General features: G+C 59.9%; 53 protein-coding genes (2 of these 53 only partly in view). 26 read left to right on the plus strand and 27 right to left on the minus strand.

Features of this window, described 5'->3' with window-relative positions; all coding sequences use genetic code 11:
* A protein-coding gene (hexR, locus tag GDV60_RS00535) for a transcriptional regulator HexR (RefSeq protein ID WP_029290040.1) crosses the window boundary here: on the minus strand, positions 1-114 show its beginning. 753 nt of this gene lie to the left of the window's left edge; the window shows 114 of its 867 coding nt (coding positions 1-114); it begins with the start codon at positions 112-114; the stop codon falls past the left edge of the window.
* Between the two features lie 153 nt (positions 115-267).
* A complete protein-coding gene (locus GDV60_RS00540) occupies positions 268-3,150 on the minus strand; it encodes an EAL domain-containing protein (protein WP_070996656.1) in 2,883 nt (960 codons plus the stop codon).
* Positions 3,151-3,429: 279 nt separating this feature from the next.
* Here GDV60_RS00540 and uvrD point away from each other — a divergent pair, with 279 nt between their 5' ends.
* The 8 genes from uvrD (at position 3,430) to GDV60_RS00580 (ending at position 14,609) form a co-directional block, all read left to right on the plus strand.
* Positions 3,430-5,613, plus strand: a complete 2,184-nt coding sequence (uvrD, locus tag GDV60_RS00545) for a DNA helicase II (RefSeq protein ID WP_029290045.1) — start codon at positions 3,430-3,432, stop codon at positions 5,611-5,613.
* Between the two features lie 226 nt (positions 5,614-5,839).
* Positions 5,840-6,715: a Tim44 domain-containing protein gene (locus tag GDV60_RS00550; RefSeq protein WP_154907139.1), complete on the plus strand. Its 876-nt coding sequence runs from the start codon at positions 5,840-5,842 to the stop codon at positions 6,713-6,715.
* A gap of 185 nt (positions 6,716-6,900) precedes the next feature.
* Positions 6,901-7,398: an RNA polymerase sigma factor gene (locus GDV60_RS00555; RefSeq protein WP_029290050.1), complete on the plus strand. Its 498-nt coding sequence runs from the start codon at positions 6,901-6,903 to the stop codon at positions 7,396-7,398.
* A 43-nt stretch (positions 7,399-7,441) separates the two neighbouring features.
* Positions 7,442-8,422, plus strand: coding sequence for a FecR domain-containing protein (locus GDV60_RS00560; protein ID WP_256679349.1), 981 nt, complete (start codon positions 7,442-7,444; stop codon positions 8,420-8,422).
* A 190-nt stretch (positions 8,423-8,612) separates the two neighbouring features.
* A complete protein-coding gene (locus GDV60_RS00565; protein ID WP_256679350.1) occupies positions 8,613-11,660 on the plus strand; it encodes a TonB-dependent receptor domain-containing protein in 3,048 nt (1,015 codons plus the stop codon).
* Positions 11,661-11,747: 87 nt separating this feature from the next.
* Positions 11,748-12,509, plus strand: coding sequence for a Slam-dependent surface lipoprotein (locus GDV60_RS00570; RefSeq protein WP_166647881.1), 762 nt, complete (start codon positions 11,748-11,750; stop codon positions 12,507-12,509).
* Between the two features lie 93 nt (positions 12,510-12,602).
* Positions 12,603-14,102 carry a surface lipoprotein assembly modifier gene (locus GDV60_RS00575; RefSeq protein ID WP_159905969.1) on the plus strand — a complete coding sequence of 500 codons (1,500 nt, stop codon included), beginning with the start codon at positions 12,603-12,605 and terminating at the stop codon, positions 14,100-14,102.
* Between the two features lie 99 nt (positions 14,103-14,201).
* Positions 14,202-14,609 (plus strand): SMI1/KNR4 family protein, encoded by a 408-nt coding sequence (locus tag GDV60_RS00580; protein ID WP_029290059.1) that lies wholly within the window; start codon positions 14,202-14,204, stop codon positions 14,607-14,609.
* Between the two features lie 54 nt (positions 14,610-14,663).
* Here GDV60_RS00580 and GDV60_RS00585 read toward each other — a convergent pair whose 3' ends face one another.
* The gene (locus GDV60_RS00585) at positions 14,664-16,427 is read right to left on the minus strand and encodes a cation:proton antiporter (protein ID WP_029290060.1); all 1,764 of its coding nucleotides are present in this window, start codon (positions 16,425-16,427) and stop codon (positions 14,664-14,666) included.
* Between the two features lie 292 nt (positions 16,428-16,719).
* Between GDV60_RS00585 and GDV60_RS00590 the strand changes: the two genes are divergently transcribed.
* Positions 16,720-17,202, plus strand: coding sequence for an acyl-CoA thioesterase (locus GDV60_RS00590; protein WP_029290061.1), 483 nt, complete (start codon positions 16,720-16,722; stop codon positions 17,200-17,202).
* A gap of 116 nt (positions 17,203-17,318) precedes the next feature.
* Here the strand turns inward: GDV60_RS00590 and pdxY are convergent, their stop codons facing one another.
* A complete protein-coding gene (gene pdxY / locus GDV60_RS00595) occupies positions 17,319-18,191 on the minus strand; it encodes a pyridoxal kinase PdxY (RefSeq protein ID WP_032856675.1) in 873 nt (290 codons plus the stop codon).
* Positions 18,192-18,306: 115 nt separating this feature from the next.
* Here pdxY and GDV60_RS00600 point away from each other — a divergent pair, with 115 nt between their 5' ends.
* A complete protein-coding gene (locus tag GDV60_RS00600) occupies positions 18,307-18,699 on the plus strand; it encodes a DUF3301 domain-containing protein (RefSeq protein WP_159905971.1) in 393 nt (130 codons plus the stop codon).
* Here the strand turns inward: GDV60_RS00600 and GDV60_RS00605 are convergent.
* From GDV60_RS00605 to dksA, 4 genes are read right to left on the minus strand one after another with little or no spacing between them, the layout of a single operon-like run.
* On the minus strand, positions 18,693-19,655 hold the full coding sequence (locus GDV60_RS00605) for a GTP-binding protein (RefSeq protein ID WP_159909159.1): 963 nt from the start codon (positions 19,653-19,655) through the stop codon (positions 18,693-18,695). The two genes, GDV60_RS00600 and GDV60_RS00605, sit on opposite strands and share 7 nt — an antisense overlap.
* A gap of 45 nt (positions 19,656-19,700) precedes the next feature.
* Positions 19,701-20,345 carry a DUF1826 domain-containing protein gene (locus GDV60_RS00610; RefSeq protein ID WP_029290068.1) on the minus strand — a complete coding sequence of 215 codons (645 nt, stop codon included), beginning with the start codon at positions 20,343-20,345 and terminating at the stop codon, positions 19,701-19,703.
* Positions 20,345-21,553, minus strand: a complete 1,209-nt coding sequence (zigA, locus tag GDV60_RS00615) for a zinc metallochaperone GTPase ZigA (RefSeq protein ID WP_070996650.1) — start codon at positions 21,551-21,553, stop codon at positions 20,345-20,347. The genes GDV60_RS00610 and zigA overlap by 1 nt, the downstream gene beginning before the upstream one ends.
* A gap of 26 nt (positions 21,554-21,579) precedes the next feature.
* Positions 21,580-21,984 carry an RNA polymerase-binding protein DksA gene (gene dksA, locus GDV60_RS00620; RefSeq protein ID WP_029290072.1) on the minus strand — a complete coding sequence of 135 codons (405 nt, stop codon included), beginning with the start codon at positions 21,982-21,984 and terminating at the stop codon, positions 21,580-21,582.
* A gap of 126 nt (positions 21,985-22,110) precedes the next feature.
* On the opposite strand from dksA, the gene GDV60_RS00625 reads away from it, so the two are divergent.
* The gene (locus GDV60_RS00625; RefSeq protein ID WP_029290074.1) at positions 22,111-22,479 is read left to right on the plus strand and encodes a hypothetical protein; all 369 of its coding nucleotides are present in this window, start codon (positions 22,111-22,113) and stop codon (positions 22,477-22,479) included.
* On the opposite strand, the gene GDV60_RS00630 is transcribed toward GDV60_RS00625, so the two are convergent.
* The gene (locus GDV60_RS00630; protein WP_104911237.1) at positions 22,476-23,651 is read right to left on the minus strand and encodes an N-acetylmuramoyl-L-alanine amidase; all 1,176 of its coding nucleotides are present in this window, start codon (positions 23,649-23,651) and stop codon (positions 22,476-22,478) included. The genes GDV60_RS00625 and GDV60_RS00630 overlap by 4 nt on opposite strands.
* Before the next feature lie 81 nt (positions 23,652-23,732).
* On the opposite strand from GDV60_RS00630, the gene folE2 reads away from it, so the two are divergent.
* From folE2 to GDV60_RS00665, 7 genes are read left to right on the plus strand one after another with little or no spacing between them, the layout of a single operon-like run.
* Entirely contained in the window at positions 23,733-24,629 is an 897-nt protein-coding gene (gene folE2, locus GDV60_RS00635) for a GTP cyclohydrolase FolE2 (protein WP_070996643.1), read from the plus strand.
* Positions 24,626-25,294, plus strand: a complete 669-nt coding sequence (locus GDV60_RS00640; RefSeq protein WP_070996642.1) for a metal ABC transporter ATP-binding protein — start codon at positions 24,626-24,628, stop codon at positions 25,292-25,294. Before folE2 ends, GDV60_RS00640 begins: the two co-directional genes overlap by 4 nt.
* The gene (locus GDV60_RS00645; protein ID WP_029290082.1) at positions 25,294-26,160 is read left to right on the plus strand and encodes a metal ABC transporter permease; all 867 of its coding nucleotides are present in this window, start codon (positions 25,294-25,296) and stop codon (positions 26,158-26,160) included. Before GDV60_RS00640 ends, GDV60_RS00645 begins: the two co-directional genes overlap by 1 nt.
* 11 nt (positions 26,161-26,171) lie before the next feature.
* Positions 26,172-27,050 carry a metal ABC transporter substrate-binding protein gene (locus GDV60_RS00650; RefSeq protein ID WP_159905973.1) on the plus strand — a complete coding sequence of 293 codons (879 nt, stop codon included), beginning with the start codon at positions 26,172-26,174 and terminating at the stop codon, positions 27,048-27,050.
* Positions 27,047-27,472, plus strand: a complete 426-nt coding sequence (gene hisI, locus GDV60_RS00655) for a phosphoribosyl-AMP cyclohydrolase (RefSeq protein ID WP_104911241.1) — start codon at positions 27,047-27,049, stop codon at positions 27,470-27,472. The genes GDV60_RS00650 and hisI overlap by 4 nt, the downstream gene beginning before the upstream one ends.
* Entirely contained in the window at positions 27,469-28,029 is a 561-nt protein-coding gene (locus GDV60_RS00660; protein WP_029290088.1) for a DapH/DapD/GlmU-related protein, read from the plus strand. The genes hisI and GDV60_RS00660 overlap by 4 nt, the downstream gene beginning before the upstream one ends.
* Before the next feature lie 2 nt (positions 28,030-28,031).
* Positions 28,032-29,369 (plus strand): dihydroorotase, encoded by a 1,338-nt coding sequence (locus GDV60_RS00665; RefSeq protein WP_092232442.1) that lies wholly within the window; start codon positions 28,032-28,034, stop codon positions 29,367-29,369.
* A 42-nt stretch (positions 29,370-29,411) separates the two neighbouring features.
* Here GDV60_RS00665 and GDV60_RS00670 read toward each other — a convergent pair whose 3' ends face one another.
* Positions 29,412-29,933: a DUF3617 domain-containing protein gene (locus GDV60_RS00670; protein WP_070996636.1), complete on the minus strand. Its 522-nt coding sequence runs from the start codon at positions 29,931-29,933 to the stop codon at positions 29,412-29,414.
* Between the two features lie 130 nt (positions 29,934-30,063).
* Between GDV60_RS00670 and cls the strand changes: the two genes are divergently transcribed.
* Positions 30,064-31,503 carry a cardiolipin synthase gene (gene cls / locus GDV60_RS00675; RefSeq protein ID WP_029290094.1) on the plus strand — a complete coding sequence of 480 codons (1,440 nt, stop codon included), beginning with the start codon at positions 30,064-30,066 and terminating at the stop codon, positions 31,501-31,503.
* Positions 31,504-31,559: 56 nt separating this feature from the next.
* Here the strand turns inward: cls and cfaB are convergent, their stop codons facing one another.
* From cfaB to GDV60_RS00695, 4 genes are all read right to left on the minus strand, one after another.
* The gene (gene cfaB, locus GDV60_RS00680) at positions 31,560-32,744 is read right to left on the minus strand and encodes a C17 cyclopropane fatty acid synthase CfaB (protein WP_092232436.1); all 1,185 of its coding nucleotides are present in this window, start codon (positions 32,742-32,744) and stop codon (positions 31,560-31,562) included.
* A gap of 86 nt (positions 32,745-32,830) precedes the next feature.
* On the minus strand, positions 32,831-33,613 hold the full coding sequence (locus tag GDV60_RS00685) for a DNA-binding domain-containing protein (RefSeq protein ID WP_092232433.1): 783 nt from the start codon (positions 33,611-33,613) through the stop codon (positions 32,831-32,833).
* Positions 33,604-34,449 carry a DUF692 domain-containing protein gene (locus tag GDV60_RS00690; RefSeq protein ID WP_159905975.1) on the minus strand — a complete coding sequence of 282 codons (846 nt, stop codon included), beginning with the start codon at positions 34,447-34,449 and terminating at the stop codon, positions 33,604-33,606. Before GDV60_RS00690 ends, GDV60_RS00685 begins: the two co-directional genes overlap by 10 nt.
* Positions 34,450-34,511: 62 nt before the next feature.
* Positions 34,512-34,766: a membrane protein gene (locus GDV60_RS00695; protein ID WP_029290101.1), complete on the minus strand. Its 255-nt coding sequence runs from the start codon at positions 34,764-34,766 to the stop codon at positions 34,512-34,514.
* Positions 34,767-34,969: 203 nt separating this feature from the next.
* On the opposite strand from GDV60_RS00695, the gene GDV60_RS00700 reads away from it, so the two are divergent.
* From GDV60_RS00700 to GDV60_RS00725, 6 genes are read left to right on the plus strand one after another with little or no spacing between them, the layout of a single operon-like run.
* Entirely contained in the window at positions 34,970-35,593 is a 624-nt protein-coding gene (locus tag GDV60_RS00700; RefSeq protein ID WP_159905977.1) for a CDP-alcohol phosphatidyltransferase family protein, read from the plus strand.
* A 10-nt stretch (positions 35,594-35,603) separates the two neighbouring features.
* Positions 35,604-37,358, plus strand: a complete 1,755-nt coding sequence (locus tag GDV60_RS00705; RefSeq protein ID WP_159905979.1) for a bifunctional alpha/beta hydrolase/class I SAM-dependent methyltransferase — start codon at positions 35,604-35,606, stop codon at positions 37,356-37,358.
* A gap of 2 nt (positions 37,359-37,360) precedes the next feature.
* Entirely contained in the window at positions 37,361-38,659 is a 1,299-nt protein-coding gene (locus GDV60_RS00710; RefSeq protein WP_159905981.1) for a phosphatase PAP2/dual specificity phosphatase family protein, read from the plus strand.
* Complete coding sequence (locus tag GDV60_RS00715) at positions 38,649-39,092, plus strand: hypothetical protein (RefSeq protein WP_159905983.1); 444 nt, start codon at positions 38,649-38,651, stop codon at positions 39,090-39,092. The genes GDV60_RS00710 and GDV60_RS00715 overlap by 11 nt, the downstream gene beginning before the upstream one ends.
* A 9-nt stretch (positions 39,093-39,101) precedes the next feature.
* Positions 39,102-39,722, plus strand: coding sequence for a 1-acyl-sn-glycerol-3-phosphate acyltransferase (locus GDV60_RS00720; RefSeq protein ID WP_029290113.1), 621 nt, complete (start codon positions 39,102-39,104; stop codon positions 39,720-39,722).
* 1 nt (position 39,723) lies between these two features.
* Positions 39,724-40,656, plus strand: coding sequence for a phosphatidate cytidylyltransferase (locus tag GDV60_RS00725; protein ID WP_092232415.1), 933 nt, complete (start codon positions 39,724-39,726; stop codon positions 40,654-40,656).
* Between the two features lie 80 nt (positions 40,657-40,736).
* On the opposite strand, the gene GDV60_RS00730 is transcribed toward GDV60_RS00725, so the two are convergent.
* Genes GDV60_RS00730 through GDV60_RS00760 form a run of 7 tightly spaced genes read right to left on the minus strand, consistent with a single transcriptional unit; the run spans position 40,737 to position 48,917 of the window.
* A complete protein-coding gene (locus tag GDV60_RS00730) occupies positions 40,737-43,910 on the minus strand; it encodes a hypothetical protein (protein WP_159905985.1) in 3,174 nt (1,057 codons plus the stop codon).
* A gap of 15 nt (positions 43,911-43,925) precedes the next feature.
* Positions 43,926-44,732, minus strand: a complete 807-nt coding sequence (locus GDV60_RS00735; protein WP_092232409.1) for a glycosyltransferase family 2 protein — start codon at positions 44,730-44,732, stop codon at positions 43,926-43,928.
* Positions 44,733-44,743: 11 nt separating this feature from the next.
* Positions 44,744-45,100, minus strand: a complete 357-nt coding sequence (locus GDV60_RS00740; protein ID WP_057440644.1) for an SMR family transporter — start codon at positions 45,098-45,100, stop codon at positions 44,744-44,746.
* A gap of 2 nt (positions 45,101-45,102) precedes the next feature.
* Positions 45,103-45,936 carry a sugar phosphate isomerase/epimerase gene (locus GDV60_RS00745; RefSeq protein ID WP_159905987.1) on the minus strand — a complete coding sequence of 278 codons (834 nt, stop codon included), beginning with the start codon at positions 45,934-45,936 and terminating at the stop codon, positions 45,103-45,105.
* Positions 45,933-46,787, minus strand: coding sequence for a pyridine nucleotide transhydrogenase (locus GDV60_RS00750; RefSeq protein WP_306108685.1), 855 nt, complete (start codon positions 46,785-46,787; stop codon positions 45,933-45,935). Before GDV60_RS00750 ends, GDV60_RS00745 begins: the two co-directional genes overlap by 4 nt.
* Positions 46,744-47,892 carry an FAD-binding oxidoreductase gene (locus GDV60_RS00755; RefSeq protein ID WP_159905989.1) on the minus strand — a complete coding sequence of 383 codons (1,149 nt, stop codon included), beginning with the start codon at positions 47,890-47,892 and terminating at the stop codon, positions 46,744-46,746. The genes GDV60_RS00750 and GDV60_RS00755 overlap by 44 nt, the downstream gene beginning before the upstream one ends.
* The gene (locus GDV60_RS00760) at positions 47,892-48,917 is read right to left on the minus strand and encodes a glycosyltransferase (protein WP_159905991.1); all 1,026 of its coding nucleotides are present in this window, start codon (positions 48,915-48,917) and stop codon (positions 47,892-47,894) included. Before GDV60_RS00760 ends, GDV60_RS00755 begins: the two co-directional genes overlap by 1 nt.
* 859 nt (positions 48,918-49,776) lie before the next feature.
* On the opposite strand from GDV60_RS00760, the gene GDV60_RS00765 reads away from it, so the two are divergent.
* Positions 49,777-50,688 (plus strand): bifunctional GNAT family N-acetyltransferase/nucleoside diphosphate kinase regulator, encoded by a 912-nt coding sequence (locus tag GDV60_RS00765; protein WP_159905993.1) that lies wholly within the window; start codon positions 49,777-49,779, stop codon positions 50,686-50,688.
* A 120-nt stretch (positions 50,689-50,808) separates the two neighbouring features.
* On the opposite strand, the gene glmS is transcribed toward GDV60_RS00765, so the two are convergent.
* From glmS to atpG, 6 genes are all read right to left on the minus strand, one after another.
* On the minus strand, positions 50,809-52,641 hold the full coding sequence (glmS, locus tag GDV60_RS00770) for a glutamine--fructose-6-phosphate transaminase (isomerizing) (protein WP_029290121.1): 1,833 nt from the start codon (positions 52,639-52,641) through the stop codon (positions 50,809-50,811).
* A 10-nt stretch (positions 52,642-52,651) separates the two neighbouring features.
* The gene (locus GDV60_RS00775; RefSeq protein ID WP_029290123.1) at positions 52,652-53,419 is read right to left on the minus strand and encodes a DeoR/GlpR family DNA-binding transcription regulator; all 768 of its coding nucleotides are present in this window, start codon (positions 53,417-53,419) and stop codon (positions 52,652-52,654) included.
* Positions 53,420-53,647: 228 nt separating this feature from the next.
* Positions 53,648-55,015, minus strand: a complete 1,368-nt coding sequence (gene glmU, locus GDV60_RS00780; protein WP_092232395.1) for a bifunctional UDP-N-acetylglucosamine diphosphorylase/glucosamine-1-phosphate N-acetyltransferase GlmU — start codon at positions 55,013-55,015, stop codon at positions 53,648-53,650.
* Positions 55,016-55,138: 123 nt separating this feature from the next.
* On the minus strand, positions 55,139-55,555 hold the full coding sequence (locus GDV60_RS00785) for a F0F1 ATP synthase subunit epsilon (RefSeq protein WP_032885166.1): 417 nt from the start codon (positions 55,553-55,555) through the stop codon (positions 55,139-55,141).
* 44 nt (positions 55,556-55,599) lie between these two features.
* Entirely contained in the window at positions 55,600-56,976 is a 1,377-nt protein-coding gene (atpD, locus tag GDV60_RS00790; protein ID WP_029290131.1) for a F0F1 ATP synthase subunit beta, read from the minus strand.
* A 27-nt stretch (positions 56,977-57,003) separates the two neighbouring features.
* A protein-coding gene (gene atpG / locus GDV60_RS00795) for a F0F1 ATP synthase subunit gamma (protein WP_029290134.1) crosses the window boundary here: on the minus strand, positions 57,004-57,444 show its 3' portion. It continues 420 nt past the right edge of the window; 441 of the gene's 861 nt are visible here — the last part of the coding sequence; its start codon lies beyond the right edge, outside the window; the stop codon is at positions 57,004-57,006.

Below are 57,444 nucleotides of genomic sequence, written 5' to 3' on the forward strand. Positions count from 1 at the left end.
AGCCATGGAACTGTGCATCACGGCCGCAGGGTCAAGCAGCACGTGATCGGCAACCTTGAGTTCCGATTTGCGTAACAGGTGGCGCGACTGGGCGATATGTTGCAACAGGTTCAAAGGGCAGGACTCTTGTTATTGGCAGACGCCAGGGATGTAGCAAGCTTGTAGTTATACTACAAGAATTGTTGATTTGCCCGTTCGATGCATCACTAAATCGCCCTACTGCCCCCTGAATCAGCGGGCATATGCCATGTAGCAGCCGATGGCGCCTCACTGGCAGTCAGGAAAATCTGCATTTTTTCGTAACAAATCCGCCAACCCTTCGGCCTCGATCGGCCGACTGATCAAATAGCCCTGCACTTCATCGCAATTTTCGGCGCGCAGGAAATCCAACTGCTGCTGGTCCTCCACGCCCTCGGCGACCACCTTGAGTGCCAGGCCGTGGGCCATGGCGATGATCGCCCGGGTAATCGCCAAGTCTTCGCGCCCCTGGCCCAGACCCCGAATAAAGGTCTGGTCGATCTTCACGTAGTCCACCGGGATGCGCTTGAGGTAACTGAGGGACGAATAGCCGGTACCAAAGTCGTCAATGGCCAGTTTCACCCCCAGGTCGCGCAATTGCTGGAAGGTGGCGATGATGTGCTCGACGCTGTCGAGCAATTGGCTTTCGGTGAGTTCCAGCTCCAGGTACTGGGGGGCCAGCCCGGTTTCGTCCAGCACCTGGCGCACCAGGCTGACCAATTTGCCCTGGCGCAACTGGTGCACCGACAGGTTGACCGATACGCGAATCGGCGCCAGGCCTTGGCGCTGCCATTCACACGCCTGCCAGCAGGCCTGACGCAGCACGAACTCGCCCAATGGCACAATCAACCCGGTTTCTTCTGCCAACCCGATGAAATCACCGGGCGGCACGCTGCCCCATTGCGGGTGGTCCCAACGCACCAGCGCCTCGGCGGCGTTCATCTTACCGGTGGCCAGGCACAGCTTGGGTTGGTAGAACACCTTCAATTGGCGCTCATCGATAGCCTTGCGCAGTTGGTTTTCCAACTGCAGACGCTCCAGGGTGCTGGCCTGCAGGCTGTCGGTATAGAACTGGAAGTTATTGCCGCCCAAATGCTTGGCGTGCTGCATGGCCATGTTCGATTGGCTGACCAGCGCGGAAATTTCCCGGGCGTTATCCGGTAACAGGCTGACACCGATTGAGGCGCTGACCACCAATTCGTGGCCCTCCACCGCCACCGGCACCCGCAGCTTGGCCAGCAGCCGGGTAGCCACGCGCGCCAGGCTCGACAAGCTGCCATAAGCGTCGAACAACACCGCGAACTCGTCGCCGGATAACCGCGCGATGGTGTCGGCTTCCGGTAAGGCGTTGATCAGGCGCCGGGCCATTTTCTGCAGCAATTGGTCGGCGATTTCATGGCCCAGGCTGTCATTGAGCAGCTTGAAGCGGTCCAGGTTGATATGCAGCAACGCCAGGCTACGACCGCCCTGGCGTACCCGTTGATGGGCTTCGCGCAGGCGTTCGCGGAACAGCGAGCGGTTGGCCAGCCCCGTCAGTTCGTCGTAATGGGTGAGGTAGCGCATGCGCTCCTCGGACTCGCGGCGCGCCGACAAATCAGCGAAGAAGCCCACGATATGGCTCACATTTCCCCGAACATCACGCACTACGCTCAGTTGTAGCCATTGCGGGTACAGCTCGCCGTTCTTGCGCGCCTCTACCAGTTCACCCTGCCAACTGCCGTGGCTCAACAGGGCCTGGCGAATCACCGGGAAGTGTCGGCGCGCATCGCGGCTGCACGGCAATTCCACGACGTTGCGCCCGAGCATGTCGTCGATATCAAAGCCGGTGACGCGGCTGAAGGCCTGGTTGACCGCAATCAGCACATATTCCGGATCCAGGATCACAATGCCTTCGCTGGCCGCCTCGAACACCGTGGACGCCAGCCGCAACTGCTCCTCCACCGCCTTGCCGGCGCTGATGTCGCGCCGGGTACCGAGCATGCGTGTCACGCGTCCGCTGGCGGTACGCTCCACGGCCCGCCCGCGGTCTTCGATCCACACCCAGCGCCCGTCGCCGTGGCGCACGCGGTACTCCACCTGATAGTCCTCGCTGCGACCTTTCAGGTGCTCCACCAATGCGCGCTTGAGCAGTGGCAGGTCGTCCGGGTGCAGGCGAGGCTTGAGGTCGCGCAGCATCGCCGTGACGTATTCAGGCTCCAGGCCGAACAGTTCCTTGAGCTGGGTGTGATGGACTTCATCGGTTTGCAGGTTCCAGTCCCACAATCCCAGTTCACTGGCCTGCAATGCCATGGCCAGGCGCGCCTCGCTTTTACTCAGGGCGAGGCTGGCGGCGTCCAGTTGCTGGCCGCGCTGTTCGACACGGTGTTGCAGGCCGATTTGGGCCTCGCGCAACTCCTGCTCGACCTGGCGCCGCTGCTCGACCTCGCGCACCAGGTCCTGATTCAACTGCTCGCTGCGTTGGCGGGCCTGCTGCAGGTGCTCGATCAGGGCCTGGTTCTGGAAGCGCCGCAGCAAGCCGCGCTGGATCAGGCGATTGACCTGCCATGCCACCAGGCTCAAGGACGCCAGCAGGATCAGGCCCAGGTAACTCCAACCCTGCAATTGCGGTTCGCCGCTGCAAAATAGATAGAGGATGGTGGGGACCAGGCAGGGCAAGGCAAACGACAAAAACGCCGGCAGGCTCACTGCGTAGGCCACGCTGGCCGATAAAGTGGCCGCGCCAATCAGGCCAAACACCCAGGCCTGCTGCACGAAGCTGTCCAGTGGTACCAGGGCAATGGCCGCGCTCGCCAGGGTCAGGCCACTGGCTGCCGAGCCCAGCATGAACATCCGTCGCCAGATCGGCTGCGCCTGCCGGCTGGGCAGGGCGCTATCGAAGGCCGCCACCTGGATCACGCGCAACGCCACCAGGGCCAGCAACCACACCAGCCAACTGCCGACTTGCACATAGCGCTGCGGGCTCCAGAGCAACCAGGCGCAGACCAGGCCGTTAACCAGCATCAATAAGGTGGGCAGCAACGAACCTTGGTACAACAGACGCGTGCGCTCGACCGCCATCTCCATGGCGTAGTGCTTGCGGACAACCTGCGCCGGCGCGAGAGAAGGTCCAGGCAGGTCAGTGCTGAGGGTCATAGGCAGTGTTCTTATAATGGTGAGCCCGAAACGTCGACGGAGCATACACAAGCAGGCGTGCAGACCAAACTGCTCTGGATCATAAAAATCCGCGAATAAACCCGCGCAAACCTTTGGCCCAGAGGGGCTGAACAAGACAGGGCGCGGGCTGCAGGCGATGACTTACCGGTCATCCCTGTGGATCGATTATTTGCCGATTGTAGATCGCCGCTGTTTTTTTGTGCCGACCATCCGGCAATGGGATTTGCCCCCCTTCCCCCGGCACCCTAGAATGCGCCGATGCGCGATGATCTCTCCCTTTTGCTGAACTCCCTCAACGATGCCCAACGCCAGGCCGTAGCAGCCCCCGTTGGCCGTCAGTTGGTCCTGGCCGGTGCTGGCTCCGGTAAAACCCGAGTGCTGGTGCACCGTATCGCCTGGTTGATCCAGGTCGAGAACGCGTCCCCGCATTCCATCCTGTCGGTGACCTTCACCAACAAGGCCGCTGCCGAGATGCGCCACCGCATCGAGCAGTTGATGGGCATCAGCCCGGCCGGGATGTGGGTCGGCACCTTCCACGGCCTGGCGCACCGCTTGTTGCGGGCCCACTGGCAGGAAGCGGGCCTGGCCCAGACCTTCCAGATTCTCGACAGCGATGACCAGCAACGCCTGGTCAAGCGGGTGATCCGCGAGCTGGGCCTGGATGAGCAACGCTGGCCGGTGCGCCAGGCCCAATGGTTTATCAACGGCCAGAAAGACGAAGGCCTGCGCCCGCAACATATACAGGCCAGTGGCGACCTGTTCCTGGCCACCATGCGCAGCATCTATGAAGCCTATGAAGTGGCCTGCCAGCGTGCCGGGGTCATCGACTTCTCCGAGCTGCTGCTGCGGGCCCTCGACCTGTGGCGCGATAACCCCGGTTTGCTGGCCCATTACCAGAAGCGCTTCCGGCACATTCTGGTGGATGAGTTCCAGGACACCAACGCCGTGCAGTACGCCTGGTTGCGCCTGCTGGCCAAGGGCGGCGACAGTCTGATGGTGGTGGGCGACGACGATCAGTCGATCTATGGCTGGCGCGGCGCGAAAATCGAGAACATCTACCAGTATTCCGACGACTTCCCGGATGCCGAGACCATTCGCCTGGAGCAAAACTACCGCTCCACCGCCGGGATCCTCAAGGCCGCCAACGCCTTGATTGCCAATAACACCGGGCGCCTGGGCAAGGAGCTGTGGACCGACGGCGGCGAAGGCGAGGCGATCAACCTCTACGCGGCCTTCAACGAACACGACGAAGCGCGCTACGTGGTGGAAACCATTGAAAGCGCCCTGAAAACCGGGCTGGCCCGTAGCGATATCGCCATTCTGTACCGCTCCAACGCCCAGTCGCGGGTACTCGAGGAGGCTTTGCTGCGCGAGCGCATCCCGTACCGCATCTATGGCGGCCAGCGCTTCTTCGAACGTGCGGAAATCAAGAACGCCATGGCCTACCTGCGTCTGTTGGAAGGTCGCGGCAACGATGCGGCGCTGGAGCGGGTGATCAACGTACCGGCGCGGGGCATTGGCGAAAAAACCGTCGAGGCGATCCGCGAACACGCACGGCACAGCGATGTGTCGATGTGGGAGGCCATGCGCCTGCTGATCGTCAATAAAGGCCTGACAGGTCGCGCTGCCGGGGCGTTGGGCGGGTTTGTCGAGTTGATCGACAACCTTGCCGCCAAGTGCCTGGAAATGCCGCTGCACCTGATGACCCAGACGGTGATCGAGCAGTCGGGCCTGATCGCTTATCACGAAGCGGAAAAAGGCGAGAAAGGCCAGGCTCGGGTAGAAAACCTTGAGGAACTGGTCAGCGCCGCCCGCGCCTTCGAGAACAGCGAGGAAGATGCCGACCTGTCGCCATTGGCGGCGTTCCTCGGCCATGCATCGCTGGAAGCCGGCGATACCCAGGCCGACGAACACGAAGACAGCGTGCAGTTGATGACGCTGCACAGTGCCAAGGGCCTGGAGTTTCCCTACGTGTTCCTGGTGGGCATGGAAGAAGGGCTGTTCCCGCACAAGATGAGCCTGGAAGAGCCCGGTCGCCTTGAGGAAGAACGCCGCCTGGCCTACGTTGGCATTACCCGGGCGATGCAGAACCTGGTGATGACCTACGCCGAGACGCGTCGCCTGTATGGCAGCGAGACCTACAACAAGGTGTCGCGTTTCGTACGGGAAGTGCCGAAAGGGCTGATTCAGGAAGTACGCTTGTCCAACAGCGTCAGCCGGCCGTTCGGCGGGGGCCAGCAACAGAATTCCAGCAGTATGTTTGCCGGTTCGGAAATTCCCGAAACCCCGTTCAGCCTTGGCCAGCAGGTCAGGCATGCGATCTTTGGCGAAGGGGTGATCCTCAACTTCGAAGGCGCCGGGGCCCAGGCCCGCGTGCAGGTGAACTTCGCTGAAGGCAGCAAGTGGCTGATGATGGGCTACGCCAAGCTTGAAGCGGTCTAAACGAGCTTGCTCGCGAAGATCGTCAACGATAACGCGGGCATCCTGAATGAACGTGGTGTCTTAGGGTTTTTCGCGAGCAAGCTCGCTCCTACACTGTGTACGAATACCTCCTACGGAGCATTCGGATTAGGCCTTACGCAAAAGCCCGAAACATTATGTCGCTAGCCACTGTCAGTACACCTGTGCAACATGGCGCGCGTGCAATCCACAAATGGGAATTCCCTTTATGAAACGTTTTCTTAGCATCGCCATGGCGTTGTGCATCGGCCTGACGATGAGCCTCGACGCCAACGCCAAACGCTTTGGTGGCGGCAAAAGCTCCGGCGCAGCGCCGAGCCATCAGACCAGCCAAATGGCCCCCGCCGCTGGCGGCATGGGCCCAGCGGCTGCCACCGCAGGTGCAGCCGGTGCCGCAGGCGCTGCTGCCAAGGCCGGCGGTGCTTCGCGCTGGTTGGGCCCTCTGGCCGGTATCGCTGCCGGTGGCCTGCTCGCTTCCATGTTCATGGGCGGCGGCTTCCAGGGCATGCAGATCTTCGACATCCTGATCATGGCGGTCATCGCCTTTGTGATCTTCCGCTTTATCGCCGCCCGTCGCCGCAAGCAGCAGGAGCACCTGGCTCCAGCCGGCGCGCCGATGCAGCGTGAAGTGTTCGAGCAAAAGCCTGCCATGGGTTCGATCTTCGGCGGCTCGGCGGCACCTGCTGCTGCCGCTCGTCCGGTGATCAACGCGCCAGCCTGGTTCAACGAAGAACGTTTCGTCGAAGCGGCCCGCAACCACTTCCAGTCCCTGCAGCAACACTGGGACGCCAACGAAATGGACAAGATCGCCGAGTTCGTGACCCCGCAATTGCTGGAGTTCCTCAAGCGCGAACGTGCCGAACTGGGCGACGCATTCCAGTCGACCTACATCGACGACCTGCGTGTGCAACTGGAAGGTGTGGATGACCGCGCCGACAAGACCATCGCCACCCTGACCTTCAGCGGTGTGTCGAAGACTTCGCGCTTCGACCAGGGCGAAGTGTTCAGCGAAAGCTGGAACATGGAACGTCCGCAAGGCGAAAACCAGCCTTGGCTGGTAGCCGGTATCCGCCAGAACGGCTGATCCGCAAAGGCGCATAGCCTGCTGTAACAAACACCCCGGTCGGGTGCAGCGCTCCAAAGCGCCTGCACCGCCGGGGTGTTTTTTTGCCTGCGGAAAACTCAGTGCGGAGTTTTACTGGATTAATGAGAACGACTCTCATTATACTCGCCCTCCCCGGTTCTGCCCGAGCATAGGAAAGTGCCGCCGTGCTGGAAAAACTGTTCACTCAACACGCCCCTGCGTTGCATCGTTACCTGTTGCGCAAGAAGTGCTCCCCCAGCCTGGCCTCCGACCTGGTGCAGGACACATTTTTGCGCATCGCCCAGCTGGAGAGCCTGGAACGCGTGCTGTGCGCACCGTCCTATCTGTTTCGGGTGGCGCACAACCTGATGATCGACCATCACCGCCGCTTTGGTGAAAAGCGCTATGACAACGACCCCACGGCCTTTTTCGCCACGTTGGTCGATGAGACCAGTTGCCCTGAAGAACAGGCACTCGGCGCACTCGAACTGGAACACCTGGAAAGCCTGCTGGAGCGCATGCCTGCCCGTACCCGCGACGTATTTATGCTCTGCCGTGTCGAGGGCATGACGCACAAAGAGACCGCGCGCTATTTACGGATATCCACAAGCTCTGTACAAAAACACATGGCAATGGCCCTGGCCAGGATTGGTCGGGCGCTGGAACCTGGCCAAGAGGGCTGAGCCTTGTGTACGACAAAGAGCCAAAAGGTAAATAGACCCAACCGTGAATGCCTCCCCACAAACTATCGACCCGGTAGAGCGCAAAGCTGCCGACTGGGTGATGCGCCATCGCCAAGGACAGCTTTCGGCACGTGAACTCGAGGCCTTTGAGCACTGGCTGGCTGCCGATCCATTGCACGCCGCCGCCGCCGAGCGCGCCAATCGTGCGTGGCAGGCCACCGCACAGCTCAAGCAACGTCCCGGTTATGTAAAACCCCAGCGCCCGCCGCGGTCCGCCTGGCTGCGCATGCCGGTTGTCGGCGGCAGCGCCTTGGCCGCACTGACAATCGGCTGTTGGATGCTGTTGGCGCCACCTTTCTGGGTGCAAGCCCTGAACAGCGACTATCACACCGGCTTTGGCGAAGTACGCCAGATCACCCTGGCCGATGGCAGCCAGGTGCAGTTGGGCAGCCACAGCATTCTCAACCTGGCCTACGACGACCAGACCCGGCGCGTACGCTTGAGCCAGGGCGAAGCCGTGTTCACACCTGCGCCGATGAATGAACAGGAGCGTCGCCCCTTCACCGTCCAGGCACCCGGAGCCGATATCACGGCACGCGGCACCCGTTATCTAGTGGGCATTGGCAAGGATCGCGAAGGCTGGGTGGGCGTATTGCAGCACCGGGTCGAGGTCAACCTGACCGATCACGGCCGCGATGAGGCCGCCGGCTCGGCATTGCTTGAGCAGGGCAACAGCCTGCGTTTCAGCCCGAAATCGGGCCTTGTACCGCTGAGCACCAGCCCCGAGGAATTGGCCAGTTGGCAGGAAGGACGGCTGGTGTTCCAGCGTGAGTCCCTGGCCGACGCCACTGCCCGCATCAATCGCTATCGACCTGGACTGGTGCTGGTCAAAGGTGAGGCGCTGCGCAACGTCAAAATCAGTGCGGTGATGCGCCTGGATAACCTGAACGAAGCGCTCAAGCACCTGGTGGCGCAAGCCCATGGGCGGATTGTCGAGTTGCCTGGATTGACACTGATCTACTGATCAACCTTAAAAATCAAGATAAAAAACTCTATACATAGATCATAACGATCTATCGCGTTTTTGCAGCTGGGCCGTTTCTACTACATGTGAATAAATCTTATTTACTTTAGTGAGGCCGGTTTTGCAGACGCAAGAGAACAACAAAAAGTGCAAGGCAACAAAACGCACCCGGTTGAGCCTGGGAATTCGGTTGGCCGCCATTGCGCTGGTCGCCGATGCCGCGACCATCAGCCCGGTGCGGGCAGCCCCAGCCGCCAGTGCAGCGCATGCCCCGGCCACTGCTGTACATAATTTCGACGTGCCTACCCTGGCCCTGGATCAGGCCTTGGTGCTGCTGGCGCGCCAGGCCGGTGTCGAGCTTTACCTGGGCAGCAACGACTTCACCAACAGCTACGGCAACCCGGTCAAGGGTCGCCTGTCCCTGGACGCAGCGTTGCAAACATTGCTGGCCAATCAAGGTGTCACCTACAGCCTCGGCGGCCCGTCCGACCGCCCGATCATCCAGGTGCAACCCGGGCCGAACTCGGCCGGCATCCTGCCTGGCGACCTGCACCCCACCTATGTGCTGGGCATGGAAGGCAAACAGTCGCGCGACGAAAAGGGCTACAACGACGTCTACGACCAGGACATCTCCACGGTCTACGCCGGCAAGGAGCAGATCGAGCGCTACAAAGGCGCGGCCCCCGCCGATATGTTCAAGGGCATGCTTAACGTCTACAGCGGCGATTCGCGTAACAGCGGCGCGCTGGACCCGAACATCCGCGGCATCCAGGGCCCGGGGCGCGTGCCGCTGACCATCGACGGCACCGAGCAGGCAATCACCGCTTATCGCGGCTATATGGGCGCCAACAACCGCAACTACATCGACCCCAACCTGATCGGTAGCATCAAGGTGTTAAAGGGCCCGAACCTGGAGCGCAACGTCTATAGAGGCATCGGCGGCGCGGTGGTGGCCAGCACCCTGAACGTCGACGACGTGCTCAAGCAGGACCAGGAATATGGTGGCGAACTTAAAATAGAAGGCAGCAACAACTCGGTGTCGCCCAAACTGCAGACGCTGATGACCGGACAAATGCCCAGCCCCGGCTATGAATACTCGCCTATCAGGGGCTATTACGATCACTCTTTGTACAAACACCCACGCACCAGCAGCAGTAACAAGCTGCTGTCCAGCGATGACTCCGCCTACCGCCTGGCACTGGCCACCCGCCAGGAAAAATTCGAACTTCTGGCCGCCTACGCCTTTCGCGAAAAAGGTAACCACTACGCGGGCAAGAACAAGAGCGACTTCTACTCCAGTGGAAAGCAAGTCAACGGACAGTTTGACTACATTCCCAACCTCGCGACCATCTACAAACCGGGCGATGAAGTCCCCAACACCTCCAGCAAGATGGAGTCCTGGCTGGGCAAGGCCAAATTCAAGATCGATGAAAACCAGTCCCTGGAGTTCGGCTACCGCGACACCGATGCGCTGTATGGCGAGATCCTGCCATCACGGATCTCGTTCTTTAAACCCGGCACAACTTACGACGCCGCCACCAACGGCGTGCCGCAGTGGCCGTTGAGCCATGTGCAAAGCAAAGCCTACAACCTGGAATACAACCTCAAGCCCGAGGGAAACCCGTGGGTGGATTTCTATTCCAACCTGTGGATGACCAACACCCGCAGCGATACCTACAGCAGCGGCGGCGTCCCCAATCAAACCACCCTCGCCGACCCGGTGTACCGTAATACCGCCCTGGCCAACTCCAAGCATGATCGTATCGGCCTGACCACAAGCAACAAGTTCAAGTTACTCGACAGCCTCGATCTGACGCTGGGTGGTAGTTACCAGCATGAAAAGTTGGGCTCGAACGACAACTATTACGACCCCATCATCAGTGACACGTTGCGCATGTACCCTCGCGCCGGCCGCCGTGAAGAGCAGGAGTACAACTTCAAGTTCGACTGGCGTCCCGTGAGCTTCGCCAAGTTTGAGGCGGGGATGCGATATTCGTCTTATTGGGCGTTCGATGACTATCTGAAAAGCGCTCAGGACAAGAGTGGAATAACAACGCAACTTGAAGAAACCGGGCGTCGGGTGGATTACACCACGCGCAAAACAATGACGGATGCCGAATTAAAAACAACCATTGATCAGAAAATTGAAAACATGAAGGATTTCTGGGATGTTTTCGGCGCTACTGAAGCAGAGCGTTTGGCCGATATAGAAGTGATTAAACGAGAAACATCACCCATTCAAGAAATCCAACATAGGGTTAACTGGGAGAGTGATGGTAAAGGCCGCTATTCGCGCGCTAACAACCCGTGTATCAACGGCTTGAATGCAGGTGAAAATATCATTTCCTGCAGCTCTTCCGGAAATGGTGAGATCTACGAAAAAGACATCAAAGCCAAACACCAGAAAGACAGTGGCTGGACACCTTCGCTTTCTGCAACGTTCTTTACCTCGGAAAATGGCCGGGTCTACCTGCGCTACAGCGAGGCCATCCGTTACCCAAGCATGTTTGAAAGCACCATTGGCTTTTCCTCATCGATCAATCCCTGGGGGCTTGAGCCAGAGCATGCGCACAACTACGAAGCCGCCTACATCCATAACCTGGCCGGCTGGGGGGGCAGCGAAACCGCCGACATCAAGCTGAGCTATTACTACAACACCACCAAAAACGTGATCGAACGCGACCCACAACTGCGCTTCAGCAACTTGGAAAAGCAGGTCACTTCGGGTGTGGAGTTCCAAGGGCGCTACGATAATGGACGGTTTTTCACCGACATGAGCATTGGTCATGTCCTGAAAAACAGAGTCTGCGATGAAAACTCGGCTGTCTCCGTCAGCACCGACGGCAGTACCCCCAACTGCGTGGATGACGGATTTGTAGGCGGATATCTGGTGAGCATGGCAATGCCGGAGTGGACTGCCAACCTTGGTCTGGGTGCGCGATTCCTTGATCGAAAGCTGGAAGTGGGCGGACGGGCTATTTATTACCGCCAACATGAAAACAAGTTTTATGACAACTACCCCAACAGCGCCATGGTCAGTTATTACCTGAATACGCCTATGTCATGGGACAAGATCGTCACTTATGACGCCTACGTGAACTACAAGTTGACCGATGACGCATCCATCGAGTTAACCGGCACCAACTTGAGCAACCTTTATTACATCGACCCGCTGACGCGTTCGGCCATGCCTGCGCCGGGTCGAACTTTGAAGCTCGGTTTCACCGCTACTTTTTAATCCTGGAGGTATTGCATGGGAGGCTAAGAAGAAATTGGCAAACGCTTGACGTGTTGACTTAATTTAAATCACTCAATGGATGATGAAATGAAATCTTTCAACTACACAGTATTGGCAATGGCACTTCTGGGTCTGGCTGGCGTTGCTCAAGCAGCCACTTCTTCTGGTCAAAGTTACGATGGCACGATCGTCGTTGACGGTTCCAGTGGTTCAGGCTCAACCAATCACCCAGGTTCCGCGGGCCAGCCGGCCATTGGCGTTAAGGCTTTTTACAACGGCACGAAAGTCGCTTTCAGTGGTTTGAAAGGCATGGCTGCCACCGATGCCAATGGCGTCTCCACTATTACTACCGCGATGATGCCACCCTCTCACTCCACACTGGGCAACTTCGATTTCAAACAAGTTGCCAACCAACAGGTGTACTACGGAGAGTGGTCCCAGACTGGTGCCAACAATGACCCAAGCCGTGTCGTGTACTACTCCGGCGATACCGCTGGCCGCGTACTGCCAACGGCCAGCGTGACCTACGCGGTACAGGGCATCAACAACTACTCCGGGGCTAACGTGCTGTCTGGCGACCTGACCGCATCCTTCGGCACAGCGGCCCCGACTCTGGTCGGTTCGCTGAGCAACAGCACGCTGAAGGTCCAGTTGGCGGCCAACATCAACACCGCCGACGCCAGCTTTGCCGGCAACGCTGCAGCGCGCGATGCAGTCACTAATGCAAGCCTCTCAACCGGCACCACCCAAGGCAGCTTCTTCGGCGCAGGCTCCACCGCGTCGCTGGCCGGTATCGCCAAGTTCTCCGATCGCAACTACGACACCGCTTTCGGTGGCGTCGCCAAGTAATCGCCGGTTGAACCTGTTGTAGCACCACCCAAGCAAGTGCCTGCCCCCAGGCACTTGCTTTTGGCGTTTTGAAGCGATCCCGAGAGCCCGGTAATGCCCCAGCCCTACTGCAAGCGATCCCTCACGCTCCACGCTTTACCCTTTTCCCTGCTGCTGTTCATGGCCCCTGCGCTATTTGCTGCCGACCAGGACACCAGCTTGCGTCTGAACCAGACCATCGAGTACCGCGCCAATCAGCAAGAGCACGAGTTGCTCAAGGATGAATTGCCCAGCGACGGCACCGCACCACTCTTGAACATCGACGGCCAGGACTACACCGTCGGCAACAACCTGGATGAATTGGGCCGCGCGGTGTACGTGTCCCTCTCACGCCAGAACTGGCCACAGGCCAGGGACTATCTCAAACGCTACACCGCCCTGCCCGGCCACGATCCGATGCTCACTGCCTATGCCAAGGGTGGCCTGGCCCGCGCCGATGGCGACCTGGAGCAAGCCGAAGATTATTACCGCCAATTGCTGGCGATACAGTCCGACTTCCTGCCGGGCCGCCTGGAGCTGGCGCGGGTGCTGTTCGAGAACCGCAAGGATGGCGAGTCCAACGCCGTATTCCAACAGATCAGCAGTGGCCTCAGCCCCTCCGACGCGCAGGCCATGGGCCTGGGCAAGACCGTCGACAGTTTCAAGCAGGCCCTGGATCACCGTGAAGACTGGCAAGGCTCCTTCGCCATTGGCCCGACCTGGGGCAAAAACCTCAATCAGTCCCCCGAAAGCACAGTGACGTATCGCTACGTCACTGCCGAAGAAACCATTCTGGTCCAACGCTCGCTGCCCAAGGCTGTGTCTGCCCACGGCGCGGATTACGAGGCCACGCTCAACAAACGCATCGCCCTCAACGGTCATCACGGGGTGTTCATGCGCTCGCTGTTGTACGGCCAGGCGTATGAAAAGGAGAGCAAGTACAACGAAAGCACCCTTATCAACAATGCCGGCTACAGCTATCACGATGCGAAAAACCAGTACTCCCTCGGGCCATCGTATGAGTTCAACACCATCGCCGACAACGCCATGTACAGCGCCTGGGGGTTGCGGGGCGAATGGATTCACACGTTATCGGCTACACGCATGTTCAAGCTGGAAGGCGAATACAAGGACATGGCCTACAAGCACGACCTCAACAGTAACCTCGACGGCGGCATCAGCTCGGTCTACGCCACTCTGTGGCAGGCCCTGCCCCAGCGCTGGACGTTGTTCGGCGGCGTCGACCTGAGCCAGCGCAACGCCCGGGATCGCACCCAGGCTTACCTGCAAAAAGGCGTGCGGCTGGGCGTCGCCAAGGATTTCGAGGTGGGAGTCAGCGCTGTGCTGTTCGCGTCATACCGCAAACGCCAATACGATGCCTACAGCGCCATCGTCGATGACCGACGCAGCGACGATGAACAGGGCTACACCTTTATCCTGCGCGCCCCACGCCTGGCGGTGATGGATGTGGTGCCCAGTCTGACGGTCAAATACAACAAGGTCGTAAGCAATGTCGACTGGCTTTATTCCTACGACAAAAACAGCATCAGCCTAAAGCTGGAAAAGCAGTTTTAACCGTCTTCACCGGGTTTTCTATTTCGCGGTTGCACTTATAGCGAGCTACTGTATAAAACGCCCCTATAAACCGCGCCATCTAGCATGAGGATCCCGGCCGTGGAAGAAGTTATCGAACAATTGCGTGAAGCCAACGAACCGGTACCGGTTCCTCTGGAACTGCCCGACGAAGACCAGTTGGTGGAAGTCGAAGAACAGCTGTTTATCAACATCCCGTTTGTGTTCAAGGAATTCCTGCTGACCGTCAGCGATGTGGTGTACGGCAGCCTGGAGCCGGTGACCATCACCGACCCACAGTCCCACACCTATCTGCCGGAAGTCGCGGCCAATGCCTGGGATATCGGCGTGCCTCGCGAGCTGATCCCGATCTGCCAGGACGGTGACGATTACTACTGCGTCGAGGAAGACGGCACGGTAGTGCTGTGGTCCGGCGAAGAAGAGCTGGTCACCGAAGAGTCCTGGGAATCGGTGTGGCACTGGGCGCGGGACGTCTGGCTAGAAAGCTGATCTCACAAACCCTGCGTACGGCTCCTACGGTGAGTCGTTCGCCAGAGGGGGTGCTCAGTGCTCCGGGGTGTCCTTGTGGTTATCCAGGGTCTCCAGCAAGGCCACTTGCATGCGCGTATGTATGCGGATGAACCAGCGCCAGAGCACTGCGGCCACCGCAGCCGTGACCACGGCAATCAACACCAGCAGCTTGTTGGTCGGCAGGATACTGGCCGACAGGGCCGCCAATAGCAGGAAGATCACCAGCAGCGAGAGGATCGGGATCAGTTCGGCAATCACCCGTCGCACGCGCTGGGTATGACGCCCGGCCATTTCCGGCTTCACGCTCATCTCCGCCAGCAACATCGACAGCGCCTTGAGCTTGCGATACGCGGCGATCAAAAATGGCAGCGACAGCAACAACGCACCGCCCCAGATCAATGCCTTCTGCCAACTCGGATCACTGATCCAGCCTTCCAGATACCCGCCAATTCGTGCCGCGAAGAAACTACCGGTAAAGAAAATCGCCACCACCAGTGCCAGGTTCACCCCTACCTGCAGGATGATCTTGCGGATCATCGACGCCAGCATCGCGCCCTCGCCTTGGGGCGAAATACTGCGCAGCCATTCGCCATACATGCCAAACACCCGGCTCAGGCGCTGCGGCATCACCGCCGCGATCTTCAATGACAACGGGTCGGCGCCACGGATCAGGTACGGCGTCAGCAGCGTGGTAATCGCGGAAACCGCCACCGCCACCGGGTAAAGAAAGTCGCTGGTGACCTGCAAGGTCATCCCAAGCGCCGCAATGATGAAAGAAAATTCGCCAATTTGTGACAGGCCCATCCCGACCCGCAACGAAGTCCGGCCGTCATTACCGGCGATAAACGCGCCAAGGCCACAGGACAGCATCTTGCCCAGCACCACGGCTACGGTAATGACCGCAATCGGCCAGGCGTATTGCAGCAGGATCTGCGGGTCGATCATCAAGCCGATCGCCACGAAGAAAATCGCGCTGAACATGTCGCGAACCGGCTCGATCAGACGCTCGATTTTCAGCAGCTGCCGGGATTCGGCCATGATCGCGCCGATCAGGAAGGCGCCCAGCACCATGCTGTATTCGAGCTTGACTACCAGCAGGCAAAAACCGAAACACAGGCCCAAAACGGTGATCAGCAGCATCTCGTTGCTTTCGAATTTGGCCACGTAGGCCAGCAGCCGAGGCACCAGCAGAATGCCGATCACCAAGGCCACGATCATGAACAGCGAGAGCTTGCCCACCGTGGAAAACACCTCGCCGGAGCTGACCGTGCCGCTGACGGCGATGCTCGACAACAAGGCGATGATGCCGATACCGAGGATGTCTTCGACGATCAGCACGCCAAAGATCAGTTGGGCAAAGCGCTGGTTCTTCATCTTCAGGTCGTTGAGTGCCTTGACGATGATGGTGGTCGAGGAAATCGCCAGGATCGCGCCGAGGAACAGCGAGTCCATGGTGTTCCAGTCGAACCATTGGCCAATTTCGTAGCCAATCCAGATCATCAGGATGATTTCCATGAAGGCCGCGATAAACGCCGTGGCCCCCACTTTGAACAGCTTGCGCAGGCTGAACTCCAGGCCCAGGCAGAACATCAGGAAGATCACCCCCAGCTCGGCCAGGGTCTTGATGGTGTCTTCATCGTGGATCAGGCCGAAGGGCGGCGTGTGCGGGCCAATGATGAAGCCGGCGACGATGTACCCCAGGACGACCGGCTGCTTGAGACGATGGAACAGGATAGTCACCACCCCCGCCACGAGCATGATCACGGCCAAGTCCTGGATAAAGCTGATGGCGTGCATGGCGAGGGGCTCCTTGAGGGTACTGGCACTGTCCCGATTTCCACGCGGCCGCTACAACGGCGCGTAATGTGCGGAAGGAAAAGTCTGCCTTAATCGTAAGAAATGCCCTTGAAATGGGCTTTTCAAGGGTAACACCGCGACTTCCGGCAGAAAGCCGGTGCAATATATGGAAACAGATCGCCTTGGGCGTGACGGCAAACCCCGTCCCGGCGTCCCGTAAGGGATGGCGCTGTAATGATTCCAGCATCCGCAGAGGTGCCCCCCAACCAATGCCTACAACCGTGAGTGTGCTATGGAACCCGGAAACGCCCAGCTGTCGATGACGGTATTGATGACCCCTGACATGGCCAACTTCTCAGGCAATGTCCACGGCGGCACCCTGCTCAAGTACCTCGACGAAGTGGCCTACGCCTGCGCCAGCCGTTATGCCGGCCGCTATGTAGTCACGCTGTCGGTGGACCAGGTGATTTTTCGCGAGCCGATCCATGTCGGCGAGTTGGTGACGTTCCTGGCGTCGGTCAACTACACCGGCAACACTTCGATGGAAGTGGGGATCAAGGTGGTCACCGAGAACATCCGCGAGCGTTCGGTACGCCACACCAACAGTTGCTTCTTCACCATGGTCGCGGTCGACGACGACCGCAAACCGGCCGCCGTGCCGGCGTTGCAGCCACAGAACAGCGAAGACAAGCGCCGGTTTATCCAGGGCAAACAGCGCCGGCAGATCCGCCAGGAACTGGAGAAGCGCTACCAGGAGATCAAGGCTGACGTGTAACCCCAATCAAAATGTGGGAGCGGGCTTGCTCGCGAAGACGGTGTACCAGTCAGCACATGTATTGACTGATACACCGTCTTCGCGAGCAAGCCCGCTCCCACATTGGGTTGGTGGTGTCAGAGGCTGATCGGCGTGGCTTCGAAGCGTACGCGCGGGTGGGCGATGCGGTCCTGGGCCCGCACCAATTCCAACTCGTAACTGGCGCACGCCTGGGTTTCCAGCAGGACTTCGTGCACAGCCGCCGCGGTGAACTCAAAGGCCGCCAGCAGGCTGTCGCCCAGCAGCACCCGCGCCAGGAACAACCCTGAGGTCAAGTCGCCCACTCCCACCGGCTGGCGCGGGAATGCCAGCAGCGGCCGACGCAGGTGCCAGCTGCCTTCGGCAGTCACCAGCAGCATCTCGAAACCGTCCGCCAGCTTGCCCGGGTAATCCAGGTGTTTGACCAGCACCGCTTTGGGCCCTCGGGCCAGCAGGGCCCGCGCCATCCCCAGGCAATCGAACAGCGACTGCGGTTTACGCCCGGAAAAACTGTCCAGCTCCAATTGGTTGGGGCACAGGAAGTCGGCCATGGCCACCGCTTCGTCCAGCAGAAAATCACTGACTTCCTGGGGCACGATGCAGCCTTTTTCCGGATGGCCCATCACCGGGTCACACAGATACAGCGCCTTGGGGTTGATCGCCTTGATACGTGCCACGCCGGTCAGGATCGCGCGGCCCTGGGCGGCGCTGCCAAGGTAGCCGGACAGCACTGCATCACAGTTGCCCAGTTCGCCAATCGCCGCGATCCCCTCTACCAGCGCAGGAATTTGCTGCGGCGCCAACACTTCTCCCGCCCACTGGCCATACTGGGTATGGTTGGAGAACTGCACGGTGTTGAGCGGCCAGACATTCACCCCAACCCGCTGCATGGGAAACACGGCGGCGCTGTTGCCGGCATGGCCAAAGACCACGTGGGACTGGATCGCAAGCAGATGAGGCGTACGTTTCATGCGGGGACTTCCGTAAAACCGTTAAATTCTGGCCGCGCAGTATGCGACTAAAAGCAGCCTGTACGACAGACCGGAGACACAGTTAAGCTGGCCTTACTTTGTTGGAGCAAATCGCATGCTGACCCTGGGAAATATCTTTGTGCTGATGCTGCTGGCGGCGGCTGCCGCCTGGGTGTGGCACAACCACGGCCTGCGCGAGCGGGCGTTGGAGAGGGTCAAACAGCATTGCACCAAGCTCGATATCGAACTGCTCGACGGCGCCGTGGCTTTGAAACGCATCGGTTTCGTCAAGGACGCCAACGGCCGTCGGCGTTTGGCGCGGGTCTATAACTTCGAGTTCACCGTGACCGGCGAAGCCCGCCATCCCGGGACCATCACCCAGTTTGGTGCCCACAGTGCGCAGATCGAACTGGCGCCCTACCCGTTTGAAATAAAGACGCCACCGCCCAGTGCCGAAGTGATTGAACTGAGCCAGTGGCGCCAGGAGCACAGCAAGACCCGTCACTGACGGCAATTGGCCAAGGCTGTTTGCAGCATGGCTGCGTCCTGTTGCTCACTGAAAATCAACTCGATACGAGAGTCCCGGCGCCATTCGCTGGGCTGCCAGGTGAGTGTGGAGTTATCCACAGCGTTGGCCGAGACCCAGCCATCGGCATTGTGGATAACCGATTTGGCGCGCTGCCAGTCCAGACTCTCCAGCCATTGCCGGACTTTGCAGGTGTCGAACTGCTGGCTCGGATGCCAGCGCCAACCGATGCTCCACGCACCCGCCTGGGCCTGGTGCAGGCAAATCGGTACGCAGGGATCGCTCCAGACGGCCGGAATCTGCCCCAGCCCCTTGGGTGTCTCGAAGTTATCCACAGCCGCCCGCGCCTGCGCATCAAGCCCCGGCAGCCGGGCTAATGGCAGTTGCGCCTGTCGGGTCCAGAAAACCTCGCAAGCCGGCAGCGACCTTTCAATCTCACCGCGCTGTACGGCATCCAATCCTTCATCCTTGTTCAGCACCAGCAGCCCGGCACTGGCCAGAGCTTCACGCTGGGACTCGGGCAACGGCCTGCCTGCCGCCAAAGCCTGGGCGTCGAGTACCAGCACGCAAGGCTGGACGGCCAGCGCGGTTTGCCAAGGCGCCTGGCGCAACTGCTCAAGCAATTGCGCCGGATGGCCAAGCCCCGAGGGCTCGATAAACAGCCGGTCAGGCTTGGCCTTACGCAACAATCGACCCAGGCCTACCTGGAACGGCGCGCCATTCACACAACACAAGCAGCCGCCGGCCACCTCACCGAGGGCAATGCCGTCGTCATCCTGGGTCAGCAGTGCGGCATCCAGGCCAATCTGCCCGAACTCATTGATCAACACCGCCCAACGCTCATTGGATGGGCGCTGGGCGAGCAGGTGCTTGATCAGGCTGGTCTTGCCTGCCCCCAAAGGGCCGGCAATCACATGGGTGGGAATGTTCTGCAGCATCGTGGACATTATTCAGGCCGTGTAGAGACGCTTGATCCTACCCGGTTATGCCAACCAATCCAGCGTCAGAATCAACCGTCGCTCATTGGCGGCCAACGCCGGCGAGCGATGAATCAAGCCGTAGCCTTCATTGCCGCGCCACTTTTCGCCCTTGAGCAGGGCGACTTCGCCACAGTGGATCTGCTCGATGCGCTCGCTGGGTTCCGCGTCTGCCTGGCTCAACTGGCGGCGGTCCATCACCCCTTCGCGCAGCCACTGACTACCGATGCCGGCATAGGTGGTGATCAGGCGCACGGGCACGTGATCGACATGAAAACGCGGGCACATGGCCTTGTCCAGCAGCCTCAGCCGCACACCGATGCGCTTGGCCCCCAACAGGCAGGCAAAGGCGCTGACCAGCCATGCCACATCGGCGATAAACCCGTCGTAACCTTCAAGGTCACGACAGCCTGCGGCCAGGCCCAGTAAGTTGGGCTCAGCTTCTTCGCTGTCCAACTCCACCACCAGCGACTCGGCAAGCGGCTCGTTCAGCGAGACCAGCAAGGCGCCAAACTCGGCGATATGCAGCGGCAACTGGCGTTGCCACAGCGCCAGGTTGACGCCGTTATCCAGGATGTCGGCCAGCGCCAGCGGGGTTTCCCCACGGGTCTGGCGAATGACCGGACGCAGTTGAATCACAGGTGCCAGCATCAGGCGGCTGCCTCCTCGTACCAAGGGCCAAAAGGATCGACCAGCAGGCGCCAACCATCGACGCCCAGGGCCATTTCATCGTCGGTCAGCAGGCACCCATCCAGTTCAGCGCGCAGTTGCGCAAAATCGATGTTCTGCCCGATAAACACCAGTTCCTGGCGGCAGTCGCCGGTGCTCAGTTGCCAGTTGCCCATGATCGCCGCGACGCTTTCCTGGTCTTCGGGCCACTGGCTCTTGGGCACAAAGCGCCACCACCGACCGGCAAAACCATGGCGCATCAGGCCACCGGCCTGGGACCAACTGCCGGCATCGCGATGCTTGCTGGCCAGCCAGAAAAAACCCTTGGAGCGCAGCAATTTGCCGTTGCTCCACGGGCGGTCGATAAAGTCGAAAAAGCGCTGGGGATGGAATGGCCGACGCGCCCGATAGGCCGTGGAGGCAATGCCATATTCCTCGGTCTCCGGCACATGCTCGCCGCGCAACTCCTGCAACCAGCCCGGCGCCTGGGCCGCGCGCTCGAAGTCAAAACGCCCGGTATTGAGGATCTCGGCCAGCGGCACCTCGCCCATCACCATGGGAATGATGCGTGCCTGGGCATTCAGGCGTTCGAGGATGGCCACCAGTTCTTCACGTTCGTGGCTGCTGATCAGGTCGATTTTGCTGACAAGGATGACGTCGGCAAACTCGATCTGTTCGATCAGCAGGTCGGTGATGGAGCGCTCATCGTCCTCACCCAGGGTTTCGCCCCGGGACGCCAGGCTTTCAGCCGCCTGGTAATCGAGCAGGAAGTTCATGCCGTCGACCACAGTGACCATGGTGTCGAGCCGTGCGATATCCGCCAGGCTCTGGCCGTTCTCATCGCGAAAGGTGAAGGTTTCCGCCACCGGCAGCGGCTCGGAAATGCCGGTTGATTCGATCAGCAGGTAATCGAATCGCCCTTCCTTGGCGAGCTTTCCTACTTCGATCAGCAAGTCTTCGCGCAACGTGCAGCAGATGCAGCCGTTGCTCATCTCCACCAGCTTTTCTTCGGCGCGATTGAGGCTGACGTCACGCTGGACAGCGGCCCCATCGATGTTGATTTCGCTCATATCGTTGACGATCACCGCCACCCGCAGGTTTTCGCGGTTGCGCAGGACGTAATTGAGCAGCGTGCTTTTGCCAGCGCCGAGAAATCCGGACAGCACAGTAACGGGTAGTCGGTCGGTCATCAGGTGTTCCTCATCAGGTTGGCCGGTCAAATCGCCCGTTGATGGCGTTCGCGCAGCTCTTCACGTTCTTTGGCTTCGATACACAGGGTGGCCGTGGGCCGCAGCAACAGGCGCTTGAGGCCAATCGCCTCGCCCGTCTCGCGGCACCAGCCGTATTCACCGCGAGCGAGGTGCTCGAGGGCTTCATCAATCTTGTCCAGCAGCTTCTTTTCCCGCTCCAGCAGGCGTAGTTGCCAGTGGCGCTGTTCTTCGGCGCTGCCGACATCGGCGGGGTCGCTATTGGGCTCCTGCTCGCGCAGCACCATGAACTCGGCATCGATGCGCGTTTGCAGGTCAGAGCGCTGGGCCAACAACAGCTCGCGGAAGAAGGTTTGCTGGGCCTCATTCATATAATCGGCGGGCGGCTGGGCGAGCAGGTCTTGTTCAGTCATGGGGGCGGTTCACGGGTCAGGCTGTTTTTTGATGTTATAGTATAACAATACAAATAAGCCAATCCCCTCTTGCCCGCCACGACGAAGGGCGCAATCCTTGAGCCCGTCCATTCCCCGAGAAACCTTATGAGATATGTGTTGTGCGGCGTGTTGCTGCTGGTTGCGAGCCAGGCCAGTGCCCAAATGCCCAACGCCCTGGCCACCTGCACGCGCAGCGCCACCCTGTTGGCCTGCATTGATGCCCAGGGCAATGCCTACAGCGCCGCGACCGTAGGCAACACCACGTATTTGCGCGGGTTCGAGGTAGACGGCAAACGCTACTGGGCGCAGACCAACAGCCGCTATGGCCAGTTGACGTTCTTCACCGGGCTGGCCTCCGATGGCGAAGCGTGGGTCGGCTATACGCGGCGCGTGGGCTGGACCACGATCAACCGGTTTTCCAGCTCCGGCGGTTCCAGCGCCAAGTTCACTTGTAGCCGGATCAGCGGTTGCTAGGCCTGGCCTTTTTGCTGCTCCTGGGCCCAGGCCATGTAGCTGTTGATCGGTGGATTCTTCTGGAAGTAACGCTGCAATCCCTCAAACAGGCCATCCGCGATTGCCTGTTGATGGCGCGCGGTAACCAGCCGCTGGCTGTCGCGGACGTTGGAGATAAAGCCCGTCTCCACCAGGATCGACGGCACGTCCGGCGACTTGAGCACCGCAAACCCGGCCTGCTCCACCCGCTTTTGATGCAGCGTGGTGATACCCGCCAGGCTACCCAGCACGGCATTGCCTAGTTGCAGGCTGGCGGCCAGGGTGGCGCTCATCGACATATCGAGAATGACCCCAGCGAGCATCGGGTCCTTGTCCTTGAGGTTGAGCAGGCTGGTGGCGCCCAATAGATCTGCGCCATTTTCCCGCTGCGCCATGAAGCGTGCGGTCGCCGATGTGGCGCCGCCTTCGGACAAGGCATACACCGAAGCCCCTGACGCGGTCAGTCGCGGCGCCGCATCTGCGTGGACCGAAATAAACATATCGGCCTTGTAGCGCCGGGCGATCTCCACCCGTTTGCGCAGCGGCACGAAGAAGTCATCGTTGCGGACCAGCTTCACGGTAAAGCCCTTCTCGCGTTTGAGCCGCTTGGCCAGCAACTGCGAGATAGCCAGCACCACGTCTTTTTCCCGCTCACCCTTTGCCCCAACCGCGCCGGGGTCCTTGCCACCGTGACCAGGGTCGACCACGACGATAATGTCGCGCTTGGGATGCGCCTTCTCCACCGGTGCTTGGCGGGCGCCGCTGCTCAGGTCCAGCACCAGGCGATGCCCCTGCCCATCCTGCGGCGGCAGGACAAAACTGTTGAGCTGCATCGGTTGAGCCAGATCGAGAACGATCCGTGTCCCGCCCGCACTCAGACGCCCTGAGCGAATCGCAGTAATGCCAGTGTTGGCCAGTGCCAATTGGCTGAAATCCCCGCTCAGGCCTGCGCCGCTCAAGTCAATGATCAGCCGCTCGGGCGCGTTCAGGGAAAAGGTGCTGTAGCTCACCGCACCACTGAGGTCGAACACCAGTCGCAGCTTGTCGTTGGAGCGCCACAGGCGCGCATTGCGAATCTGCGTCGCATGCACCGCAAAAGGCAAAGTAAACACGGCGCTGGCCAGCAGCAGGCTTAGGAGTTGACGTCTGTGCATGACACTCACCGCAGAAAAATAATCGTCGATCTAATTGTTATACTATAACATGTCGCTTTATATCCAACGATGGACCTGCTTATGAATGCGCTGACTCTGCCGGATATCGCCGCGCAGGCTTCTCGCCAAGCCTTGCCACTCGACTGGGTGGGCATGTGTGGCATTGCCCTGCCAATCCTGATCGACGGCCAACGTTTGAGCGCCAAGGCCGATGCAGGAGTAAGCCTGGACGATGGCGAAGCGCGCGGCATTCATATGTCGCGCTTATACCTGGCGCTGGAAATGCTTGAGTCACAAGACCTGCAACCAGCGCTGCTGCGTCAGGTGCTCCAGCGTTTTCTCGATAGCCATGAAGGCCTGTCGAGCAGCGCGTACCTGCGGATTCATACCGACTTGTTGCTCAAACGTCCTGCGCTGGTCAGCCCGCTCGCCGGCTGGAAGAGCTATCCAGTGAGCATCGAAGCGCGCCTGGAAAAGCAGATGTTCCACGTGGAACTAAAAATTGACGTTACTTATTCCTCAACCTGCCCTTGCTCGGCTGCCCTCGCCAGGCAGTTGATTCAGCAGCAATTTATCGATGACTTTGCCAACACAACGCTGCAACACGAAGATGTGCTGGCCTGGCTTGGCAGCGCCAAAGGGATCATCGCCACGCCGCACAGCCAGCGCAGCACTGCGCAATTGCTGGTGGCTCTGCAAGCTGGGCAACCCACGCTGCCACTGACTGAGTTGATCGACCACGCCGAAGCCGCCCTCGGCACCGCCGTGCAGACCGCCGTCAAACGTGCCGATGAGCAAGCCTTCGCCTTGGCCAACGGCCAGAACCTGATGTTCTGCGAAGACGCCGCCCGCCGCCTGAACCTGGCGCTGCAACGCTCGATCGCGGTGCAAGCCTTTCACGTCAAAGTCATCCACGCCGAAAGCCTGCACGCCCACGACGCCGTGGCCGAAACCCGTTGGACGAGGGCTACCACGTGATCCGCTGCAATGCCCTGCGCTGGGGCGCACCAGGCCAACCGCTGACGCCGGCCATTGATATCGAACTGGGCAAAGGCAGCCTGACCGCTGTTATCGGCGCTAACGGGTCGGGTAAAAGCAGTTTGTTGAAAGTCATCGCCGGCCTGCAAAAGCCCCTGGCCGGCAAGGTCACTCTGGATGTTCCACGGCGCGGCGGCCTGTCATACCTGGCGCAGCAGCAACACCTGGACCGACAATTCCCCATCAGCCTGCAAGAGCTGGTAGCCGCAGGTCTATGGGGCACCCAACACTCCCAGCAGCAACGCAACCAGCGCTTGCAAACGGTACTGCAAGACTGGTGCCTCAGCGGTCTTGAGCTGCGCCCCTTGATGGCCCTGTCCGGTGGCGAGTTGCAACGCGCCCTGCTCGCCCGTCTCAGCCTGGCCCAAGCGCCTGTGTTGTTGCTGGATGAACCCCACGCCGCACTCGATGAACAAGGCCAGGCACTGCTGTGGAAACATATCCACGCCTGGCATGCCGAAGGCCGCACCTTGGTGGTGGTCTGCCATGACTTGGCCGCGGTGCGCCAACACCTGCCGCAAGCACTGCACATCAAAAGCAGCGGCTGCGTGCTCGCACCCAGCACACAGTTGATCCTTCAGCAGCCGCAGATGCAGGTCGCCTGATGCACCTCGCCGCCCAACTGTGGATGCCCTTCAACGACTTCGTGTTTATGCGTCGCGCCCTGCTCGGTGGCCTGCTGCTGGCGTGTAGCACGGCGCCGTTGGGGGTGTTCCTGATCCTGCGGCGTATGAGTCTGATCGGCGATGCCGTGGCCCACGGCATCCTGCCCGGCGCCGCACTGGGCTTCTGGTTTGCCGGCCTGAGCCTGCCGGCACTGACCCTCGGCGGTCTCGGCGCCGGCTTGGGCATGGCCGGCCTCGCCGCGTGGATCACCCGCCGCACCGGCCTGCGCGAAGACGCCAGCCTGGCTGCGATCTACCCGATTTCCCTGGCGGCCGGTGTGCTGATCCTCGGCCTGGCCGGCAAGCGCCTGGACCTGCTGCACCTGCTGTTCGGCTCGGCGCTGGCGGTAGACGGCCCGACATTGACCGGCATGGTGTGGGTGTCCGGTTTCAGCCTGATCGCCATGGCGCTGATCTACCGGTTGCTGGTGCTGGACACCCTCGACCCGCTGTTCCTGCAAACCGTCAGCCGCCTCGGGCCTTTGGCCCATGGGGTGTTCCTGACCCTGGTCGTGCTGAACCTGGTGATTGGTTTCCAGGCCATCGGCGCCTTGATGGTGGTCGGCCTGATGATGTTGCCCGCGGCAGCGTCACGCTTCTGGAGCCGGCGGCTGCCGAGGTTGATTGCAGTCTCGGCTGTGCTGGGATGCCTGTCGGTATGGCTCGGGCTGTTGCTGTCGTTCTACTACTCGCTGCCCAGCGGCCCGGCGATTGTCCTGGTCGCTGGCGGCTTGTACCTGCTGTCCGTGGTGCTGGGGCCGGTACATGGCTTGCTGCGCCGCCCGCCCTTGCTTACATCCCAATGAGGTGTTTTCCGATGCGCGCTCTACTCGTGCTGTTCAGCGTCCTGCTCCCGCTGTCGTTCGCAACCGCCCAGGACAAGCTCCAGGTGGTCACCAGCTTCAGCATTCTCGCCGACATAACCCAGCAGGTCGGCGGGGAGCATATCCAGCTCAGCAATATGGTCGGCCCCGACGCCGATGCCCATACCTACGAGCCGTCCCCGGACGATGCCAAGGCGCTGCTCAAGGCCCGTGTCATCATCAAGAACGGCCTAGGCTTCGAGCCGTGGCTGGATCGCCTGATTACCAGTACCGAAACCCCAGCCACGGTGGTCAACGCCAGCAAAGGCGTGATCGCTCGCACGCTGGAGGAAGACGGCGAGAAGATCCCTGATCCCCATGCCTGGCATAACCTGGCCAACGCCGAAATCTACGTCAGCAACATCACCCAGGCGTTGATCACTGCCGACCCGGCCAACAAGGCCGACTATCAACACAACAGCCAGGCATACCTGCAGAAAATCTACCGCCTGCTGGCCGAAGCCAAGGCCAAGTTTGCCGCGCTGCCTGCGGGCAATCGACGCATCGTCGCCTCCCACGACGCCTTCGGCTACCTGGGCCAGGCCTACGGTATCGACTTCATGGCGCCCCAGGGTTTGTCCACCGAGCGCGAACCCTCGGCGGCCGAAGTCGCCGCGTTGATCACGCAGATCCGCCAGGCCCACGTCAAAGCGGTGTTTATGGAAAACATCAAGGACGCGCGCCTGCTCAAGCAGATTGCCGAGGAAAGCGGCGCCCATATCGGCGGCACGTTGTACTCCGATGCACTGGCTGCCAAAGGCCCGGCCAGTACTTTTACCGGGTTGTTTGAATACAACCTCAACACTTTGTACAACGCCTTGGGCACCCCATGACACTGTCGATGCTCGAGTTGGAAGCCGCGCCCATCGGCAGCCGCTTCCCCCTGGCCCACGTACTGGATGCCTTACCGTGGAACCGCGACGGCCTGATCGCGGCCATCGCCCAGCAACAGCGCAGCGGTGAGGTATTGATGCTGGCCTGGATGAACCGCCAGGCCCTCGATGAAACCCTCGCCAGCGGCCGCGTCTGCTACTGGTCACGCTCGCGCCAGCGATTGTGGCGCAAGGGCGAAAGCTCAGGACACATCCAACAGTTGATCGAAGCGCGCCTGGATTGCGATGGCGATGCCGTACTCCTGATCGTCGATCAACAAGGCCCGGCCTGCCACACCGGGCGCCCGACCTGTTTCTACAACGCGATTGAACACGACCAGGTGCATATCCTCACCGCACCCCTCAAGGAACCCGCAGCATGATCCGCAAGAACCCTTCCGGCGATCTGCCGGTCATCGCCGAGTCGGCCTACGTCGATAAAACCGCAATCATCTGCGGCAAAGTGATCATCGGCGAAAACGTATTTGTCGGCCCCTATGCGGTGATCCGCGCCGATGAAGTCGACGCTACCGGCGACATGGACCCGATCACCATCGGTGCCAACTCCAATATCCAGGACGGCGTGGTGATCCACTCCAAATCCGGCGCGGCGGTAACCATCGGCGAGTTCACTTCCATCGCCCACCGCTCGATTGTCCACGGCCCCTGCACCGTCGGCGACCGGGTGTTTATCGGCTTCAACAGCGTGCTGTTCAACTGTGTGGTGGGCGATGGCTGTGTGGTGCGGCACAACTCGGTGGTCGATGGCCGTGATTTGCCCGCTGCGTTCTATGTGCCATCCACCACGCGAATTGGCCCCAACACCGACTTGTCGCAGTTCCCGCCAGTGAGCGTCAGCGCCTCGGAGTTTTCCGAAGACGTGGCGCGCACCAATGTCGACCTGGTGCGCGGCTATAAAGCCCTGCAAAACGAGTTCTGAACATGAGCCGCCTGCTGATCCGCAATGCCCGCCTGGTGAACGAAGGGCGAGAATTCGACGCCGACTTACTGGTCGCCAACGGCCGTATCGAAAAAATCGCCAGCAGTATCCAGGGGCAAAGGGCTGACACCGAGATCGACGCCCAAGGCCAATGGCTGCTGCCGGGCATGATCGACGACCAAGTGCACTTTCGCGAACCCGGCGCCCCGGACAAAGGCAGTTTCTACAGCGAATCGCGCGCGGCGGTGGCCGGCGGCATCACCAGTTTCATGGACATGCCCAACACCCAGCCCGCAACCCTGACCCTGGAAGCACTGGCAGACAAGAAGCGCCGCGCGGCGCTGCACTCGGTGGCCAACTATGGGTTTCACTTTGGCGTCAGCAACGACAACCTCGACACCGTGGCTGCCCTCGATCCCCGGCAGGTCGCCGGGGTCAAGGTGTTCATGGGTGCCTCCACCGGCAATATGCTGGTGGATGACCCAAGGGTTCTGGAGCGCCTGTTTGCCGAGGTACCGACGATTCTCCTGGCACACTGCGAGCACACGCCCAGCATCCAGGCCAACGAACAACGGCTGCGCGATCGCTTCGGCGAGCAGATCCCCGCGGTGGTCCACCCGCTGATCCGCGACGCCCAAGCGTGTTATCGCTCCTCATCCCTGGCCGTGGAACTGGCGCGCCGCCACGACACGCGTCTGCACGTGCTGCACCTGACCAGTGCCCGAGAGCTGTCGTTGTTCGAAGACAAGCCGCTGGCAGAAAAACGCATCACCGCCGAAGTGTGCCTGCATCACCTGCTGTTCGATGACCGTGACTACGCGCGCCTGGGCCATCAGATCAAATGCAACCCGGCGATCAAGACCCGCGCCGACCGAGATGCCCTGCGCCTGGCACTGCTGAGTAATCGGCTGGATGTGATCGGCACCGACCACGCACCGCATACCTGGGAGCAAAAACAGCGGCCGTACCGTGAGGCGCCGGCGGGGTTGCCCCTGGTGCAGCACGCGCTGCCAGCCTTGCTGGAATTGGTGGCCGACGGGCTGTTGCCGTTGACTGTGCTCGTGGCGAAAACCAGCCATCGCGTCGCCGACCTGTTCGCCATTCCTGACCGGGGTTATCTACGCGAGGGCTACTGGGCCGACCTGGTACTGATCAGACCCGAACCCGAAGGCATGCCGGTAAGCAGTCAGCCGATCCTCGCCCGTTGCGGCTGGACACCGTTTGCCGAGCGCAGCTTTCGCCACAGTGTGAGTACCACGTTGGTGTCAGGGCATTTGGCTTGGCATGACGGTCAAGTGATCAACAGTTGCCAGGGGTTGCCCCTGCACTTTTTGCGCTGACCAAATGTGTGGGAGCCGGCTTGCCGGCTCCCACAGGGGGCTTCAGGCGCGAGGTTTTACCGTGCCGCAGTCGCTGCCCAACCATTGGGCCTGAGTATCGAGGCTGCCGTTCTGCTGGATACCGGTAGCGTTGAAGGTGCCGTTGACTGAGGTGGTGAATGCCTTCTGGCTCTGGAATGTGGCCACGCCAGAGCCTTGGGCTTTCGGGCAACTGAAACGGAATTTCCACTGGTTGCCAGTCTTATCGGTCACTTCTTGCTTGCAACCCGATTGCGGGTCGGTCAGCGGGATGGCGTCGGAGGCCACCTGGGCCGGCGTCAGGCACACCTGCACGCCTTTGCCGGCCATGGTAATGCCTTGTTTTTCCAGCATGGCGCGCTGTTCCGGGGTCATCTGTTGCTTCAGTTGACCGAGGATCAACGACAAATCCGGCAGGTTCTGGTTATCGACTTTCATGTTGCTGGTGGTCAGTTCCCACAAGCCCGGCGCCAACATCTGCGCCTGCGCCGCCACCGGCAGCGTCAAACCAACAACCATGGCCAAACCAAGCAGACGAGCATTCATCGGGTAACTCCTGGGTAATTGTCGGCGTTAGACGTCGCAAAGCGGTCGGCGTTGCACGCTCAATAAAATAGCGACAATCGCTGCCGAACATGGTCTGTTACGCATTGGATTGTCAGGAGTAATGTTGTCCATGGATTTCTTCGGCCCGCACTTGCTCGGCTACTTCATCGCCACCCTGCATTTTCTCGGTTCCCTCGCCGCCCTGCACGCGGTGCTGACCGTGCGCACCGCCCAAGGCTCGATTGCCTGGGCGCTGTCGCTGATGTTCATGCCTTACCTGACGCTGATCCCATACCTGATCTTTGGCCGCAGCAGCTTCGATGCCTACATCCAGGCCCGTCGCCAGGCCAACCAGGAAATGCACAAGGCAATCACCGAGCTCAACTGGCGCCCCTGGGTCGAAGAAGCCCTGGCCGCGCGCAACTCCCATGCCTATGCCTCCCTGCGCGCCATGCCCAAGCTGGGACGCATGCCGTGCCTGGCCAACAACCAAGTGCATTTACTGGTCAATGGCGATGCAACCTTCAGCGCCATCTTCGACGCCATCCGCGCCGCCAAGACGGCCGTACTGGTGCAGTTCTTCATCATTCATGACGATGAACTCGGGCGCCGGTTGCATGACCTGCTCAAGGCCAAGGCCGCCGAAGGCGTGGCCATCTACGTGCTCTATGACCGTATCGGCAGCCACTCCCTGCCCCACCGCTATGTGCAATCGCTGCGCGACGCCGGGGTGCAGATCAAGGCGTTTGCCACCCGCAGCGGCTGGTTCAATCGCTTCCAGGTGAATTTCCGCAACCATCGAAAAATTGTCGTGGTCGATGGCCTGACCGGTTTTGTCGGCGGGCATAACGTCGGCGATGAATACTTGGGTAAGAAACCCCCGCTCGCCCCCTGGCGCGACACCCATGTGCAAGTCAGCGGCCCGGTGGTGGCCTGCCTGCAGGAGTCGTTTGCCGAAGACTGGTTCTGGGCCGCGCGCGAGTTGCCACCACTGATCCTGCCCGACACCTATGCCGATGACGGCGTGCTCTGCCAATTGCTGGCGAGCGGCCCGGCGGACCCGTATGAAACCTGCTCGCTGTTTTTCGTTGAAGCGATTCATGCAGCGACTGAGCGGGTGTGGATCACCAGCCCGTACTTCATCCCCGACGAAGCGGTATTCGCCGCGCTGCGCCTGGCGGTGTTGCGTGGCGTGGACGTGCGCCTGCTGCTGCCGTCACGCCCCGACCACCGTATTGTCTACGCCGCATCCAGCCTGTACGCGATTGAAGCAGTACGCGCCGGGGTCCGGGTGTTCCGCTACAAGCCGGGCTTTTTGCATCAGAAAGTGGTGCTGGTAGACCGCGAAATCACTGCCATCGGCAGTGCGAACCTGGACAACCGTTCGTTCCGCCTCAACTTTGAAGTGATGTTGCTCACGGTCGATGCCGCCTTCGCCAGCGAAGTGGAACACATGCTGCTGGACGACTTTGCCCAGGCCCACGAAACCAGCCAGGAAGAAAGCCAACAGACCCGCCGCCTGCAGCAATTGGGCATGCGCGTGGCGCGCCTGATTTCCCCGATCCTTTAGCCAGCTCCCACACAAGCTCAGCTCCCGCATTCAGTCTTTCAGAGGGGGCAACAGTCTCAGCGGTAGAGATCTTCCCGCGTCCAAGGCAACTCATGGCTGCCATCCGCATGGGGTTTGACCGCCAGGATCTGGTGCAGGTTGATCCAGCCCCGGGCAAACGCATACGCGCAACCCGCCAGGTACAGGCGCCAGATGCGCAATGCCTGGGCCGGCACCATTTTCGCCGCCGCTTCCAGATTGTCTTCCAGGCGCTCGCTCCAGTGATCCAGGGTGCGCGCGTAATGCAAGCGCAGGCTTTCCACGTCGACCACTTCCAGGCCGACTTCGCTGATTTCGGCGCTGATCATCACCAGGTGCGGCAGTTCGCCATTGGGGAACACGTAACGCTCGATAAAATCCCCCGCACCACGCCCCACCGGGCGGCCATCGGTATGTTTGGCGGTGATCCCATGGTTGAGCACCAGGCCACCTTCGCGCACGGCGCCGAACAGGGTCTGGCAGTACTGCGCCAGGTTGGCGTGGCCGACGTGTTCGAACATGCCGACGCTGACCACTTTGTCGAACCGCCCGTCCTGGGGCAGGTCGCGGTAGTCGAGCAACGCCAACTCCACGTGGTCCTCCAAGCCCTCGGCGACCACTCGCTCCCTGGCCAGTGCCAGTTGTTCCTTGCTCAGGGTGATACCGAACACCTTGACCCCAAACTCACGCGCCGCATAACGCGCCAGCCCGCCCCAGCCACAACCGACATCCAGCAGATACTCCCCAGGCTGCAGGCGCAGCTTGCGGCACAGGTGGCGGAATTTGTCTTGTTGGGCCTGGTCGAGGGACTCGCTGCCGGTCTCGAAATAACCGCAGGAATAGGCCATGTCACGGTCCAGCCACAGCTGGTAAAACTCGTTCGACAGGTCGTAATGATAGGAAATCGCGGCGGCATCCGTGGCCTTGTCGTGGATCGAGCGCACCGGTCCGGCCTGCTCATCGTCGTCGATCAGCGCGTGGCTCAATTCGTCACATACACGGATTACATCGCTGATGGAGCCTTCGAGCTCCAGTTTGCCTTCGACGAAGGCAGCGCCCAGGGAGTCGAGCGTGGGATGGGTCAGTTGCGTCACCATCACCGGGTCCTTGACCACAATCGTGACGCTGGGCTCCGGGCCCAGGTTGAACTCATGGCCATCCCAGAGTCGCAGACGCAGCGGTAGCTGAAGATTCTGTAAGGCCGGTGGAAGTTGCGCGAGCATGAGTAGTCCCCCCTTGTTTCAGACGTCTGAAATGAGGGTAGACCATCCATAAAAAAGTAGCTGGCTATCGATTCAATAGCCGCCTTCTATGGTGCTCGACGTTGCAGCAAACCGTCCTCAACCCACTGTTTCAACCACGTGACAGCTTGCAGCGGCGCGCCCTCTTGATAAGTGACTGCCAATTCGGCGCACAGTTCTGAAAAAGTCCAACCCTGATCGGCCATCCCGGCCAAGGCGTACGCCTCGGTAGGCTCCAGGCTGCGGTAGCGACACACTTGCTGGTCACGCCAGATCAGGCATACCTCGGCCTGCTGCAACGCCAGGCTGCCGGGAAACGCCGCCTGCGCCTTGACCGCACGCCAGATCTGCAGGCTGTTGAAGCGGCACAACACCTGCTGCACCGACGGTCCCCACTCGACCTGCAACAATGGCCAGGCCTCGGGTGCCAGCCGAGCCATGTCTTCCAGGGCCAGCGGCTGGCCCGCAGGCGCATCAAACGCCAGGGTAAACGCCCATTCCAGGCGTGCCAGCTCGGCCAACGGTGCACTTTGTGCGGCAACCAGGTACTCGCCGATAAAACCCTCAAACCGCTGCCCCAGCCAGCGCAAGCTGAAATGCGCCGAGGGATAACGCTGTACATAAGCGGCCACCAGCCCGGCAAATTCATCATCCCCCAGCCAATGCCACACGGTCGGAAAATCCCCCTGCATCACTTCCAGCAAACGGGCCCGATAAGCGTTGTGGTAGATCGCAAGGCCAGTGTCCACGTCCAGGGTCGGGCCACCGATCAAGGTGCTGGCAAAACCGCCCTCGTCGGCGTCTGCCAATAGATGACGTTCAAATGCCAGTTGCCAATCGATCAGGCGCATAGCGACCTCCGGGCCAAGGCGCCAGCCCCCAACTCACGGGCCTTGGCCAATTCATCGAGTAGCTCGGCAAACGGCGGGAAATGGTCATCGCGCTCCAGTAGCGTCGCTACCGGGCCCAAGTGTTCCAGGGTCTGTTGAAACAACTGCCACACCGGATCGCAAACCGGATGGTCATGGGTATCGACCACATAGTCGCCATAGTCCATATGCCCGGCCAAATGCAGCTGGCGGATACTCTGCGGCGGCAGGTTGCGAATAAAGGTCCAGGCATCGAAACCGTGATTGCGCGAGCTGACATACACGTTGTTGATGTCCAGCAGCAGTTCGCAACCACTGAGGTGGCTCAAGGCGTTGAGGAATTCCCATTCGGTATAGTCATCGGCCTTTGAGCGTACATAGCTGGAGACATTCTCCAGCACCAGCGGGCGCTGCAGCACATCCTGCACCTGCCGCACGCGGGCGGCGACGTGGTAGAGGCTTTCCTCGGTGTAGGGCAGCGGCAACAAATCATGCAGTTGATGGGCGTTGCCACGGCTCCAGCACAGGTGATCGGAGACCCACGCCGGCTTGACCCGGTCGGCCAATTGCTTGAGTTGCTTGAGGTAGTCCATATCGAGGGCATGGGGCCCGCCGATGGACAGGGAGACACCATGCATCACCAGCGGATAGCGCTCGGCGATGGCGTCCAGGTAGTACAAGGCCTTGCCGCCCTGGACCAGATAATTCTCGGAGACGATCTCGAACCAGTCCACCTGCGGCGACTGCTCGATGATCTGCTGATAGTAAACGCTGCGTAGCCCCAGGCCGTAGCCCAGGCAAGGAACCGATACCGACATGACGAACTCCTGGAAAGTGTCCGCAGCGACGTGCACACCGCTGCAGGATCACGTACTCGCGGTTATTCGCCGACTTTGCCGCCAGCCGCATCACAAGCAGCCTGGGTCATCGCCTTGAAACCGTGCCCCTTGCACACGGCCTGGCCTTTACAGGCGTTTTCAGCAGTCTTGCAGTCGTTCATGCCTTTGCAGGAGGTCACGCCATAGCAATGCACGTTCGCTTCATCGGCCGCCTGGACCTGGGTCGCGACACCGGCAAACATCGTGGCGGCAGCAATGGCCAGGGCAGCACCGGAAACGGCGTTCTTGAAGTTCATTGTGGTATTCCTCATAGGTCTGTAGGGCGTCGGCTGAACGGTTTGTCCAGTCCCGACACAGCACTAGAGTGAGGTGCCTGATGGGCGTTACAGCGTGATCGACATTTTTATGTGCTGCCGGCGGGCACTAGTGCCCACGGCGATTTATCGTCACACTCGCACCAGCTTTTTCGCGGGATCACGGACAAGGAAGCGTCACTCTCATGATTTCGATCTATCAGCTCAAACCGCGTTTTCAGAACCTGCTGCGGCCCCTGGTCCAGCGCCTGTACGACAACGGCACCACCGCCAACCAGATCACCGTGCTGGCGGGAATCGTGTCGCTGCTGGTGGGCCTGCTGGTGGCGGGTTTCGCCGAGCATGCGTGGGTGTTCGTGTTGATCCCGCTGTGGATGATCCTGCGCATGGCCCTCAATGCCATCGACGGCATGCTCGCCCGGGAGTACGGTCAACAGTCGCGCCTGGGCGCCTACCTCAACGAACTGTGCGATGTGATCGCCGACAGCGCATTGATCCTGCCGTTCGCGCTGATCCCCGGGGTCGGCCTGGCGCCGGTGCTACTGGTGACACTGCTGGCGGTGTTCAGTGAATACGCTGGCGTACTTGGGCCGATGGTCGGCGCATCGCGGCGCTATGACGGGCCGATGGGCAAGAGTGATCGGGCGTTCGTTCTCGGCGTACTGGCCACTGGCGTAGCCCTGGGTTGGCTCGGCGCCGGCTGGGTGGATGCCGTGATGTGGCTGGTGGCTGCATTGCTCGCCTACACCCTGGTCAATCGAGTACGCCAGGGCCTCAAAGAACAACAAGAAACCCCTCCGACGGCATAAGGATCTTGCGATGCGCGAACAGCAACAGCACACCTTCAGCACCCATGACGGCGTAGAGCTTTTCTATCGGCACTGGCCCGCGACCACCGCGACCGGGCCTGAGCCACGCCAGGCGATCCTGCTGTTCCATCGGGGCCACGAGCATTCCGGGCGCATCGCGCACCTGGTGGATGAGCTGGACCTGCCGCACTTTGATTTCTTCGCCTGGGACGCCCGTGGCCACGGCCAATCCCCCGGCGAACGTGGCGACAGCCCCAGCTTTGCCACCAGCGCACGGGACGTGCAGACCTTCTGCGACCATATCGGCGCAACCTATGGCATTGAGCCCGCCAACCTCGCCGTCATTGCCCAAAGCGTCGGCGCGGTGATCGCCGCCACCTGGGTCCATGACTACGCCCCCAACATCCGCGCCCTGGTGCTTGCCTCCCCGGCATTCAAGGTCAAGCTCTACGTGCCCTTCGCTCGGCCAGGCCTGGCGTTGATGCGACGCTTTCGCGGCAACTTTTTCGTCAACAGCTACGTCAAGGCCACGTTCCTCAGCCATGACCCCGAGCGCGTCGCGTCCTACGACACAGACCCGCTGATCACCAAGGCGATCTCGGTGAATGTGCTACTGGGCCTGTACGAAGCGGCCGACCGCGTAGTCGCCGATGCCCAGGCGATCCAAGTGCCGACCCAACTGCTGATCTCTGGCTCGGACTTCGTGGTGCATCGCAAACCCCAGCAACAGTTCTTCGAGCGCCTGGGCAGCCTGAAAAAAGAACTGCATATCCTGCCCGGTTTTTTCCACGACACCCTCGGCGAGCGTGACCGCGCCGTGGCACTGGCCAGCGCCAGGCGTTTTATCCTGCAAAACTTCGAACACCCGCTGGACCGCGCCAGCCTGCTGGATGCCGACAAGATCGGCGCGACCTGCGCCGAATCCGAATCCCTTGCCGCGCCGCTGCCGCGCAACTCGCTACGTGACCTGTACTGGCGCATGACCCGCGCCAGCATGGGCCTGGGCCGCCAGTTGTCCGAGGGCGTGAAGCTTGGCTTCGACACCGGTTTCGATTCCGGCAGTACCCTGGATTATGTCTATCGCAACAAGCCCACCGGCAAAGGTGCGCTGGGGCGGATGATCGACACCAACTACCTGAACTCCATCGGCTGGCGCGGGATTCGCCAGCGCAAACTGCATGTCGAAGAATTGCTGCGCCTGGCCATGGTCAAGCTGCGGGATGACGGGCGCGAAGTGCGCATCGTCGACATCGCCGCGGGGCATGGTCGGTACATTCTGGAAGCCTTGCAGGGCGTTTCTCCACTGCCGGAATCGATCCTGTTGCGCGACTACAGCGATATCAATGTGCGCGACGGTGGCGCGCTGATCCGCGAGAAAGGCCTGGGAGACATTGCGCAGTTCGTCAAAGGTGATGCCTTCGACCGGGCCGACCTGGCGGCGCTGGCACCCAAGCCGACACTGGCGGTGGTGTCCGGGCTGTACGAGCTGTTTGCCGATAACGCCATGGTCGGTGGCTCCCTCGCCGGCCTGGCCGAGGCCGTGGAGCCCGGTGGCTACCTGGTGTACACCGGCCAACCGTGGCACCCGCAACTGGAGCTGATCGCCCGCGCCCTCACCAGCCATCGCCAGGGGCAGGCCTGGGTGATGCGCCGCCGCAGCCAGGCGGAAATGGATCAACTGGTGGAGGCGGCGGGCTTTCGCAAGATCACCCAGCGCGTGGATGAATGGGGCATCTTCAGCGTCTCGCTGGCGCAGAAGATCTGAGCATGCGCGAACCGGGACTGTTCAAACCAGCGCTGCTGTGGCTGCTGCTGTTGGCACCGCTGTTTTTCAGCACCTACGGCTTTGCCACCTGGGTGACCAGCCAGCGCAGCGACGTCGGCACACTGGTATTCGCCTGGGAAACCCTTATTCCATTCTGGGCCTGGACCATCGTGCCCTACTGGTCGATCGACCTGCTCTATGGTTTCTCCCTGCTGCTGCCCAACAGTCGCCATGAGCTCAAGCAACATGCCCTGCGCCTGCTCAGTGCCCAGATGATTGCGGTGAGCTGCTTCCTGCTCTGGCCGTTGCGCTTCACCTTTGAGCGCCCGGAAATGGACGGCGTGTTCGGTTGGCTGTTCGCCGTGCTGGCGGGGTTTGATAAACCGTTCAACCAGGCGCCTTCGCTGCATATCGCCCTGCTGGTGATCCTGTGGGTGATGTACCAGCGGCATAGCCAAGGCCTGTGGCGCTGGCTGGTGCATGGCTGGTTCGCGCTGATCGGCATTTCGGTGCTGACCACTTACCAACATCACTTTATCGACTTACCCACAGGCGCCCTGGCCGGCTGGCTGTGCGTGTGGCTATGGCCGGTAGATCATCCAAGCCCGCTGTTGAATGCGCGCCTGGCCAAAGATCCGAAACGTTGGCGCCTGGGTTTGCGCTACGCCGTGGGCGCCCTGCTGCTGGCGACAGCGGCCTTTACGGGGGGCGGCGCCTGGCTATGGCTGTGGTGGCCGGCCGTCGCGGTGTTGCTGGTGGCGCTCAATTATTGGCTGCTGGGTGCCGCAGGCTTTCAGAAACGCGCCGATGGCCGACTCAGCCCGGCGTCCCGCTGGCTGTACGCGCCTTATCTCGCGGCGGCGTGGATCAACTCGCGGCTATGGACACGTAAACACCCACAGCCCGATCTGATTGTGGATAACGTATGGCTGGGGCGAATTCCGACGACAGCCCAGTTGGGTTCATTCAACGCCGTGGTCGATCTGTGTGCCGAACTGCCGGTTTATCCACAAGGTCGCGCTTACCATGCCCTGCCCGTCCTCGACCTCACCGCCCCCACACCTGCGCAGTGCCTGGAAGCCGCCCAAGCCATTGAACGCTTGCGCGAACACGGGCCCTTGCTGGTGTGCTGCGCCCTCGGCTACTCCCGCAGCGCCAGTGCCGTGGCGGCATGGCTGCTGCACAGCGGGCGCGCCAGCACCGTGGATGAGGCAGTGGCTATTATTCGTACAGCACGACCGGATGTGGTCCTGCATGCCAATCACCGTCAAGCCTTGGGAGATCTGCCGTATGCCCGCTGATATGCAACTCCAGGTGGTCGCCAACCTGCTGCGGCGTGGCCGCTCGCTGGATCAGTTATCCACAGGCCTGACCTTGCTCGGGGTGCTGTTTGGCCTGGCGCAACTGCTGATGGTCAGTATCACGCCGATCTGCCTGCTGCTCAGCCTGTGGATGATTATCCTTGGGCTGCTGCAAAAGTATTGGGCGCTGCGGGTGGCGTTCGATGCCGATCTGTTTGCGCTGATGGCCAAGGACATAGAGCGCACCGGCGAACTGGACCAGAGCCTGCAAACCCTGGGCCTGCAACCGGCCAACCGCGCCAGCCGACCCTGGACCGAGCGCCAGCGTGGCGCCCTCAAATTGCTGCGCAAACAGGCTTACCTGCTGGGCGCGCAAGTATTACTGACATTGGCCGTCATCCTGGCCAGCCCGTGGCTGCCCTTCGCCGGATAAGGAATTCCCATGTTCGAACCCGTGGTCGCAACCCTGATTACCTCCATGGCCCGCACAGTGACCGGCGCTCGCAGCCTGTGGCTGGGTTGTGCGCCAGAACCGGTGCAGCGCATCTACTTTGCCAACCACAGCAGCCACGGCGACTTTGTGCTGCTCTGGGCATCCTTGCCGCAGAACCTGCGCAAAGCCACGCGCCCGGTGGCGGGCACCGACTACTGGAACAAGAGCGCCTTGCGCCGCTACATCATCAACCGGGTCTTCAATGGGGTGCTGATCGACCGCGAGCGCAAAGACCCTGTGGATAACCCGCTGCAACCGATGCTCGAAGCCCTGGAACATGGCGACTCACTGATCATCTTTCCCGAAGGCACGCGCAACCTGGAGGATGGCCTGTTGCCGTTCAAAAGTGGCCTGTATCACCTGGCAAAGAGTTATCCACAGGCGCAACTGGTCCCAGTGTGGATCGCCAACCTCAACCGCGTGATGCCCAAGGGTCGCGTGCTGCCGCTGCCACTGTTATGCACCACCAGCTTCGGCGCACCGCTGCAACTGCAGGACGACGAAGACAAAGCCCTGTTCCTCGCCCGCAGCCGCGACGCCCTGCTCGCCCTCGCCCCGGAGCATTCCTGACATGGATAGCCAAACCCTGATGTTGTTCGGCGGCATCGGCATGATCCTGGTGCTCGCCTCGCTGATCGGCCTGATCCTCAAGCTGCGCACCCGCGGCGCACCCAATGCGGTAATCGACAACCTCAACGCCCGCATCAATGCCTGGTGGGTGATGGTGGTGGTGATCGGCATCGCCTTCTGGCTCGGTACTGGCGCGGTGATCCTGTTGTTCTACGCCGTCTCGTTCTACGCCCTGCGCGAATTCCTCACCCTCACCCCCACCCGCCGCAGCGACTACCCAGCGCTGGTCGCCGCGTTCTACCTGGCCCTGCCCCTGCAATACCTGCTGATCTACTTTGACTGGTACGGCCTGTTCTCGATCTTTATCCCGGTCTACGTGTTCCTGCTGCTGCCCATCCTGGCCTCCCTGGGCGGCGACAGCACGCACTTCCTGGAGCGAGCCTCGAAAGTACAGTGGGGCCTGATGATCGCAGTGTTCTGCGTATCCTTCGTCCCGGCCCTGCTGACCCTCGACATCGCCGGCTACGAGGGCCGCAACCTCCTGCTGATCGCCTACCTGGTGATCGTGGTGCAACTCTCGGATGTGCTGCAGTACGTGTGCGGCAAACTGTTCGGCAAACACAAGATCGCGCCCAACCTGTCACCGTCGAAAACCGTCGAAGGCTTTGTTGGCGGAATCCTGCTGTCATCCCTGATCGGCGCGGCACTGTGGTGGATCACACCGTTCAACCCCTGGCAGTCTTTCCTGATTGCACTACTGATCAACCTACTGGGCTTTGCCGGCGGGATTGTGATGTCGGCGATCAAGCGCGACCGAGGCGTGAAGGACTGGGGGCATATGATCGAAGGACACGGCGGGATGCTGGATCGGCTGGATTCGGTGTGTTTCGCCGCGCCGATTTTCTTTCATCTGGTGCGGTATTGGTGGACCTGAGCAGTACCCCGCAGTGCTGAAACGACAAGACCCGATGTCCGCCAGGGACATCGGGTCTTGTGGGTTTAGAGCGACTTACATCAGTGCTGCCGCTGGTAGAGCCCCAGGTTATCAACCTTGAAACTGCTGCAAGCGCCAGCATTGTCCAAATCGATCCGGATGCCTTTCACATGCTGCAACGTCAACCAACGCGGTGACGCATCCAACGGCACGATCAACGTCCCGTCCTCTGCATTGAAACGAACACTGGAGGCTTCGAACGGCCCTTGTTGCCCGTCTCCCCACCAGAACACCTGCATACGCGGCTCGGCGGCGCGGCCTGAGCAGCGGAACTCGAACTTGAGCAGGCCAGCGTCGTGGCCAGATAGATTCAGCGCCGCAAGATCGAAACTCATCGATGGATCACCACCCTCCACCCGGTAGCTGCTTTTTTGTACAACCAACTGGCTAAGGCTCGGCTTTACGTCAACCAGGTTATTGATCAGCGTCATCTTGTTGCCCAGGGAACCTTGGGAACGGCCCCAGGCGACAGGGATTTTCTTCAGGTCTGTTGATGCAAAAGCGCGCTGCAACAAGGCTGCCTGGTATTCGGCAATCGCTTCGGGGCGAGGCTCGATCAGCCGTGGGTGGCTTATCGGGTCAGCGTCGGAAACCTGCAACGCCGGACCCTCCAGCCATATGCTTTGACCCGCGACACGTATCTCGCGAATCCGGCGCACCTCGCCCTGGTTGATCTGGATCCGATCACCCACCTTCAACGCCGCCAACATGCCCGGATCGGACACATAGAGCGCTGCGACCGTGCGATTGACGCCGTGGCTCCAGTTCGCATCGGTAAAGTCCATCAAGGGAATCTCGATGCTGGTGACTGGCGCTGAGGCACTGCCCTTTTTACGCCCGAGAATAAAGCCATCCACATAGACGGGGTCGTAGTGATCGACAATAAACCGATACAGATACGGATTACGCAACGCCAGGCCGCCGCCGTCGTGAATGATGTTCATCCCTTCCAGCAAGGCGATGGTCGGCAAGTCTTGTTTCAGGGTCTCGATAGCCCGCAGTTGCTGGGCTGGCGACACCATGTTGTACGCCGCAGTGACCGGCAGCAGCGGCCGATAACCCAAGTAGAAGTACTGGGCGTTGCGGGAGCTCAGGTCCAGATAGGTTTCGCCCGCCGGAACATTGTCCGCCAATACCCGCGACAGACGGGTAAGCCTGTCCCAGTGAGGAGGCTGTACGAAGGACCGGCCGATATTCGGCAGGCCTGCCGCCACACCATCACTGATTCCCAACCCTTGGGTGCTGATAACGGCCGTGGTGGATTTGGTCAGGTTATTGATCGACACCGGCGTGAACCCAAGGGATGCGCTCATGCTTGCGGCCAGGACAACCATGACCACTTTGTTGCGCGCACTGAGCATGCCCCAGCAGACGACAGGCAACAGGATCGCCCAACCGAAACTCGCCGCCAACCCAGGACGAGACATGCCACCTGGATCGACGCGTCCCATCGAATAAGGGATCAACAACAGCGCAAAGAGGAACACCACCAGCAGTGGCAGCAAGGTGTCTAGACGACGCTCGGGTGTTTGGATCCAGCGATGTACCAACATCAGGCACGCCAACGGAATAGCGATCCAGGACATACGCAACGCTTCAAACACAAAGCCTTTACGCGCGCCCTCCCAACTCAGTTCCCATGGCACGCCGTAGGCAACCTGGTTGATAGGCCCGTTTTCCAAGACATAACGGATAGCCCCCAACAGCATGATCCCCGCTGGCGTAACTACCGCCAACACCAGAAGCGCCACGCCTGCAATCAAAATGCCCTTCAGTTTCCGAGGGCGTGGCGCTTTCCAGAGGTGCCAAGCGTAATAAGCGGCCATCACCCCGGACGCCGCCGCAAGCAGCAGCCCTTGTGGCGGGATTCCGAGGACTACCAGCGGCGCTGTGATCATCCACACCAACAGCCAGCGCTCGGGACGCTGGCGCAACGACGGGTTCAACCACAGGCAGAGAAACGGGATCAGAAACAGCCAGATAATGTTGGCAGTCAGGAAGAAGATGGCGGCAAACGCCAGCCCGATACTGCGCGAAAAATAGTAGAGCGACAGGAAGGCGGCAAAAGACAACAGCGCGATGCTGAGGTTGCCGACATGAATAATGCTGCCGGCAGAACCGTCATAAAACACAAATGATAAGAACTGGGTCAGGTCATCACCGATGACGCCGTGGGCAGGAATATAGTCAATGTAGGGAATGGCACCTTGCATGTAGGACCACCAGCCCAACAGGCTTTCACCGAAGTGATAGTCGTCAGCGCTGATGTTGGGGAAAATGGTCGTGCCCATTTTCAAGCCCACCAACAAGCCGAAAAACGCGATAGGCGACAGCAACGTGGCAATGTCACTAGTTGATGTATACCGACGGAAACGCCGCAGTACATCCACCACGCCCCAGACCAGCATTGCGATAACCAGTACCTTCAACCAGACCGTGGTCTCGTACTTGGAAATACTGCCATCTGGCTCCTGTATTCGAGCGGGGTACAGGGCCAGGTAAAAGATCGACAATCCCAATTGACCGGCCATCACCAGCCACGAGGCAATTCGTGCAAAACCCTTGGGGTTCCACACGATGTACGCCATACCCAGGATCCATCCGACGATAGCTATCCCATAGGTGGGCTTGGCGTATCTGGACAGCTCAACCCCTTCGATCAAGGCAGCTGGCGCTCGGCCCAGCGCCAACACCACCTCAAGCTGTACCAGCGCCAGCAACAGAATACCGAGCGCGCCCAGACCGAATACACGAGGGTCGACATTAACTTTTCTGACCACGCCAACCGTGGCCGCCAAAGCGATAAACGAGACACCAAACACCGAGCAGTAGAGGACTTTCGGCTCGAAATCCGTGCCAACCACCATACATGCAATGGCGGTTATAGCCGGGAGCGACCACCACAACCATTGGTTGGATAAAGCCAGTGCGCTGTCACTACCGAATTGTTTTTTATGACGCCCCATCAAGGAGGTAAAAAACAGTAACGCGCAGAAAAGAACAGCGATGAATACCGGAGCAACCACCTGGTCCTGAAACTTGGTATCTGCGGTCCAACTGATGTAGCCCACGATGAAGTCGGCATACTTGGGTGCGGTCGAGATACCCAGACATAGCAACAATGCAAACGCAGTGATAACCACGCACGCCAGCACTGAAGAAACCCTTTCATTCATTTCCAGATGCTTGAACATTTCACTACCAGATCTTTAGTTGTACTTGCCAAAACAGGCTCGGAACAATACCGCCAGCACCGAAAGGTTGCCTTTTACGCTACTGATCTTGGTAGGTACTTCACCTTGGGGGTAACGACGCACTGTCGCCAGTTCAACACAGCGATAGCCTAGTTTCGGCGCGCGGTACGATAGATAGGCAAGCAGCTCATAGGTGGTGAACACATCACGGAAGATCGCCATCTTCGGATCAATCAGCATCTTGCGGCTGTAGGCGCGAAAACCCTGGGTGGTATCTGTCCACTTGAAGCCGGAAAACAGGCTCAGCATCGGCGCGTGGATAAAACGGATAGCAAAATCGCGGGACTTGGGGGTGTTCTCGGCAACACCACCCTCGACAAAACGCGAAGCCTGGACAAAATCCACACCCTGCTTGAGTGCTTCGATAAAGCGTGGGATGGCCTCTGGATCATCCTTGTCGTTGCCATCAATGGTCACGATACCTTCGTAGCCCTGGTCCAGGGCGAAGGCATAGGCGCAGCGCAGCTGCGCGCTCAACTTGCCCGGGGCCGTCTTGACCAGCAGGCCGCGCACACCCACCTGCTGCAGTGATTGCAACTCGAGCGAACCGTCAGAGCTGCCACCATCGACGATGATGATGTCGGCCATGTCCGCGATGTTGAACGCCGCCATACGGGCGAGCAGGTTCTTGATCCGGTCGCCTTCGTTGATGACCGGAATGACCACGCACCAGGGGTGCTGGCGACCCAGCCAGAGTGGAGTGTCAAAGGATGGTACCTGCCAGCCGGCGCGTACATCGGGAGCGATATCAGAAGAAGTCATTTTAATTTCCATCAAACGACGCGAGCTGTAATCAGCCCTACGCCAGCAATAACCAGGGCGATGCCGACTCCCGTGGTCCAGTGAAAGGACTCACGGAAAAACAGCAGGGAAAACAGGGCGACCGTCGCAATAGCCCCGGCCGTCAGGACCGGGTGCGCCACGTTCAAAGGCAAACGGGCCAAGGCCGCGGCATAGAGCAGGAACGCAGCGCCATACAGCACCAGCCCGACCCAGAACGGCCAGTTGCTGAGTGCCGCCATCGGGTCGCTCAAGGAAGGGAATTTGCGCGGGGGCATCATTGCCATCTTCACCAGAACGCTGGCGGAGGCGTTCGACAAGATACCCAGGATCAAAATGATCCATTTCATGCTCATGCCGTCACCTCGTCGGGGGTGCGGTAATACTCGCGGGCAACCTGCAGCGCACGCTCGATCGATTGCGCATGGGGTTCAGCCTTGGTAGCCACCATCTCAATGGTGACCACATGCCCCGGCAAGTATTGGGCTACGGCACGTGCCATTTTTTCGTGGTCAGTACCGCCGTCACCCAATGGGAGCAAGTCAGGTTCACTGGCGTGGATATGCCCGATCAACTCGGCACAATCATCAAGCACTGTGAATGGGTCTTCACCGTTGATTGCCAACGCCCCAGTGTCCAGTTGCATCCGGATAGCCGGATGATCGATTGCCCGCACCACCCCCGCAGTTTCCGCACTGGTGGTCATGAAGTTCGCACCGTAGCAGGTGGGGTTGGGCTCCAGGCAGATCGTCACACCGCTCGCCTGGGCGATATCACCCAACTGCCGGAAGAACGCCACGGCAGCATCCTGCGCCTGCTGATCGGTCAAACCACTGCGATCACGGTTCTTCGGTGAGCCAAACACAATCCGTGTTGCCCCAAGGCCCGCGCCAATGCGGCATACGCCCGCCAGGTGTTGCAGCAAGGCCGCCTGGCTTTGCTCGGAGCCGAATACATTCAGGCCCGTGGTGCCGAACAGCAGTGCCTGCATACCAGTCAACGCAATCCCACGCTGTGACCACCAATCCTTGACCCGCGCAATCTCTTCGTCCGTGGCCTTGGCGGGCTCCGGGAAGTATTTGCCCGGTGCAATATCAATTGCATCCACGGCAAAGTGCGCAAGCAGTTCAGCGATGACTTCGTCCTCGGTGGTCTCCCACGCGATATTGGAAATCGCCAGCCTCATGCCTGTGCTCCCGATACGGCCTTGAGCGGCTCCGACTGCGCATAGGCCCTTACGGCCTGCACGGTTTCGCGAGCGCTGTACTGATAGCGCCCAGTGCCACCAAACAGCTGCGCATGCTTGGTCTGCATGTCATAGGTAGCGGCCGCATTGGCCAGGGTATTGGTGAAAGGCTTGCCGAAGCCCTTCTGCGAAATGTCCGCGACACTCACTGCCTGGGCAGTCAGGTGGACCAGCTTGAGTCCCGCATCGAGCGCGGTCTGGATGTCGTACCACAAGTTGATCATCGGGTAGAACTGGAACACGCCCCGGCTATCGATCGCCTGCAGGTTGTTGTCGTTGAGAAAGTCAAAAATCACGTTTTTACGCAATCCAGGCCCGACGAGCCCCGGCAGGCGAACGATCAAGTGATTCGGAAAATGACTTTCAACGAAGGTTTCCAGCAGCCTACGGTGCAGGCCATAGGCATGCAGGCCGGACTCATCGACCGTGGTGTCTTCATCAACGCCGATGGGGCTTTTGAACACATCAACCGTGCTGATCAGCACGAAGGTTTTACACTGGATGGTTTTCAGATGGGCGATCAGAGCTTCGATCTTCTCGCGGTCGGCCTCAGGCTCGCGGTTGGCAATCCATTTTTGCGCCGGGGCGCCGGCACAGACCACGAGATCGAAGGATTTGCCTTCTATCTCACTGATGTTGGTGGACCGGTACAAGTCCCCGAAGGAAGCCTGTTTAAGAAGCGTGCCCCCGACAAACCCGGAGAAACCAATAAGCGAATTCATCTTTTTCCGCTCCAAACCTGAAGTTTTATTGACCTTGATGGGAAAAACTCTCGGTATCCAGTTTTTCAAGCACATCGTAAATGTTGTCTATCTTGCCACCCAGCACGGAAAAGCAACCTGGCAACTCGGCATGCTTCTCGAAAAGAATCGGGCGGCCATCATCCCCTTCATTCTTCACCAGGATGGTCTTGACCTCGAACAGCGAATCCTTGTGTTGGGCCTTGAGCACTTCGGGGATATACCGCCCGACATCCCTGATCATGCGATCGACCCGTGTATCGCGCTCATAAAGCCGCAGCTTCTCGTAGGGATCGAGGCCTTTTTCATCATTCCAGTGCAAATGCGGCGTATAGCGTACATGGGACAAGGTGTGCAGCCCACGGGCCGGGAACGGCATCAGTGAAAAGAACGGTCCGTCCATCACCGTGACGCCCAACCCCTCGAGGGACTCGGGCATCTGCATCAAGGCCATTTCCGTGATCTCTTGCTTGAGGCCGGTACTGACCCCCACGAAGTCACCCGCAAATTGATTGAGGCCACTGTACGTACAGTTGAAGACGTAACGACAAGTCGTCAGTGCCTCCTCACCCTGGGAGGTTTGGGTGACCACTTGCAAAGGCGCCTCGGCGCCCCTGGAAATAGAAGTGACCCGTGTCTGGTAGCGGATCTGCACACCACTTTCTACCAGCTCACGCGCCGCCCAGGCCGCGAGGCGGGTGGTGTCGAACGCATATTCTTCGACCAGGAATACTTCTTCGATCAAGCGTGGTTCGAACAAGTTGCGCAACGATGGATCGGCCGGCTTTAGGTCCGCACCGATGTCCCGGCAAAAGCGCTCGAACTGCTTGGCCGTGACCTTTGAGTTGCGTCGGGCAATGGCATACAGCTTGGTAAAGTCCTGCTTAACCACCTGCGGCCAGTCCTGGACAAACCTGGGCAAGTTGACCCGGCTGCGATAAGCCGTCGTGAAGCTGCGCGGGTAGTGATAGCCGTTGTGCACACGTGCCTGGTTGTTGTAACTGGCGCGCGTCATCAGTGCCGCCTCGCGCTCTACCAACAGGATCCTTTTGAAGCCCCTCTGCTTGGCCAGGTAGACCGCAATGGCTGCACCGTAAAAACCCCCGCCGATAATGACGGCATCCTGCTCAGGCTGGCTGGCTTGGGCGCTCGACATCAGGAAGCTCGTTCGGTGGGATGGGCCTGCGGCGCGACCGAACCAAGTGCTACCTCTTCAATGTTCAGCTTCTCGCGCCGGGTCATGCGCGCGCTGGTGAACTCCTGGCCTACATGATAGAGCGGCCCTTCATTCGACAGGCTGGCCATGTTGAGGATGTATTCACCCAGCACCAGCAACACCAGTGAAATCAGGAAAAACATGCCCGACTGCTGGAGCGAGAAGCTGATCCAGCCAGGCGCTACGTCAGCCTTGAAGATACCCACCGAGATCACATAGACGCAGTACACCAGGTTGGCAACTGCGCCAAACAGCGAAAGGTAGGTCACTAGACGCATAGGCGCGCGCGTGGTGGAAACCAGCAAACGCATGCCACGATCAATACTGTCGCCCAGGCGTTTGGGGCTGGAGGCCTGGGGCACGGCACTGTACTTGAGGTAGGCCCGGGCAAAACCACCGGTGGCCGGCAGATGCCTGTACGTCATCGAAGGTTGGGGGTGTTGCAGGATGAAATTGATCACACGCTTGCTGAGAATGCGGTACTGAGGCGCTTCCTTGGCAAGATGAACCCCATTGAAGCGGTTGTACATGCTGTGGAACACCGCGTTGGCCCAACGATAGGCCAGGCTCTGGGTGCTCTTCTGTTCATTGTGAGCAAAGACCACATCGGCGCCGCTCACCGCTTGATCAAGCATCTGTGGGACGAAGTTAATGTCGTCCACCAGCGGGTCGATGACCGCGACATAGTCACCCAAGGCGTTTTCCAGGCCAACCCAGGAAGCGGTATCGGTATCCACTTCCTTGGTCAATGCATAGACCTGCAGGTTGGCCAGGCCTTTCTCGCTGGTCAGGCCCTTCAAGACCATGACACTGTCATCATCGGACGCGTTATCCACAACGATCAGCTCATAGTCGCTGACTGTTTTCGCAATGACTTCGGCGGCTTCGGAGAGTATTTTTTCAATTTTATCGCCCTGATTACGAACGACAAAAACGACAGACAAAAAACAGGGGAAATAAGCCATCACCAACTCTCACAAAAATTAATTAAAAGACTGGATGAGTCGTTTATCCGAGATCGCCATATATAGCCCAAAGGCCTCACACCCCTGACCGAGAGTTTCAGCGCCATAGGGTCATTGCCAAGATGGGGTAGCCATTGCCAAACGTTCAAATCGCTCGTCCTTGAAGCACCAGGCCATAGGCACGCCTGAAACAGCAGCCATGCCAGAAAAACCGGGGTAAGGCAGAATAGACAGAAGCTATCAGACCTGGCACCAGCCCAAATTTGCGCCGGATCATACCACAAAAAATGCGGCCCTCACGACGCCGAAATGGCGCTATGCCAGCGTTTAAAGCACGATAAAAAACACCTCGAAGCCTCTTGAGAAAACATGTTTTCAAAATAGTTTAATGATTAAAAAGTTGACCTTTCGCCCTTAATTAAGTCAGCCATCAGCATTCAATCTGAATAATCTGTAAGTAATTAGTCCCCACTCAAGTGGGGTCTTAACACAGAGACTTTTCAGGATAACCTGCACAAATAAAACACCCCGCGAAGGCATGGGCATCATGGGGGGATGCGGTGATCGATTCATCGACGCTTGTGCAAGACTTTGAAGTTGATCCAGTCACACTGAATTTAGACTGTAAAAACTGGTGCACCCAGTAATGACACGACACCCACCTACATTTGATGGAGCCACTTACGGCGAACCTCTGGGTAGGACCAAGGGGCAGGATTCGGCAAAACGGTGATTTCCTCAAACTCTCCAGGCTGTTCGGCATTCCTCGCGTTATGTCTTAACATAGCCGGTTGCCGAAAGAACCGTCATGGCCATGGAGGGCTTCCGCCCTTTTCGACTACAAATAAGTGTGCTGAAGATGAACAAGCCTTTCATTTCGCTGTGCCCTGAAATTACTCGGGCGCATGCGCTGACGCTGATGGACTGGTTGGAGGATGAGCGCGTCACCTGCTACCTGAGCGATTCGCGTGATGTCTCCCGCTCCATCGAGCACGCCATCGATCGGACTCAATTGCCGATCCTGACCCATCTATTCAACCGGGGCGGGCGATTCTTCATGGCCTATGACCGGCATGACGCCCCGGTGGGCTTTGTCCGTCTCATCAAGACCGGCTCAGATTGCGAGATCGTCCTGGTCATCGGAGACAGCGACAAATGGGGCAGGAACCTTGGCGCCCGCACGATCCGCGAAGGCATGAAACTGGCCTTCCTCGACATGCGGGCCAAGAAGCTCATCGCCAAGATCCACCCGGACAACGCGCGCTCGCTGAAAGCCTTTCTGCGCAGCGGCTTTGTGCTTGAGAGCGAAACACCGACATTGAAGTCGTTTTCGATGACGGTGGGGCGCTATCTCCAGTCCTTGCGCGAAGGTGCCGTTGGCGACGCCACTAGGATCTACATCACTGAAATCGACAAGGCCAGGCTCGAGAGCCTGATCGTGCTCGAGCCTGGCCCGGCCGTTGTTGAACTCGAACACGAGCTTGAGCGAGCCATTGTCGTCAAGCCACAGCAGGTGGCGCGCAATGTCGTCACGATGAACTCCAGGGCCTTGCTGCAGCTGGACGACGAAGAGATCGAAGTGGCCCTGGTCTACCCCGAAGACGCGGACAGCAAGGCAGGGAAGCATTCGGTGTATTCCGACATCGGCGCCGCCATTTTGGGTTATCAGGAGGGGGACGCCATCGACTGGCGGATTTCTGACCGGACCCGCCGGATTGAGATCAGGAAAGTGCTTTACCAGCCGGAGGCTGCGGGCGACTTCCACCTATAGAGATCGGGCCCAGGGTACTTCGTGCAGCCATTGAGGACGGTGGCGCGTCTGTAGCAGGCGCTGATCAGAACGGTCAGCTACCTGCGTCAGATTTGATTCTCTAAAACCACCCGATAGACGTTACTCAACCGTCACCGACTTGGCGAGGTTACGCGGCTGGTCAACGTCGGTGCCCTTGAGCACGGCCACGTAGTACGACAGCAACTGCAGCGGGATGGTGTAGAGGATCGGCGACAGGGTGTCGTGGATGTGCGGCATGTTGATGACGTGGGTTCCTTCACCGTTGGTCATGCCGGCCTTCTCATCGGCGAACACGATCAGTTGGCCACCACGGGCGCGCACTTCCTGCAGGTTGGACTTGAGCTTCTCCAGCAGTTCATTGTTCGGCGCAACGGTGACCACGGGCATGTCGTCGTCTACCAGGGCCAATGGGCCGTGCTTGAGCTCACCGGCCGGATAGGCTTCGGCGTGGATATAGGAGATTTCCTTGAGTTTCAGGGAGCCTTCCATCGCCACGGGGTATTGCGCGCCACGGCCCAGGAACAGGGTGTGGTTCTTGTCGGCAAACAGCTCCGCGACTTTCTCTACCGTGCTGTCCATAGCCAGGGCTTCGCCCAGGCGAGTCGGCAGGCGGCGCAGTTCTTCTACCAGGGTGGCTTCGACGCCTGCGGCCAATGTGCCGCGCACCTGGCCCAGGGACAGGGTCAGCAGCAGCAGGCCCACCAACTGGGTGGTGAAGGCTTTGGTGGAGGCTACGCCGATTTCGCGGCCGGCCTGGGTCAGCAGGGTCAGGTCGGACTCACGCACCAGGGAGCTGATGCTGACGTTGCAGATCGCCAGGCTCGCCAGGTAGCCCAGCTCTTTGGCATTGCGCAGGGCGGCCAGGGTGTCGGCGGTCTCGCCGGACTGGGAGATGGTCACAAACAGCGTGTCGGGCTGCACCACGACCTTGCGGTAGCGGAACTCACTGGCGACTTCGACCTGGCACGGGATGCCGGCCAGTTCTTCGAGCCAGTAACGGGCGACCATGCCGGCGTGGTAGCTGGTACCACAGGCGACGATCTGCACATTGCGCACTTTGGCGAACAGCTCGGCGGCTTGTGGGCCGAACGCGTTGACCAGCACTTGCTTGTCGCCAAGGCGTCCTTCCAGGGTGCGTTGCACCACGGCGGGTTGCTCGTGGATTTCCTTGAGCATGAAATGGCGGAACTCGCCCTTGTCGGCAGCTTCGGCACCGTCGCGGTATTGCACGGCTTCGCGCTCGACGGAGTTGCCGTTGACGTCCCAGATCGCCACGCTTTCACGGCGGATGTCGGCGATATCGCCTTCTTCCAGGTACATGAAGCGGTCGGTGACCTGGCGCAGGGCCAGTTGGTCGGACGCCAGGAAGTTCTCCCCCAGGCCCAGGCCGATCACCAGCGGGCTGCCACTGCGGGCGGCAACCACACGATCCGGCTGGCTGGCGCTGATCACGGCGAGGCCGTAGGCGCCATGCAGTTCTTTGACCGTGGCCTTGAGGGCGGTGGTCAGGTCACTGTGGTCCTTGAGCTTATGGTTGAGCAGGTGGGCGATGACTTCGGTGTCGGTGTCCGAGGTAAACACATAGCCCAGGCCCTTGAGTTGTTCGCGCAGCACTTCGTGGTTCTCGATGATGCCGTTGTGCACCACCGCAATATCACCGGAGAAGTGTGGGTGTGCATTGCGTTCGCACGGCGCACCGTGGGTCGCCCAGCGGGTGTGGGCGATGCCCAGGCGGCCAGCCAGGGGCTCACCGGCCAACGCCTGCTCCAGTTCGCTGACCTTGCCCGGGCGACGCATGCGCTCAAGCTTGCCTGCGTTGCTGAAAACCGCCACGCCGGCACTGTCGTAGCCACGGTATTCGAGGCGCTTGAGGCCTTCGAGCAAAATGGCGGTAACGTTTCGTTCAGCGACTGCGCCTACAATTCCACACATGGTTTTTCTCCTAGATGACTGCCGCGCAAATCAGCGTAATGCCGCGGGCTTGAATCTGGTCGCGGGCCTCAAGCGGCAGGCGATCATCGGTAATAAGGGTATGGACGCTGCTCCAGGGCAGTTCCAGGTTGGGGATCTTGCGGCCGATCTTGTCGGATTCGACCATCACCACCACTTCACGGGCGACTTCGGCCATCACTCGGCTCAGGCCCAGCAATTCATTGAAGGTGGTGGTGCCGCGCTGCAGGTCGATACCGTCAGCGCCGATAAACAGTTGGTCGAAGTCATAGGAACGCAGCACTTGTTCAGCGACCTGACCCTGGAACGAGTCCGAGTGCGGGTCCCAGGTGCCGCCGGTCATCAACAGCACCGGCTCATGCTCCAACTCACTCAGGGCACTGGCCACATGCAGGGAGTTGGTCATCACCACCAGGCCCGGTTGATGACCCAGTTCGGGGATCATCGCGGCGGTGGTGCTGCCGCTGTCGATGATGATCCGTGCATGTTCACGCAGCCGTTTGACCGCCGCCCGGGCGATGGCGCGCTTGTGCACAGAAATGGGCTGGGCAGGATCGCCCACCAGTTCCTGGGGCATGGTAATTGCGCCACCGTAGCGACGCAGCAGCAAGCCGTTGCTTTCCAGCGCGGCGAGGTCCTTGCGGATGGTCACTTCGGAGGTTTCGAAACGCTTGGCCAATTCGTCCACGCTCACCTCACCCTGCTCGTTGAGCAAGGTGAGGATATTGTGGCGTCTTTGCGGTGTATTTCGTTTCGACATGGTGATGATAAGTTTCGTTTCGAAAGATAACGAAGGCAATCAAAACCTATTGGCGAGAAATCGTCAAGCGCGGCGAGTAAAATTTTAAATCCCCAGAAACCAAATGTGGGAGCGGGCTTGCTCGCGAATGCAGTCTGTCAGTTGATACATGCATTGACTGACACTGCATATTCGCGAGCAAGCCCGCTCCCACATTGGAGATTTTTTGCCTGTGACGGTGTGGATAACTCAGGTCTTTTTGATTTTGACCGGGCGCTTCCAGCCGTCGATATTTCGCTGGCGGGCGCGGGCCACACCTAGCTGCAAGTTATCCACATCCTGATTGATGGTGGAGCCTGCGGCCGTACTGGCACCATCGCCCACCTTCACAGGGGCAACCAGCGAGTTATTGGAGCCGATGAATACATCTTCTCCCAACACGGTCTGGTGCTTGTTGGCGCCATCGTAGTTGCAGGTGATGGTGCCTGCGCCGATGTTGGTGCGAGCGCCGATAACGGCGTCGCCCAGGTAAGTCAGGTGACCCGCCTTGGCGCCCTCGCCCAGGTGGGCGTTTTTCAGTTCGACAAAGTTACCCACATGGGCCTTGGCCTCCAGCACGCTACCAGGCCGCAACCGCGCGAACGGCCCGGCATCGCTGCCCTCGCCCATCACTGCTCCGTCAATATGGCTGTTAGCCTTGATCACCACGCCTTTGCGCAGGGTGCTGTCCTTGATTACGCAGTTGGGGCCAATCACCACGTCGTCTTCAATGATCACGCGGCCTTCAAGGATCACGTTGATATCAATCAGCACGTCACGGCCCACGGTAACCTCACCGCGCACATCGAAACGCGCCGGATCACGCAGTGTCACGCCCTGGGCCATCAAGCGGCGGCCTTCGCGCAGTTGGTAGTGACGCTCCAGTTCCGCCAGTTGCTTGCGGTCGTTGGCGCCCTGCACTTCCATTGGGTCGTGGGGCTGCTCAGTGGCGACCAGCAGGCCATCGCTGACGGCCATCTCGATGACGTCGGTGAGGTAGTACTCGCCCTGGGCGTTGTTGTTCGACAGACGACTCATCCAGTCCGCCAAATGCGCTGCCGGCACCGCGAGAATCCCCGTGTTGCCTTCGGTAATTGCCCGCTGGGCCTCAGTGGCGTCCTTGTGCTCGACGATGGCTGTGACCTTGCCGTCGGCATTGCGCACGATACGGCCGTAACCGGTCGGGTCGTCCAGCTCGACGGTGAGCAACCCCATCTGGCCAGGCACCACGTGTTTGAGCAGACGCTGCAGGGTTTCTACCTCGATAAGCGGCACGTCACCGTAAAGGATCAGCACAGTGTCAGCCTTGATGAACGGTACGGCTTGCGCCGTGGCATGACCGGTCCCCAATTGCTTGTCCTGCAATACGAAATTCAAGTCGTCGGCGGCCAGACGCTCACGCACCACGTCGGCGCCGTGGCCAATCACCACGTGGATACGCTGTGGCTCCAATTGCCGGGCGCTGTGGATAACATGGCCAAGCATGGAGTTGCCAGCAACCGGGTGCAGTACCTTGGGCAGGGCTGAACGCATGCGAGTGCCCTGGCCTGCGGCGAGAATGACGATTTCAAGAGACATGAATGGCTACCAATCCTGGGCGGTCCGGCTTCAGACCAAAGAAGTGTTTTGCAAGAAAAGAAAAAGGGTAGCCGAGGCTACCCTTTTTAATCAATCGCGCATGAAGCATGACGGCTTGGCCGCTTACTTCTTGCGGATCTGCTGGAGCGTGCGCAGCTGGGCTGCAGCCTCGGCCAGACGTACAGCAGCAGCGCTGTAGTCGAAGTCCGCACCCTTTTCGTTCAGGGCCTTCTCGGCAGCCTTGACGGCTTCCTGAGCGGAGGCTTCATCCAGGTCGCCAGCACGTTGCACGGTGTCGGCAAGTACCTTGACCATGTTCGGCTGAACTTCGAGGAAACCACCGGAGATGTAGAACACCTCCCTCTCCCCGCCCTGCTTGGTCAGAGTGATCGGACCTGGCTTCAAGCTGGTGATCAACGGCGCGTGGCCCATGGCAATACCCAGGTCACCGAGTTCGCCGTGTGCAATCACCATTTCTACCAGACCGGAGAAGATTTCCCCTTCCGCGCTGACGATATCGCAATGGACTGTCATAGCCATCTGATTGCCTCAACCTGATGAGCGCCCGTTGCCGGGCGCCTGGATTACAGTTTCTTGGCTTTCTCGATCGCTTCTTCGATGCCGCCGACCATGTAGAACGCTTGTTCTGGCAGGTGGTCGTAGTCACCGTTGAGGATGCCTTTGAAGCCAGCGATGGTGTCTTTCAGGGAAACGTATTTACCCGAAGCACCGGTGAAGACTTCAGCCACGAAGAACGGCTGCGACAAGAAGCGCTGGATCTTACGAGCGCGGGATACCAACTGCTTGTCGGTTTCCGACAGCTCGTCCATACCCAGGATCGCAATGATGTCCTTCAGCTCTTTGTAGCGCTGCAGCACGTACTGAACGCCGCGAGCGGTGTCGTAGTGCTCCTGGCCGATCACGTTCGGGTCCAGCTGGCGCGAAGTCGAGTCGAGTGGATCGACCGCTGGGTAGATACCCAGGGAAGCGATGTCACGGGACAGTACGACGGTGGCGTCCAAGTGGGCGAAGGTGGTCGCTGGCGACGGGTCGGTCAAGTCATCCGCAGGTACGTATACCGCTTGGATCGAAGTGATCGAACCTTCCTTGGTCGAAGTGATACGTTCTTGCAGAACGCCCATCTCTTCAGCCAGGGTCGGCTGGTAACCTACTGCAGAAGGCATACGGCCCAGCAGTGCGGATACTTCAGTACCGGCCAGGGTGTAACGGTAGATGTTGTCGACGAACAGCAGAACGTCGTTACCTTCGTCACGGAACTTCTCGGCCATGGTCAGGCCAGTCAGTGCTACGCGCAGACGGTTACCCGGCGGCTCGTTCATCTGACCGTAGACCAGTGCCACTTTGTCCAGAACGTTGGAGTCCTTCATCTCGTGGTAGAAGTCGTTACCCTCACGAGTACGCTCACCCACACCGGCGAACACGGAATAACCGCTGTGCTCGATGGCGATGTTACGGATCAGTTCCATCATGTTTACGGTTTTGCCTACACCGGCACCACCGAACAGACCGACTTTACCGCCTTTGGCGAACGGGCAAACCAGGTCGATAACCTTGATGCCGGTTTCCAGCAGGTCGTTGCCGCCCGCTTGCTCGGCGAACGAAGGTGCTGGACGGTGAATGCCCCAGCGCTCTTCAGTATCGATCGGGCCAGCTTCGTCAATCGGGTTGCCCAGTACGTCCATGATCCGGCCCAGGGTCGCTTTACCGACCGGTACGGAGATGGCAGCGCCAGTGTCGACAACGTCCAGACCGCGCTTCAAGCCTTCGGTGGAACCCATCGCAATGGTACGAACTACGCCGTCGCCCAGCTGCTGCTGAACTTCGAGAGTCGTTTGCGCGCCTTGTACTTTCAGCGCGTTGTAGATGCTCGGTACGCTGTCGCGTGGGAATTCCACGTCGATAACGGCGCCGATGATTTGAACGATACGTCCGCTACTCATAGCTGGATCCTCTGAATATTTGAACCGTTAAACCGCGGCAGCGCCGCCGACGATTTCCGAGATCTCTTGGGTGATCGCAGCCTGACGCGCCTTGTTGTAGATCAGCTGCAAATCGCTGATCAGATCACCGGCGTTGTCGGTAGCGTTTTTCATCGCGATCATCCGCGCCGCTTGTTCAGCTGCGTTGTTCTCGACCACCGCCTGGTACACCTGCGACTCCACGTAGCGCACCATCAAGCCGTCAAGCAGCTCTTTGGCGTCTGGTTCGTAGAGGTAGTCCCAGTGGTGCTTGAGTTCCTGATCCGGGGTCGCCACCAGTGGAATCAATTGCTCCACGGTTGGCTGCTGGGTCATGGTGTTGATGAACTTGTTGGATACCACGGACAGGCGGTCGATCCGGCCTTCCAGGTACGCATCCAGCATCACCTTCACACTGCCGATCAAGTCATTGATCGACGGCTCTTCACC

Source organism: Pseudomonas sp. DTU12.1, assembly GCF_009873475.1.
GTDB classification, from domain to species: Bacteria; Pseudomonadota; Gammaproteobacteria; order Pseudomonadales; family Pseudomonadaceae; genus Aquipseudomonas; species Aquipseudomonas proteolytica.

Coding starts and splice junctions, on each gene's coding strand:
- GDV60_RS00540 (WP_070996656.1), bottom strand. CDS start 3,150: ATGACCCTCAGCACTGACCTGCCTGGACCTTCTCTCGCGCCGGCGCAG.
- uvrD (WP_029290045.1), top strand. CDS start 3,430: ATGCGCGATGATCTCTCCCTTTTGCTGAACTCCCTCAACGATGCCCAA.
- GDV60_RS00550 (WP_154907139.1), top strand. CDS start 5,840: ATGAAACGTTTTCTTAGCATCGCCATGGCGTTGTGCATCGGCCTGACG.
- GDV60_RS00570 (WP_166647881.1), top strand. CDS start 11,748: ATGAAATCTTTCAACTACACAGTATTGGCAATGGCACTTCTGGGTCTG.
- GDV60_RS00575 (WP_159905969.1), top strand. CDS start 12,603: ATGCCCCAGCCCTACTGCAAGCGATCCCTCACGCTCCACGCTTTACCC.
- GDV60_RS00585 (WP_029290060.1), bottom strand. CDS start 16,427: ATGCACGCCATCAGCTTTATCCAGGACTTGGCCGTGATCATGCTCGTG.
- GDV60_RS00590 (WP_029290061.1), top strand. CDS start 16,720: ATGGAACCCGGAAACGCCCAGCTGTCGATGACGGTATTGATGACCCCT.
- pdxY (WP_032856675.1), bottom strand. CDS start 18,191: ATGAAACGTACGCCTCATCTGCTTGCGATCCAGTCCCACGTGGTCTTT.
- GDV60_RS00600 (WP_159905971.1), top strand. CDS start 18,307: ATGCTGACCCTGGGAAATATCTTTGTGCTGATGCTGCTGGCGGCGGCT.
- GDV60_RS00605 (WP_159909159.1), bottom strand. CDS start 19,655: ATGCTGCAGAACATTCCCACCCATGTGATTGCCGGCCCTTTGGGGGCA.
- GDV60_RS00610 (WP_029290068.1), bottom strand. CDS start 20,345: ATGCTGGCACCTGTGATTCAACTGCGTCCGGTCATTCGCCAGACCCGT.
- zigA (WP_070996650.1), bottom strand. CDS start 21,553: ATGACCGACCGACTACCCGTTACTGTGCTGTCCGGATTTCTCGGCGCT.
- dksA (WP_029290072.1), bottom strand. CDS start 21,984: ATGACTGAACAAGACCTGCTCGCCCAGCCGCCCGCCGATTATATGAAT.
- GDV60_RS00625 (WP_029290074.1), top strand. CDS start 22,111: ATGAGATATGTGTTGTGCGGCGTGTTGCTGCTGGTTGCGAGCCAGGCC.
- GDV60_RS00630 (WP_104911237.1), bottom strand. CDS start 23,651: ATGCACAGACGTCAACTCCTAAGCCTGCTGCTGGCCAGCGCCGTGTTT.
- folE2 (WP_070996643.1), top strand. CDS start 23,733: ATGAATGCGCTGACTCTGCCGGATATCGCCGCGCAGGCTTCTCGCCAA.
- GDV60_RS00645 (WP_029290082.1), top strand. CDS start 25,294: ATGCACCTCGCCGCCCAACTGTGGATGCCCTTCAACGACTTCGTGTTT.
- GDV60_RS00650 (WP_159905973.1), top strand. CDS start 26,172: ATGCGCGCTCTACTCGTGCTGTTCAGCGTCCTGCTCCCGCTGTCGTTC.
- hisI (WP_104911241.1), top strand. CDS start 27,047: ATGACACTGTCGATGCTCGAGTTGGAAGCCGCGCCCATCGGCAGCCGC.
- GDV60_RS00660 (WP_029290088.1), top strand. CDS start 27,469: ATGATCCGCAAGAACCCTTCCGGCGATCTGCCGGTCATCGCCGAGTCG.
- GDV60_RS00665 (WP_092232442.1), top strand. CDS start 28,032: ATGAGCCGCCTGCTGATCCGCAATGCCCGCCTGGTGAACGAAGGGCGA.
- GDV60_RS00670 (WP_070996636.1), bottom strand. CDS start 29,933: ATGAATGCTCGTCTGCTTGGTTTGGCCATGGTTGTTGGTTTGACGCTG.
- cls (WP_029290094.1), top strand. CDS start 30,064: ATGGATTTCTTCGGCCCGCACTTGCTCGGCTACTTCATCGCCACCCTG.
- cfaB (WP_092232436.1), bottom strand. CDS start 32,744: ATGCTCGCGCAACTTCCACCGGCCTTACAGAATCTTCAGCTACCGCTG.
- GDV60_RS00685 (WP_092232433.1), bottom strand. CDS start 33,613: ATGCGCCTGATCGATTGGCAACTGGCATTTGAACGTCATCTATTGGCA.
- GDV60_RS00690 (WP_159905975.1), bottom strand. CDS start 34,449: ATGTCGGTATCGGTTCCTTGCCTGGGCTACGGCCTGGGGCTACGCAGC.
- GDV60_RS00695 (WP_029290101.1), bottom strand. CDS start 34,766: ATGAACTTCAAGAACGCCGTTTCCGGTGCTGCCCTGGCCATTGCTGCC.
- GDV60_RS00700 (WP_159905977.1), top strand. CDS start 34,970: ATGATTTCGATCTATCAGCTCAAACCGCGTTTTCAGAACCTGCTGCGG.
- GDV60_RS00705 (WP_159905979.1), top strand. CDS start 35,604: ATGCGCGAACAGCAACAGCACACCTTCAGCACCCATGACGGCGTAGAG.
- GDV60_RS00710 (WP_159905981.1), top strand. CDS start 37,361: ATGCGCGAACCGGGACTGTTCAAACCAGCGCTGCTGTGGCTGCTGCTG.
- GDV60_RS00715 (WP_159905983.1), top strand. CDS start 38,649: ATGCCCGCTGATATGCAACTCCAGGTGGTCGCCAACCTGCTGCGGCGT.
- GDV60_RS00720 (WP_029290113.1), top strand. CDS start 39,102: ATGTTCGAACCCGTGGTCGCAACCCTGATTACCTCCATGGCCCGCACA.
- GDV60_RS00725 (WP_092232415.1), top strand. CDS start 39,724: ATGGATAGCCAAACCCTGATGTTGTTCGGCGGCATCGGCATGATCCTG.
- GDV60_RS00730 (WP_159905985.1), bottom strand. CDS start 43,910: ATGTTCAAGCATCTGGAAATGAATGAAAGGGTTTCTTCAGTGCTGGCG.
- GDV60_RS00735 (WP_092232409.1), bottom strand. CDS start 44,732: ATGACTTCTTCTGATATCGCTCCCGATGTACGCGCCGGCTGGCAGGTA.
- GDV60_RS00740 (WP_057440644.1), bottom strand. CDS start 45,100: ATGAAATGGATCATTTTGATCCTGGGTATCTTGTCGAACGCCTCCGCC.
- GDV60_RS00745 (WP_159905987.1), bottom strand. CDS start 45,936: ATGAGGCTGGCGATTTCCAATATCGCGTGGGAGACCACCGAGGACGAA.
- GDV60_RS00755 (WP_159905989.1), bottom strand. CDS start 47,892: ATGTCGAGCGCCCAAGCCAGCCAGCCTGAGCAGGATGCCGTCATTATC.
- GDV60_RS00760 (WP_159905991.1), bottom strand. CDS start 48,917: ATGGCTTATTTCCCCTGTTTTTTGTCTGTCGTTTTTGTCGTTCGTAAT.
- GDV60_RS00765 (WP_159905993.1), top strand. CDS start 49,777: ATGAACAAGCCTTTCATTTCGCTGTGCCCTGAAATTACTCGGGCGCAT.
- glmS (WP_029290121.1), bottom strand. CDS start 52,641: ATGTGTGGAATTGTAGGCGCAGTCGCTGAACGAAACGTTACCGCCATT.
- GDV60_RS00775 (WP_029290123.1), bottom strand. CDS start 53,419: ATGTCGAAACGAAATACACCGCAAAGACGCCACAATATCCTCACCTTG.
- glmU (WP_092232395.1), bottom strand. CDS start 55,015: ATGTCTCTTGAAATCGTCATTCTCGCCGCAGGCCAGGGCACTCGCATG.
- GDV60_RS00785 (WP_032885166.1), bottom strand. CDS start 55,555: ATGGCTATGACAGTCCATTGCGATATCGTCAGCGCGGAAGGGGAAATC.
- atpD (WP_029290131.1), bottom strand. CDS start 56,976: ATGAGTAGCGGACGTATCGTTCAAATCATCGGCGCCGTTATCGACGTG.